Here is a 57671-nt window from a genome sequence, read left to right as displayed (position 1 = left end):
TGATCCACGATGATCTCCCGTCGACGAGCGACGACGCGAATTCCGTACTCGAGGACAACGGCACGGCGGCGACGGGAAACGTGCTTGGCAACGATCAGGTCGGCGCCGATCAAACGGCCAAGCTCGTGGCGACGGTCGGCAGCGGAGCGAATCTGCCGTCGGCGATCCATCTTGGCCAAGCCTTGTCCGGAACGTACGGTACGATCGCGATGCAAGCCGACGGCAGCTACAGCTACCTGTTGGACGATCTCGATCCCGCGGTCTCCGCGTTGTCGACTGGCGAATCGTTGACCGATCAATTCACTTACGAAGTGGTCGATGCCGACGGCAGCCGATCGACAGCGACGTTGACGATCCAGATCAACGGAACCAATGATTCGCCGAACCTTAGTAGCGACAGTTTCGCAACGTTCGAGTCGACGGCAACTCGATTCGATCTGTTGGCAAACGACAGCGATGACGAAGGGCATGCGTTGTCGATCACTCAGATCGACGGGCAACCAATTCTGGTTGGCGGGCAGGTTGCGGTCGCTGGCGGTTCGGTCACGCTGCACGCCGATGGAACGGTCACGTTTGTCCCGACCGCGGGATTCAGCGGTTCTTTCGCGTTCGAATACGCCGTGGAGGATGCGTTGGGGGGCAGCGAAACTGCCGCCGTGCAAGTGGCGGTCGTCCCCTCCGATTCGCGTCCCGAAGTGACGCTGGATCAAACGCCGCTAACCATCAACGATCCGTTCGATGGGCCGACTCCGCTGGTCGATCTGCCACTGGCGCAGTGGACGCACGACAGCGGAACGGTCGCCCCCGATCTACAGGATCCAACGTTGGTCGCCGCCGCCGCGAATGAGACCAGCCATGGCGGGCTGAACATCGCGATCGGTGGCGGTTCGGCATCGATCCAAGGTGTCGACGCGGCGACGCTGGCCAACGCGATCGCCGACGAGGACTATCTCGCCTATTCGGTTACCGTTGCCGATCCGCTGCCGCAGGACCATCATCTGCTGCTGACCGGCATCGAGATGTTCAAACCGACCGGCGGCCCCGACTATTTGCGAACCGTCGTCGTCTCGCGCGATCCCGATTTTGCGACGGCGACAACGATCGTTGCCAACGATCTCGTCTCGGGAGACGGCGTCGCGATCGATCGCGATCTTGCGACAGCGATTTCCGTTGTCGCTGGTGAAACGCTCTACTTCCGCGTCTATCTCTATGACAGCAGCGGCGGCGATGTCGTTCAATACGACAACTTCCAAGCGAAGTTCACCGTGCTGGATGCCAACGATTCGGTCGCGTTTAGCGAAGGAGATCCCGCGGTCGCTGTCGATGCCGGTGGCAACGCCGACGCAAGCGATGGCGGCGATGCCGATCTGGTGCAACTGTCGATCAACCTGTCGGGGATTGTCGACGCAAATGCCGAATGGGTGACGATCGCAGGCCAGACGGTCGATCTCTCCAGCAGCGGCAATTGGACGGGGCTTGGCGTCGGCGGATCGGTCGTCGATCTCGGTTACAACCAATACACCCAATCGTTCACGATCACAAATTACAGCGGGGCGGGGGACGCGATCCCGCAATCCGATCTCGATCTCCTGATCCGTGGTCTCCAATATGAAAACACTTCGCAAAACCCGAGCTACGGCCAACGAACGTTCGAATTTGTCCTGACCGATGCATCCGGGTTGGCGTCGGCACCGGTGATGTCGAACATTTTGGTCGCCTCGGTCAACGACTTGCCCATCGCGGTGAACGACTCGTTTGCCATCGATCAAGACACTCCGTTGGACGGCCATCTTTTGGCCGATAATGGCGGCGGTGTCGATTCGGATCCCGATGGCGACACGTTGACAGTCACTCAGATCAACGGCCAAGCGTTCGCGTCGGGACATGTCTTCGCCTTGCCAAGTGGGGCAACGATTCAAATGTTCTCCGATGGAACGTTCCGCTTTGATCCCGGCACCGCGTTTGATCACCTCGGTTCGGGGGAACAGGTGACCGATTCGTTCAGCTACCAAATCTCCGATTTTCATGGCGGCTTCGCGACCGCCACCGTGACGATTCAGATCGATGGAATCGACGATCCGTTGAGCATCGATGGGATCGACGACGGGATCCATTCGGGCACCGATGCATCGGTCGATGAGAGTCATCTGGCGACCGGTTCCGCGGCGATGCCGGGAGGCGCGACGACCAGCGGATCGTTTGTGCTTCAGGTCGGGGATCAGATCGAATCGTTACAGGTTGCTGGAGTTTCAATCACTACGGCTCAGCTGTTGAATGCACAGACAGTACCTGTTGTGATTGCGACCACGCATGGCCAATTGACGATCGACAGCTACGACTCCACCAGCGGCCAGGTCGACTATCGTTACGAATTGACATCCGCTGCGGACCATTCCGGCGGTACGGCAACCGAATCGATCGGCTTGATTGCACGAGATCTCGATGGCGACCAAACCGCCGTGACGCTGGTGATCTACATTGTCGATGATCTCGCCATCGCCAACGACGACTGGGACGAAGTCATCAATGTCGCTGGAAACCCGTCGAGCGTTGCCGATGGGAATGTCGTCACCGGACAGGGAAGCGGCAGCGACCCGAACTTCAGCGACGGCGTCGTTGATCGCGTCGGTGCCGATCAAGTCTCCGCTCCTGTTACTGGCGTCGTCGCGGGAACCGGATCGCCGGACAACACGTCGGGCAATCTGGGGCTTCCCGTGGCGGGCGCCTTCGGTTCGCTGGTGCTGCAGGCCGATGGGGCTTACATGTACACGCCCGATTATGCCAACGCTCAAGTGGCCGCATTGGGGCCCGATGAATCATTGACCGATGTTTTCACGTATCAGATCACCGATGCCGACGGCAGCCAATCGACGGCCACGATCACCTTCACGATTCTCGGCACGCCGACGATCATCGGCACGCAGGACGAAGGCCTCGTGACGGGGACCGATGCTTCGGTCAAAGAAGCCGATTTGAGTACGGGCAGCACGGCAGATCCGGCCGGCGCAACGGCCAGCGGCAGCTTTCTGGTGATCGCCCCGCGGGGCCTGGTTCAATTGAAGGTTGCCGGGACGGCGATCTCCGCGAACCAATTGGATTGGGTTGGAGGGGCACCGATCATGGTCGCAACGCCTCATGGTTCGATTCAAATCCTTTCCTACGACCAAGCGACTGGATTGGTCGAATACAAATTCACGCTGACAAGTCCCATCGACCACGCCAACGGACAAGGCAGCGAATCGATCACCTTGGCGGTCAAAGACACGTTCGGCGACGAAGTGCAGAAGACGATGTTGATCGCCATCGTCGATGACGCTCCGGTCGCCCACGATGACCTCGAATACGACAACGGTTCGCCGGGCGTTCCGCTGACCGGCAACGTCACCGACAACGATATCTATGGGGCCAACGGACCGGCGGCCGACCCGATCCGCAGCGTCGTCGTGGGATCATCCGACCCCAACGGATTCGAACACCAAGTCGGATCCCCGATCAATGGTCTCTTCGGTTGGTTGACGCTGAGCGCCGATGGCGGCTTTGCGTACCAAGCCGATCCCGCGCGATCAGCATTCCAAGAGCTTGGCGATGGGCAGACGGCCAACGATCTCTTCACCTATCAGATCGCCGACGCCGATGGCAGCACCAGCAACGCGGAACTGATCGTCGTGGTGTCGGGGCTCAACGAAGCACCAACTGCCGAAGGGACAATCGAACCGCAGACGGCTTACGATGGTCAAACGATTGTGCCGTTGGACATCCGTGGATACTTCGGCGATCGCGATGCGACCGACGTGCTGACCTACGCCGACAATGGCAGCTTGCCCACGGGGCTGAGTCTCGATTCGGCGACGGGGATCATCAGCGGCACGCCGTCGGGCGACGCGTCGCAAACGGGGCCCTACGCCGTGCAGATCACGGCGACCGACGCCGAAGGGCTGACCGCCACGCAAAGCTTCACCTGGAACGTCCACAACGTGGCGCCGGTCGCCGTCGAACATACCGGTACGGTCCACGAGTCGAATGTGTATATCGGACAACTGTTGGTTGGCAACGGATCGGACTACGATCCCGATGGCGATACGCCGCTGCAAGTGGTTGCTGTCAACGGCGATCCGGCAGCGGTCGGCATCGCGGTGACGTTGCAATCGGGGGCAATCGTGCAGATCCATGCCGATGGTAGCTATCAATATGATCCCAATGGGCAGTTCGATAATTTGGGCGTTGGACAATCGGCGCTCGATCAATTTGCGTACACGATCAGCGACGGGCAGGGAGGGACCGATACGGGGCAAGTGGTCGTGACGATTCACGGTGAAAACGAACCGCCGCAAGTGGGCGATAGCCAGATCAAGGTCGGTGCAAACGTTTCGACGGTGATTCCCGTGCTTCAAAACGCCTACGATCCCAACGGCGATCCGTTGACCGTGATCGTGCTGACCCAGCCCGACAACGCGTCGGTCGCGGTGCATCCCAACGGAACGCTGACATTTACCCCCAACGCTAACTTCGTCGGTGAGACCTCGTTCCGATATTTGGTCGAGGATCCGTATGGCGGGACCGCTTCGGCGACTCTGGAGGTCGAAGTCCGTGCGCCGTTCGCGTTCGATTCGCTCAATGATTTTTCCAAGGGCTTCGGTCAGCGGGATCGTGTTTCGGTCGGGACGGGCAGCGAGGACCGTAGTCCGCTATCGATGCAGATCTTCGCGTTGGCGGCAGAGCCGATCGTTTCGGGGCATGCCAATTACGGAAGTCAGATCGTCGGCAGAATCTATGATTCCAGTGGACGTTTGATCGGAGAGCGTACCACCGTTGCCGACATCGGTGGGAATTGGACCATGCAATTCCAGGGAGTCAGCAATTTTGAACACTACCGCATTGAAATCGAACAGAACGATGCGTCGGGCACTGCCATCCCGGGCTTCGGTCTCAAGCACTCCAATTCGACCTACCAAACCTTGCAACCGCTGACACACGTGAGGGAAACATTGACGGTCGAACGTGTGATGCGGGAGATGCCGTCGAAGGCGATCCAACAAGGGCATGGAACGCTCAACAATCCATTAGGCTTGGGGATCTAAGAACGCAGCTTGCGTGAAATCGCTTAGGCGTTGGACCGCAGCCGATGGAATGTCGGTTCGCGGCGCTGCGTCTTTGCTAAGTTGTGGGCGTCGATCAATTGCAGCCGTCCGTCGGGCCATTCGACAATTGCGCTGCAGTGCTCGATCCAATCGCCCGTGTTGAGGTACATGATCTCTTCGATCTGCGAAATCTCCGGTTTGTGGATGTGTCCGCAGACCACCCCTTCGCAATCTTGATCGCGAGCAAAGTCGCACAGCTGCTGGTGGAAGCCGCTCTTCTTTTGAACGATGCTTTTGGCCCACAGCTTCAGGCTGCGGCTGATCGGAATCTGTCGACCGCCGAACAAGCCAAGCACCGCGTTGATGCTGCGATCGATCGCCAGCAGCCCTTCGTAGGCGAGCGATCCCAAGCTGGACAGCCACAGCATTTTGCTTTCGACCATGTCAAATTGGTCGCCATGTAAAACCGCCAACCGTTTCCCGTCGGCGCACTGATGGACAAACGAATCACGGATTTGGACAAGTCGATAGTCTTCGACAAAGCTTCGCAAGAAGGTGTCGTGATTACCTGGTGTGTAATGGATCTCGGTTCCCGAGACGCCCAGTTCAAACAATCGGGCGACCAATCGGTTGTAGGCGGGTGTCCATCGGATCCGTCGGCTCATGCGGCGGTTGTCGACGACATCACCAACCAGATAGATCTTCTGCGGAAGGCAGCGCTGGAGCAATTCAAGGAGCGCTTCGGCTTGGCAGAACCGGCTGCCCAAATGGATGTCCGAAAGAAACAGCGTTCTCGCATCGGAAAGTTCCCATGTCGCGGCCGCTGCGTGCCGGTGCGGTGTGTTCGTCGTATGTGTACTCGTCAACGCTGTGCGACCTCTGGTGTCCACGGATCGTTGCAAATCCCATCCATCGTGATGCGAACTGCACTTTAATTCCATCCCATCGATTGCCGTCATCCGTGACCATGCCGAAGTCAAAGTTTGGTCGCAGTCGACAGATAATGAAATAGGGGAACCCGGACAATGTGAGTAAAGTGTTCTTACTGGGGGGGCAGTTTGGAGAGTTGTGCGGCGCTTTTTATGTCGCAATTCGAGGGGCTTGCTGACGCTTGATCGTCGTTTGGGCTACAATTCCCCCTTTTCGCCCTCTTAACGTTTCTTCCAAATGAATTGGAACACCATGCAATCTCGGAATTCGCGGATCGGCTTGATCCTTTTCTTTTGCTATCTGCTGCTGTACAGCGGGTTTGTCTTCATCAATGCACTCTCTCCCGATTCGATGGACATGCAACCGATCGATGGTATCAATCTGGCGATCGTGTACGGATTTGTCCTGATTGTGGGGGCGTTTGCGATGGCGTTGTTGTACGGCCTGCTGTGTAAAAACGAAGCTCCCAGCGACAACGATGGGGAGGCGAAGTAATGATTTACGAACCATCTACGATCGCTGTGGTGATCTTTTTGGCGTTTGTTGGCCTGACCTTAGGCTTCAGTTTCTATTTGGGACGACAAGCAAAATCTTCCGCCGGATTTTTTACCGCCCACGGACAGATCCCTTGGTTTGTCAACGGCGTCGCGTTTGCTGGCGATTATTTGTCAGCCGCTTCGTTCCTGGGAATCTGCGGGATGATCGCGTTCAGCGGTTACGACGGTTTCCTCTATTCGATTGGTTATCTGGCCGGTTGGATCGTCGCCCTGTTTGTCGTCGCCGAACCGATGAAACGACTCGGCAAATTTACGTTTGCCGACGCCCTGAATTCCACTTTTAATTCACGCGGCATCAAGCTGGTGGTGGGGATCAGTACGCTGGTCGTCAGCATCTTCTACTTGATCCCGCAGATGGTCGGTGCCGGCGTTCTGATTCAACCGCTGCTGGGCTTCCCTCACTGGGTTGGCGTCGTCCTCGTCGGGGCGACGGTGATCTGCATCGTCACCTCCGCCGGTATGCTGTCGACCACGTGGGTCCAGTTCTTAAAAGGTTCGTTGTTGGTGATTTTCAGCGGCGTGCTGACCTACATGATCCTGCAACGTGGGTTTACGGCGCAAGAGGGGGGAATCGACGGCCACGTCTTTCAAACCATTGGGCCGTTGAGTTTAGAGAACATGGAGTCGGAACTGCTCGCCACGCCGCAGCTGGCTGGGGGTAAGATCGTTCCGGCGACAGGCGACTGGGAAGGGAAAGACTTCATCCGGACCCGTGACAGCGAAGGGGCGACGATCGTATGGCGCATCGATAAGCAGGACGACGGAACTGCCACCTTGTTGGAAGGCCAGATTCTCACGACGACCGCCGATGGCGAGACGTTAGTCAACGGCATGGTGAAGGGGACGGAAAAGGGGGGCGCGGAACTGCATCCGATCGGCTACATCAATAAGCTCAGCGGAGATCGCAAAGAAACCGGACCGCTCGGCTTTTTGTCCTTCTTCCGCGAACTGGGGGCCAGCGAAGTCACCCTCTGGAGCGAACAGAAGATCGCCGACAGCGACGGGGCCAAATCAATCGTCTATTATCCGACGACCGTCTCCGGTTCGGAAGTCCTTCGCCCGGGACGCAAGTTTACCGGCATCCGCAGCGACAATCCGATCGATCGATTGAACTTCTTGTCGTTGATGCTGGCGCTGTTCTGTGGCACCGCCTCGCTGCCTCACATCTTGATCCGGTATTACACGGTCAAAGACGAAGCGGCGGCGCGGAAGAGTACGATCGTCGGGATCGCAGCGATCGGATTCTTTTATGTGCTGACGCTCTACATGGGACTCGGCGCGATGGCCAGCGGTGCGTTGGACGTGACCACCAGTAACATGGCGGCACCGTTGTTGGCCAAGAGTATCAACGAATGGTTGTTTGCGATCATCTCGGCGATCGCCTTTACCACTGTTTTGGGAACGGTCAGCGGTCTGATCATCGCATCGGCGGGTGCGGTCACGCACGATCTGTTGGTCTCGTCGCTGGGGTTCAATTTGACCGGTGACGAAGAGGTCCGTGTCGCCAAGCTGGCTTCGGTGACTGTCGGGATCATCGCCATCGTGCTAGGAATCTTGTTCAAAGATCTGAACGTCAGTTTCCTTGTCGGCTGGGCGTTTAGCATCGCCGCATCGGCGAACCTGCCCGCGTTGATCATGTTGTTGTTCTGGCGTGGCACAACGCATCAAGGCATCATCGCTGCGGTCACCGTGGGAATGGTTTCGTCGCTGGGATGGATCCTGTTGAGCGGCGATACCTATGCGAAGGTCTACGGTCTCGATGCCGCCGACGCGATCGTGCCGTTCAGCCAACCGGGCATCGTGACGATCCCGCTGGGATTCATCACGCTGGTCGTCGTTTCGTTGATGACCCGCTCGAAGTCGACCGCCAGCTGAGAAGGGGCATTTAGATAGTGGCAACGCGACTCGGTCGCGTTGCCACTTGTTCTTTGAGAACGCCGCCGAACTACTTCGAATAGAACGTGTAGTTCGGGTTGTTTGGATCGAAATCGGCGTCGGTTAGGCCCACGTTTAACTTGACGTTTAGGTACGTGTACTCTTCGTTGATCTCAGGCTTTTGCCCAGGAGTCTTGGGCCAGCCGTAGGCAACGTAGCGGACCGGGATGTTCATCTGGTCGTCGATGAAGATCTGTCCCAGACTGAAATCGAACTCCGGCCGGTATTCCGGATGCGTGACCTGGATCACACTGCAATCGCGTCCGTTGATCTTCGCGTTTTTACGGAATTCGACTTTTACGTCTTTGTGTTGCCGGTCCTGCTCGCCACGCTCGATCAGTTTGAGAACCAAGTTCTCGATCCCGATTTCGGTCAACGGATACTTCTGGCCGCGCATTGCAAACGCCCCTTCGGGCTTCAGCCAGACGGTCGGAAGGAAGCGACCTTTGAAGCCCCCTTCGTGAGCGACCATCTTGTTTTCGTTCTGCTGTTCCACATAGATTACCTCGCGACCTTTGACCGTCGCCGGTTTCAGGAACGCCAGGTAGACGCTGAAGGGAACGACCAAACGTCCATCGACGACCCGGCGATTGCGGACCTTGATGAACATGTATTCGTATTCGCTAACCGTATTGCCGACCAGTTCGCGTTTGACCAGCGTGGCGGTGTAGTCTTGGATGTTGGTGCGAATCTCTTGCAAGCCTTCATGCGCGATCCGCAACGCTTCATCCAACGGATGGATCGCGGGGGTCAGGCTATTATTGGCCGCGATGCGAAACACCGGTTCTTGGAACTTGCTCTGCGGCGATTGGGCAAATGCGGAACCAGCACCGCCGACAGAAGCAGCGGCGAGCATCGATAAGATTTGTCGTCGTGAGTGATTCATGGAAGGCCATCCTCCGTGTTAGGCCGACGTACGTTGATAAGCTTACGTGCTATCAATATCGCCTTCTGATGCTCTCCGATCCAAATTCTTCTGTTGGCAAAGCATAGCCACTATAGACGTTAGATTAGGGCCTTGCAGCGAATGACTGAGGTCGTGGACCGAGTCTCGACTGAAGGCTTCTGATCGCGATACCGCAACGATCGTAACGTTCCAGCCATCGATCGGCTATCCCGATTCCTATAACCGTTAAAATTGGCCTGAATTAATCCAATTGCTTCGCCGATACAAAAGGAAACGGGACGCGGCGGCATCGTCGCGTCGAGACCCCGACGCAGTCGACTGGTTTGGCGGATTGGAGAGTGATTGGTTCGTGAAAGGATTCATCTTAATTCCGCTTGCTAGCATCGCTTTTTGCGTCTCAGTCAATGCCGCAAGCGGCCAAGGACCTGCGATGGGGCAACCATCCGCCTACGCGATCGATCCCGCGGGGTTAGGGCTTTGGGGCGTCACTCCCGCACCACATCTGGTGATCCGTTCGCCGCAAAAGCCATCCTTGTTGCACTCCAAGTCGGCCGTCATTCCTGGCGCCGCGGCCGTGCCGGTCTGGAAAGAACCGTACGCCTACGGATACTTTGGCGCCACGCCGCGTCAGCATCCCTATCGAAGCTTTGGCCACCAACAGGCATACACCGAATGGCGATGGCGCTAGCAAACGCCATTCTCTAGCCAGCCGCCAGATCGAAGCTCGTCCGAGTCGTCCGCTATCGGCGACCTTCGTCGAAGCCCAGCAGTTCAATCCAGTGCCCATCGGGATCGGGCAGGAATACCTGCAGCCCGCCATCGGGACGAACCCGGCGAGGGTTGTGGTCCGCACCAAGCCGCTGCAGATGGCTTTCCCACGCGTCGAGATCGTCGACTTTCAGGGCCAAATGATTGCCGCGGCTAGCCGAATGGACGGCGCTGTCGCGATCCCCAATCAGATGCAACTCTTGGTCTTCGCCAAGCCGGAACCAGGCCCCTGGGAAATCGAAGGCCGGGCGTGGAAGTGGTTCCAATTGCAGCACATCGCGATAAAAAGCGGCGCTGACCGCGACGTCGGCGACATGCAGCGCGATGTGATTCAGTTGCAGGACTTTCATGGTGCGGTCGTCGCGTGTTCTGTTGGGAATCTGGGATCGGAGACAAGCTGTCATTTTGCAAATCTCGCCAAGCGGGACAACCTCACGTCGCGCGGCGGTGGCAAGCCGTGGGCCTTGTCCGTTTAGAAATCAAACGGCTTGCCGAGCATCGTTTCCCATTGCTTGCGTTGCTGGGGCGTCAAGATTTCGGTGATCTGTTTGGCGACTTCGGCATCCTCTTCACTGATTTTGCCACGACCATAACCGCGGCTGATCCGTTGGACCAATTCGGCTGTCGCTTCGCGTTGTGACGTGTCCAGTTCCAACGCGTCGGCAAGATCGTCCATCGTGATCGCGCGCAGCCCGCGGCGTTGCAGCCACAGTTCTTGCAGGCGTTTGAATTGAGCGGGATCGAGGATCGCCGAGAGTAATCGTTCGGCGACCTGCCCCGATTGCGTGGAGACTTCGTCGGCCGAAGGCAGTGCTTCATCGGTCGATTGATCGCGACGCGCGTTGCGGTATTCGGAAAACAGATCGGCTTGCAATGCGAAGATCAGTTCCGCCGTCTCGCGCGACAGTTCCAGTTCGGCCTGCACTTCGGGAATCCGGAACAACGACATGATGCCGCTGTTAAAGTAACGTTGCATCCCGCCACGACGAGACTCGCCACGGGAACGGTTCTCGGGCTGCGCATGGGCCACCGGCGAGAGTAAGCACAGGAAAATCAGCAGTGTCGACCAACGCGCGGTGGTGTTCATAAGGTGGGTATCCCTGGAGGCGATGGAGCCCGATACGTTTGCCCAACGCGTTCGGCCATTTGGTGCGGTCGCAGGATTGCAATCCGTCGGCGTGTGACGTCGATCAATCCTTCCGATTTTAATTGCCCTAACACGATCGTAACCGATTCTCGGGTGCTGCCGATCAAATTGGCAAGCTCTTGATGGGACAGCTTGATCCGCAATCGGACGCCGCTGTCCGCCGGGACGCCAAACTGATCGGCCAGATCCAACAGCAAATGGATCAATCGATCGCGATTCGATTGAAACAACAGATTCCGTAGTCGCCGCTGGATCCGTTGCCGTCGCAGGCCGACCAATTTGGTGATCCCAACGGCAAACGCATTGGCCTGAGCCATCAAGTGTAGCAGTTCTTCGGCCGGAATCATCACCACCGACGCGGCGTTGACGACTTCCACAAATTCGTCGCGTTGCGAGGGATCAAACAGTGCCAGTTCGCCGAACAGTTCGCCGGGTTCAATAAAGGCTAGCGTCGATTGTTTGCCTTCGGGCGTTGCATGGCAAACTTTGACCAGCCCACGCGTCAATAAGAAGACGCTGTCGGCAGCTTGATAGGGCAGGTAGACGAGGCTCCGCACGGCAAACGAACGGACACGGCAATGCGATTCCAAGCGGCGGATTTGCTCCGCAGGCAGGTTGGCAAACAGCTCGCACGACTTCAGATGCCAAACTTTTTCTGCCACGCGGAAGATCCTTGGGTTTTCGTCGTTAAACTCAACCCGAGCGTAACATATTCTGGACCGACTCTAAAACCTGCTTCGCCGGGATGGTGCGATTCCCGACAGCAAACGCTTTGCCCGTTTCGACATCTCCGGCGATTCGACGAGTCGCGGCAATCACGGCGCTGTGGCTGCGTTGGCCGAAATATTTTCCGATGTCACCGTAGGTCGCTCCCGTATGTTCGCGAGCCAAATACATTGCCAGCATCCGCGCCTGGCTGACGTTGCGGCTTTGCCCCTTGGACTGCAGCGCGTCTTTGGGCAAACCCATTGTGTTGCAGACCGCGGTTTGGATGTCGGAAAAGCCGTACGACGAGCTGCCGATTGAAATCAGATCGCTCAAGATTTCAGTGATCTGATCGTAGGTCACCGGTTCGTCGTGCATGCTGACCAACGCCTTCAGACGGCACGCGATCCCCGACACAACGCGTCCATCGCCACACACGTTGGCGGCGATATCGGAGAGCATCTGGTGGTCGATTCCCAGGCCTTCGGCGTCACATAATTGCTGTAACATCTGGCTCCGCATCTCGTGATCCAACGGAGTCATCGAGCAGACCATGCCGCCAGCCATGCGGCCCGCCAAATCTTGCCCGAGGCCGGGAATCTCCATCGGCGGACGATCGGCCGCGAAGACCAGTTGCTTTCCAGCCCGCACGATCGAATCGATCGTGTACAGCATTTCCCGCGACGTGGCCCGTTTGCCCGGCAGGAATTGGATCTCATCGATCAGCAACGCGTCGACGTCGCGATAACGGCGGCGGAAACCTGGCAGACCGCTGCCGGTGACCGATCCGATAAAGTCGTTCGTGAATTCTTCGGCGGTCATCGAAATCACGCGTCGCAAGCGATGGCGGCGTCGCAATTCGGTCGCCACGACATCCAACAATTGTGTCTTTCCAGTGCCGTGCGTGCCCCACAAAAACAGCGGCGACGTGACGCCGGGCGAATCGCAAATCATCCGCGCCGCAGTGGCGGCCAGTTTGTTCGATTTGCCGACGACAATCTGATCCCACGATGCGGCGCGGCGACGTCGTGCGGGCAGCGGATCATCGCTGCCAGTCGATTGAAACGAGCTGACTTGAAGCAACGGTTGAACGTTGTCGCGCGGCGTTTCGGCTGCCGCTTGTCGCTTGGCAGTTTTGGCCGCTGGACGCGGTGGGGTCGCGTCGCCCGCATCGCTACGAAGCGTCGACGCCGGTTCCTCGGTCGGTTCGGCGGAGGCCTCCGCGGGTTTGTCGGCTGCCAGTTGCAGCGACACGCTCACGCCATCCCCACAGACATCCACGACCGCTTGCCGCAGATCGTTCATGTACCGCGAACCGATTCGATCCAATGCGAATTGTGCCGCCACATCCACGACCACATCGCGACCAGCGCGATGGCAGTGGGTGATCTGACCGAACCACATTCGGAAGCAGTCTCGTCCAAGACGATTTATCAGTGCATCCTGTAATTCACCGGTGAGATCCTTCGCACCTGCCGTTTCCGTTACCGACATTCCGAGGACTTACTCTCCATCATGGATAGCCAAATAAACAACCCTGTCCGATGCTTCACCTTGCGTAAGCCTAACAGGTAGATCAACCTGGGCAGATCGCCATCCGTGATGACATCCGTCCGCTGGATGCGAGCCTACGCGATTTCCATCGGTTTCGCTTTGATGGGCCGATTGTAGGTTAGCTAGCATTCTCTTCAAGTCTTCCGCACTGCTTTTCCGAACGTTCCCTTAGCGGTCACCAAAACCCAGTCAGAAACGGTCTTTTCACCGTTTGCAAAACACGTTTTTGACGCCGAACCCCTATCATCGCGATGTGGATAAAATGTCAACATTGAATCCGTCTCTGAGACCTTAGAAAGCGGCCGAAAGATCGCCGGGGGGCACCACATGAACGGCCTATCAATCCTGGGCAAGATGCACCAGATGCGCAGCGCGTCGAACCGAGAAAGGGTGCCGCCATTATAAGATTTGCGGGGCAACGCGTCTGTGCCGCCGCAAGCGATGCGGCTCCGTTCGCACGTTCAGCAAGGGAACGTTGTTGCCCGCAGCGGGGCGAGAGAACACGCACATCAACCTTCCGTCATGGTTGATGGGGAGCGTGTGTTTTCGGGTTTCACGGTGAGCCGATTTCCGCTGGCGAGTCATCCGTGCCAACTGTGGCGACTCGCCGTGCGAGCCTGATCAAGCCAGCGGCAATTTTCACCGTGAAACCAAATCGGAAATCCGATTTAAAGAACTTTTACGTTTTCAGCGCAAGGACCCTTCGGGCCGCGGCCTTCTTCAAACGAAACGCGTTGTCCTTCGCGCAGGTCGTCGAATCGTACCCCTTCCAATGCGGAGGAGTGGAAGAACAAATCCTTTGCGCCTCCAGTGTCGATAAATCCGAACCCTTTGTCGGTTACACGTTTGATTGTGCCTTCAGCCATCAGTCGATTCCTGTACCAAGTATTTAAGTCTTGCAGCACATCCCGGAACAAAAGCATTCCGGTAAATTGCCGCCAACCGGCCATCATATCGGACCGCGAAGCGAGATGCGATGGTATGTCCGTTGAAATCCACCGGATCGGACCAGCAAATCCTCGCGATCGCCGGTTTTTCGATCCGGAAACCGGTTCTGGCGGGCTGCGTTGCAGAACACGCTCAAGCCGGGCGAGACGCCCTCTGGCAAGGAACTAGGGACTGACAAGCACCGATTGGGCAGCCCGAGGGGCGTTGGTTTTGGGGGCCGCAGCACTGGCTTGGGCCGTTGGCGAAGGCGCCAGTTCTTCTGCTTTTTCCAGCGTCCACTTTTCGCCCGCCAATAATTTCAAGCCTTTCCAGGAAAGGCCTTCGTCGAAGAAGATCGATCCGAGGTTGTTGCCGTTGACTTCCGATTTGCCCCACGAGGTCTGCACCAGCAGATTTTGAATGTCCACCTTGCCGGTGATGATATCTCCGTTGTGCAGCACGATCGTCGTCAGTTCCGTTTCATCGCGGGCCATCCGAATCCCCAGTACTTCGGTCAACGGCATCTTGGCGATTCCGAAAGCGGTCTTCACCTCCAAGTCGTTTGTATCCAACAGCGATCCGTTCAGGTCGCGCACATCGTCCAACAATTCGACGACCACTGGCAGCGGTTGCACCTGTGGTTTCGCATCGGGAGCACGCAAGCGGGATTCGGGTTCCGCAATCGGCTGTAGGTCTTGAGCGATCGAGATCGAGGACGAAAACAGCGCGATCGCGCAACCGATTAAAAAGCGATGAAACATGGGCAAGCCTCTCTCGGGTCCGTCAAAATGCATTGGGAATAGATGGCGCAAGACTCGCAAGTTGCCCCGCGAGTGCGTCGAAGAGAGTGGCAGGATAGCAGTCTGGGTCGGCTGGTTCAATCAGGCAAAATGGAAAAACTGGATGGCGTGCGTCGGCCATCGCCCCCCAAAATTCCGCTTCCCGCCCAGGCGAGACCAATCGTTCCAGCAAGCCGCCCATGACCGTAATGCAAAAGAGCCACACACGATCCGAGGACCGCCTGTGGCTCTTTGCAAGATTCCGTTTACGCTGCCGGCGGTCAGCCGATCAAACGGGCGATATCGTTGTAGAACGCAAACGCCATCAACCCCAGCAGCATCAGCACGCCGACCATCGTCAAACGCGCTTGCCATTCTTCGTCGACCGGTCGGCCGAGCACCGCTTCGGCGATCAGGAAGACCATGTGTCCACCATCGAGGGCGGGAATCGGCAAGAAGTTCAGGATCGCCAAGTTAATACTTAAGAAGGTCAAGAACATTAACAAACGGGGGATGCCTTCGGCGGCGTGCGAGCCAGCGATCGTAAAGATCGCCACCGGGCCGCCCAGCAGATCGGCTTTCAAACGTCCGGTCACCAACATTTTCAAGAACCGGAGCACTCCTTTGCCGCGATGGACCGCTTCGTTGTAGCCCAGGCTGAAGGCGGCGGCCAACGAATCGGCACGATGGATCCGCTTAATCGTTTCAAACCGCAGGCCTCGTTCGGGCCAGTATTGGTCGGAGTCGGACTTCAGTTTCACGACGGTGTCGATGACTTTCCCATCGGCGGTGTCTCCCTTGGCCCCCAGAACGCGGATCTCGGTACCCGCGGGAAGCATCTGCAGGTTGGCAACCAGCATCGGGACGGTGTAAAAGTCGTCGATATCCCACGAATCGTTCAGGAGTTTCATCGGCACAAAGCCGCTGAGTTCCTTCTTCTCGGCGTCGTTGTTCCACGAGACGGTGATCCGCGTGATCTGGTCACCCGGCTCAAACGAGGCCGCCAACGGGCTTCCTTCGTCGACCGTTGCGAGTCGATTCGAAGCGGTATACGCGATGCCGAAGCGATCCAATGCCAAGTCGATGCCACTGGCTTCGGGCGGAGCGCTGACCGCGTCGGGGGCTACATTAAAGGTAATCTCTTCGGGTTCGCTTCCCTCGGTGGCGCGTTGCACCACGATTTCGACGGCGCTGTCGCGTTGATAGGCTAGGTCGCGGAGCGCGAATGCGGACAATTGATCCTGCCCATCAAATCGAATGATTTGATCGCCCGGTTTCAGGCCCGCCTTCTCCGCATTGCCTCCTTGAACCAAGCCGGTGATTGGCCCGACGCCAAAGGTGCCCCCCAGCGATTTCATGTTCTGAGGGGGGAGCGTGATCGTTTTCTTCGATTCATCGGTCAACAAAAACGTCAACTCGATCGGCGCGGAAGCTTTGACCCGCATCGCTTCGACGATCGGTGTCAGATAGATGTCCCCTTCGGTTTCCGGCAGCGCGACGCCGTCGAGTTCGATCGCTTGGGCACCGCCGAAGCTTTTGTCGAGCACGGTCGCCGCAGCACTGTTGGGGTAAAACGTGACGTCGGTCGCAAGGGTCGTCGACAATTGAGGGACCACGCCGATGGCGACGGCGATCTTCTTGGGATCGTAGCGGAGCGTCGGGATCAATTGGTACGAAGTCTCTTCGCCATCCTTGCGAACGGTAAAGGCGACCGGTTTGGTTTTATCATCCAAGCCTTGTTCAAGGATCTCCGAACGCATGTCCCGGAACTGCAATTGATCGTTATTTTCGATCGTGCCGACCGAAACGACTTGCGAACCGGGCTGGATGCCTGCCAACCAGGCGGGGTCGCCCGGTTGGGTCGATCCGATGATCGCGGGGGTGTAGGGCACGCCGTACCAGAATGCCGCGGCGGCGAACATGACGGCCGTGATCACGTTGACGATCACCCCAGCGCTGATGATAAACATCCGCTGCAGCACGCTTTTGGCTTGGAAGCTACGTGGATCGAGCTTGTACGGCGGCGCGGTCTCATCGCCGGGAGTCGCTTCTTCGTTGGCGATTTTAATCCGTTTGTTCTCTTCAGCCGCTTTGCGTGGGTCGTCGTCTTGGCCGAGCATTTTGACGTACCCGCCCAGCGGGATGATGCCGAGTCCGTATTCGGTCTCCCCCCAAGTGAATTTCCCCAGCGTCCGGGGGAGCTTGATCGGCCCGATGTTGATCGGGACATCAAAGCCCACGTAGAACTTCTCACACTTCACCCCACAGCTTTTGGCGGCAACGAAGTGCCCCAATTCGTGGACGAAGATGACCAAGCCGATTCCGATGGCGACCTTTAACCAAAGGCCAACCTTGGTCAGGATGGCCATCAGTAAAGATGGATCGGTATCCGCCAGAAGTTCGATTATGCCTGCATTCCACAGCTCCACCGCTGCACCTCCGCGCGAGCCCATCGATCCAGCTGCAACAGCCGCTGTAACGAAGGATCGCTTTCATGTTGATGATTTTCGAGTGCCATACGACATGCTGGCACAATATCAGTAAACCGGATCTGCCTGTCGAGAAACAGAGCAACCGCTTGTTCATTTGCTGCGTTGACCACGGCGCCAGCGGTTCCACCCACCCGAGCGACTTCAAACGCCAGGTTTAACGCGGGGAATCGATCGTGATCGACAGGTTCCAAGGAAAGATCCCACGGACACGATCGATCCAGCGGCGGCGCGATGCACGGCAGGCGTTCAGGATACGTCAATGCGTATTGAATTGGCAAACGCATATCGGGAGGGCTTAATTGCGCCAGGATCGATCCGTCCTCGAATTCAACCATCGAATGGATGATCGATTGCGGATGCACGACGACTTCGATCTTCTCCGCCGGGATATCGAACAGCCAACGGGCTTCGATGACTTCGAGCCCCTTATTCAGCATGGTGGCCGAATCGATGGAGATTTTTCGCCCCATGTTCCATGTGGGGTGCTTCAGCGCGTCTTCGACCGATGCGTCGCGCATCTGCGCCGTCGTCCAGGTGCGAAACGGTCCGCCACTGCTGGTCAGGATTAACTTGCGAACCGACTTCTTCCCTTCGGCAAGCGATCCGCCGCCGCTGGTCAGGCATTGAAAGATCGCCGAATGCTCGCTATCAACCGGCAGCAACTCGCTGCCATTATGCCGCATCGCATGTACCAAAGGGCCACCAACAACCAGTGCTTCCTTATTTGCTAGCGCCACTCGCTTTCCGGCTTGCAGCGCCGCCAACGTGCTTTCCAAACCGGCGCGGCCCACGATCGCAGCCATCACGACGTCGACCTCCGGCGCGGTGGCCAATTCGATCAGGGCATCCGGACCGGTTAACAAACGCGATTTGCCGGGCAGATCGATCGATTGGGGATTCGCGTCGCCGGTCAGCGCGACGATTTCCGGAATTGTCTGCCGTGCGATTTGGCTGAGTTCTTCAACGCGAGAATGTCCGGAGACGCCCCAAACTGCCCAGGGGGCTCCTAGCGAAGCAACCACGTCCAAGGTTGCTCGCCCGATGCTGCCGGTTGCGCCAAGGATAGCGACATTCCGAGTTGATACGGCCATCAATGCGTTCAATAGGGAAAAGAAACGTCGCTGGTTGGTAGGAACCTTCCCCACCTATGTAGTATGAACGATACAGGGGTTGTCGATTGCCTCTTGGGGCCAAACAATCAAGACGTTGATTGAAGACACGCCCGCGTCGAAGGGATTCTAGGATTGCGACGGTTCTGCCGCAACCCAAGCCCTTGAAACGAGATACGTCTACCACACGCAAAGGTGCATCAGAATTCGATGAGCGACAATCGTAAAGACAATAAAGACGAAGAAAATCGCGGTGGCGGAGCCGTCCTGTGGCTGTTGCTTGCCGTCACGGCAACGGTCGTGGCCTGCGCCTATCTGGTCAACAGCACGCATTACGCGATCCGCTACTCCGACTTCGTCGAATTGGTCCAGGCGACAAAGTACGCCGAGAAGAATTCGTTGGCGCTTGTCGACGATTCCGATAAGCAAAGTCGTCTCGTCGTCGCGTTGGTCCGCGACCCGAAGGAACGGGGCGAATACAGTAAGCCACACAACATCAGCATCGCCCAAAATGTGATCACGGGCGAAGTCTTCTATCGTCCGATGAAAGATGGCAAGCCGGTCGGCGAGCCGAAAGAAGTCAGTTTCAAGACGATCCGATCGGCGTTGAATGCCGATGAGGAACAGCGGCTGACGGCGATGTTCAACGACGCGAATATTTCTTGGGGGCACAGCGAACGGTCCGACTTGGTTTCGGATTGGGGCCCGCCGCTGCTGATGATTGCGGTGATCATTGCGTTGACCGTCTTTATGTTCCGCAAGATTGGCGGAGTCGGTTCACCGATGTCCTTCGGCCGCAGCAAAGGCAAGTTGTACGCGCAAGAAGATCTGGCGATCACATTCAAAGATGTCGCCGGAATCGACGAAGCGGTCGAAGAGGTCAGCGAAGTCGTCGACTTCTTGAAGCACAGCGACAAATATCAAAAGCTGGGAGGCCGAATTCCCAAGGGCGTTCTGTTAGTGGGCCCTCCCGGTACCGGCAAGACGATGCTTGCCAAAGCGATCGCCGGCGAAGCGGGTGTGCCGTTCTTTGGTCTCTCGGGCAGCGATTTTGTGGAAATGTTCGTCGGTGTCGGTGCAGCTCGCGTTCGCGATATGTTCCAACAAGCGGCCAGCCGAGCCCCATGCATCATCTTCATCGATGAAATGGACGCCTTGGGCAAGAGTCGCGGTAACAACATGATGGGGGGACACGATGAGCGTGAGCAAACCCTGAATGCTTTGTTGGTCGAGATGGATGGTTTCGACAGCAACACCAGCGTGATCGTGATCGCGGCAACCAACCGTCCCGAAACGCTCGACCCCGCGCTGATGCGACCGGGTCGATTTGATCGCCACGTGCTGGTCGATCGTCCTGACATCGGCGGCCGTGAAGAAATCCTGAAGGTGCACGTCAAGAACGTCAAATTGGATGAAGACGTCGATCTCAAGGGGATCGCGTCGATCACCAGTGGGTTTGTCGGTGCTGACCTTGCCAACCTCGTCAACGAAGCGGCGCTGTTGGCCGCTCGTGCCGAAAAGAAATCGGTCGGGATGTACGAATTTAACGAGGGAGTCGAACGGGTTACCGCCGGTTTGGAAAAGAAAAACCGCGTGATGGATCAAGACGAAAAGGTGCGCGTCGCCTACCACGAAGCGGGGCACGCGTTGGTGGCTTGCAGCCTGCCGAACACGCATCGTGTGCATAAGGTTTCGATCATTCCGCGTGGTCTAGCAGCGTTGGGTTATACGATGCAGCGTCCCGAAGGGGATCGCTATCTCATGACGCAGGGGGAACTGGAAAGTCAAATCAAGGTTCTGTTGGGCGGCACGTTGACCGAAGAGATGGTCTTCTCTGACATCAGTACCGGAGCCCAAAACGATCTTGAACGCGCCACTCAGACCGCTCGATCGATGGTGATGGATTATGGCATGAGCCGATTGGGACGGATCAATTTCCGGCAGAGCAATCAGTCGGCGTTTTTGGCGACTGGCGGCGAAGGCAGCTACGCGCGGATGCACAGCGAACAGACGGCCCGCGAAATCGATGAAGAGGTCAAGCGGATCATCAACGAAGCGTTGCGAGCAACGAACGAAATCTTGGCGATCCGTCGCGATGCGCTGGAAGCGATCACCCATCGGTTGTTGGAAATCGAATCGATGGACGGCGCCGAATTGCTGCAGATCATCGAAGCCCATTCGCCCAGCCCACGCGTGGTTCCGGGGACGGCGACGCCCCGTCGCGATCGTGCAGGAAACATTACCGAGGGGAACCCGAAAGGGGAATCGCAGAGCGGTTAGGGTCAGCGTTGTGCCGGGGAAGCACCGGTTCGTCCACAGGAAACTGGAGGGTTTGCTCCTTTGGAAACGCCATCGGATCGATTGCACGCTGCTTGCCTGTGGTTGGAATCAGAGCAAGCCGCGATCACGGACCAATTGATCCAGTGGGCCGAGATCGCGTCGGGGTCGCACGACACCCGCGGCTTGCAACGGATGGCGGATCGGCTGCGATCCGATTGGCAGCAACATGGGCTGACGTTGCAGCCTACGCCGGTGACCGAGATTCAAGAGATCGACGCATATGGCGAATTGGTTTCTTGGAAGACCGTCGATGCGTTGGTTGCGAGTCGTCGGCCCGACGCATCGCGACGAGTGCTGTTGGCGATTCACTTCGATACGGTCTACGAAGCTGATAGCGTCTTCAAGCAATGTCGGTGGCTCGATTCCCATCGCCTAGGCGGTCCCGGTGTCGTCGATGCCAAAGGGGGGCTGTTGGTGATGATGTGGGCGTTGGCTGCGATCGAACGTTTCCAGTTGGCGGAGGAAATCGGTTGGACGGCCGTCTTAAATCCCGATGAAGAGATCGGTTCCCCCGCCAGCGCAGGGCTGTTTCAACAGCTGGCGGTAGCGCACGATTTTGGGTTGCTGTTCGAACCCTGTCTTCCCGACGGCGCGATGGTCTCGGATCGAAAGGGTTCGGGAAATTTCACCGTCATCGTTCGCGGTCGTTCTGCGCACGCCGGGCGTGATCCTGAGAGCGGCCGCAACGCAATCGTGTTGTTGGCCAAGTTGATCGGCGAGATCGATCGGTTGAACGACTTTCAATTGGGCACGACGGTGAATGTCGGCCGAATCGAAGGAGGCGGTCCGTTGAACCGTGTTCCCGATCTCGCGATTGGCCGATTGAATGTTCGGGTGGACGATCGAGCCGCGCAATCGCAATTTGAAAGTCAGTTGCGACGGATCGTTGAACGGGCGAATTCCAACGAAGGCTTTTCTGTCGCATTGCATGGTGGATTTCATGCGCCACCCAAAATCGTCGACGCTTCGACGTGGGCGATCCAGCGGGCGGTGGAAGCATCCATCGCCACGACCGATCCGGCGATTCGATGGCAGCCAACCGGTGGTGCATGCGATGGCAGCAAGCTCGCCTTTTATGGGTTGCCGAACGTCGACACCCTGGGGCCTCGCGGCGGCAATCTCCACAGCCCCGAAGAATGGGTCGACACCGCGACCCTTGTCCCCAAAGCCACGTCGATAGTCCGTCTGTTGACAGCTTATGCGCGTGGCGGGGAATCGATCGGTTAGGTCCGTGCGGTCGACCTAGCGCTTGCGTTTGGAATTCAGATCAAATTCCATTTCTGGATTGGTTCCGGCTTGGATGTCCGCAAACATCGTGCACATTTCCGGACTGTTGTAGGCGGGAGGCAAGATGTTTTCAGCACCCACATCCGCCGCGGACGCTCCAGGAGGAATCGGGGAGCCGTCGGGTTGAGCCAGCTTTTGGAAGAGGACTTTGTATTTTCCTGGCTGGACTCCGTCTTGTCCTTCAACCGACGTGACGGTGAACGCGCCATTCGCATCGGTGAGGGCAAAGCCACCACGTCCGGAGACTCCCGCTTCTGGGAGCAACGAGACCGAGACACCTTCGACCGGCTTGCCATCCAAAAGCACGCGTCCCGATGCAGGATAGACATCGGCCAATGGTGGACCGCCGTCGCAACCAGCGGCCAGCAGAACCAACATAGAAGCGACACAGAACAATCGACGATCACTAACAAAAGTCATGAGAATGGAGCTCCGAAACGAGAGGGGGGAATGGATTTGCGAGAGAAGGGGTTCGTAGCGTTTCTAAAGCGGCGACGCTCCCAGGACCGGCGGATCAGCCCGTCCTGGAATCGTGCGCCGCGTGGCAAGGTTTGAAGTTTAGAACTCACCAACAACGTTTCCGTCGGAGATGTAGGTGATGTTGTTCAGCGTGACCTGGTCGGTGGTCTCGGTCATGAAGTGGACCGATCCGTCAGCGAACACCGCTTGGGCACCGCCGGGGTGTGTGCTGCCCGAGGTTCCCCATTCGCCCAATTGACTATTGCGAGGCGTTCGCGCATTGGGTGGTGAGTCCCAGCCGCAGCACTCGTTGTCGTTGATACCACGGCTCCACGCCAAATCGACACCTTCACCGGCCCATTTGGAATAGCCCCACGTCGGTACCGATCCATCGACGACAGCACGCAACGTTTCGGCAACCGCAACGCTGTTGCTGGTTCCATCGGTGATGTCGCGGAAACGCGACGATTCATCGTGTCCAAACAGATGCTTGGTGGTAAACGCGGTATCGCGGCTCCACTTCTCGGCAGTACTGGAAAGCCGACGCATGCTGAAGTCGTAGTTCGTGTAGGCTCCCAGCAGACTGGTTGTGCCGTTGGAGATCGAATAGGTCGAGCTGGTCGTTGGGTAATGTGTTGGATTGGGGTCCGAAGGGCAAAGAAACGCTTCGATCGTTGTGCTGACGGCCACGTCGTTGGCGTTTCCCGCTTCACCTGGCTTGGGGCCCGCAAAGCCAACCCCACCGCGATCGTAGCCGCCGGTGGGAAGGTTCATGTCGATTTGATCCTGCAGGTTTTGCAACTCGATAAATGGCAACAGCAGCATCCAACCGCGGTGGTTCAGCACCCGGTTGCTGCCCGGAATCGCGCTGCCGGATGTGACCGAACCGTCGCCCGAAAGCGAATACGGAAACACTTGGTGCGTGTCGTGATAGTTGTGCAGCGCCAAACCGATCTGCTTCATGTTGTTGGAGCAGGACATCCGTCGAGCTGCTTCGCGAGCAGCTTGTACGGCAGGCAACAGCAGTCCCACCAAAATTCCAATAATCGCGATGACGACCAGGAGTTCGACGAGAGTGAAACCGATCCGGTGACGGTTTGTGAAGGTGATGTGTGGTGGGTGTTGAGCGTGTGGTCCGAGCGGAGTTTTCATGGAGGTTGGTCCGAACAAAATGGGGGCAATTAGGAGGGCAATGCGTCGAATAGAATGCACGTTCGATGCCAAGATTGAGCGGAGCAGCACCTTTGGGAAGTGTTGGTGTGCTCCTGTTGGGCGGTAGCCACAAGGGTAGGGAGGATGTGCGTTGGGTTGCGAGTTCGCCGCAAGGTTGCAGCAAGGCGCTGGGCCGGTCCTTAGCGTCGTCAGGAACCGACGGACCTCGCGTGCCGAAATTTTTCGCTTATTCACGTCAAAACGATTGTGTGCCTTCGCGGTGAGCAAATCGATGCTCAAACCTCAGGCATTTGGAGTGGTCTGTGTGGTGGTGTGTGTAGGCACTGGAGGTGTGGTGTCTGTGCGGAGGGTTATCCAGTCGGGTGGCTTGGGTGCGTTGCCTCCCCCGTCTAATCGCAAAAAAGGCTACGGCATGGGCCCGAGGAACGTTTTCTCTTTGTGGTTGATCGCATCGGTTGGGATGGTCGGTGTCTCGCAGATTGCCAACGGTGACCGCGATTCGCAGCGCGTGTCCGTGTTTGTCGTTCGCCGGGAGACCGGGCACGCGGGTTTCCCGATGCGTTTGCCAGGACGGGTTGAATGGGGTGGGCAAACGTTTGGCCTCGGTCCGCGCGAACCGACCCTTCGCGGAAGGCGTCTGTCGGGTTAAACTCTTAGACGCTGCGGCGCAGGCCAGATTTAAAGCATTTTTCAAACGAGACCTCATCGGCCAAGTCATCATGATCACGATCGTCGACTATCAAATGGGCAACCTTCGCAGCGTCAGCAAGGCGATCGAGCGGGTTGGAGAGGAGACGTTGATCACCTCGGATCCGCGACAAATCGCAGCAGCGGAAAAATTGATTCTTCCTGGCGTGGGCGGATTTAAAGACGCGATCGCCGAACTGCATCGCCGCGACTTGGCCCATCCGATTCGCGAGTTCATCGAATCGGGACGCCCCTTTTTGGGGATCTGTCTCGGGTTGCAAATGCTTTTCGAAAGCAGCGAAGAAGGGGGCCAACACGAAGGGCTCGGGATCATTCCCGGCGAAGTCGTTCGGTTCCCCGCGGATACCGGTTTGAAGGTTCCGCACATGGGCTGGAATCAAATTCAGATCATGCAACCGACGCCGCTGATGAACGGCATCGAGCCAGGAACGCACTTCTATTTCGTGCACTCGTATTACGTCAAACCGACCGATCGCAGTGTCGTGGCGATCGAAGCCGACTATGGTGCTCCATTCTGTGCAGCGATTTGGCGAGACAATTTGCACGCGACGCAGTTCCATCCCGAAAAGAGTCAAGGCAATGGGATGCAACTGCTGAAGAACTTTGTTTCTCTGGATTCGCCGGGCGGGTGAGCTGGCGTTGCCTGACGGAACAGGCTCCCCCTTCGGCACGCGAACCGAACCGTCTGCCTAATTGCCAGCGCGAAAACGTTTTAATTGCTCGTGCAGATGGTAGTCGTCGGGGACATCCAACAAACAATTCGTTTCCACTTGAATCGCTTGCTCCACTTGCCCGTTGCGATACAGCACTTCGGCCAACGTGTCGCGATAGGAATACGATTCGGGAAACTGAGCCACCGCCGACATCGACAACTCCAACGCTCGGTCGAGATGACGATGATGGATCGCCGCGACCCAGGCGATATTATTTGCCATGTTCGCGTTCAGCGGAAACTGAATCAGATGCGCGTTGGCCGATTCGAAGATCGTGTCCAAGGTTTGGTCGGCGAATTGGACGTGTCCTTGGTCTCGCAGTTCCAACAATTCCTTCTCGGCAAAATCGATGTTCGTCGGTGTGGCGTTCAACGCCAGTGCCATCTGGCGCGTTGCTAACGGAGCGTTGCCATCGGCAACCGCCTGTCGCGCGGCGGCTTCATAGTGATCGAAGACGATCGCTTGATACGAACCCATGTCGCGCAACATCGTGGGACTGAGCGTGCGGTCGAGCAACCGCTGGTTTAATCGCGCGACTTCTCGAGGCGATTTGTCGTACTCCATTCCCAACAGCAATCGCAGGGCACGGTAGTGATAAGAACGGGCGGAGTTTTCGGGCGTATCGCGGATGACTTTGTTGGCATAGCGGACCGCGTTGGCCGAATCGTCGAACTGGCCGAACGCCACGGCAATGTCATAATATTGAGCGGCGTCGAGTGCTAACATGTCCAGGCGTTCGGTAATCGCCGACGCTTCGTCCTCCTGTCCGGCCAATCGCCGCGCCTTGGACAATCCGACAAGCGTTTCGGGGTGATTCGAAAAACGTTCCCAGATATCTTGGTAGAGCTCCGCTGCAGTTCGCACGTTCCCCAGTTGGAACTGCCGCTGGGCCAATGCCATGAACGCATCGTAATCGTTGTGTTGGGCCGCCAATCGGAAAAACGAGTCCGCCCAATCATCGCGGGCATAGGTTTTGAAAAATTGGGCGATTTCACGGCTCAACGACGCGTTGAACTGCCCATCATCGCTGATCAATTGATCGTGCAACCAAGTGGCCAAGCGATTGAGATCGATGCTACGGTTCCAGCCGACTGGTAACTTTCCGTGTGACAAATCGACCAAAACGCGCGCCCGTTCGGGGACGGTCCACTCGGGTTCCAGTTGACCCAACGCGTGCCACAATTCATTGCCGACCGACGATCCGAATAACGCTTCGGTCGTTCGCCCATCGCTGGACGGCATCATCAACAAGGGCTGGGCAAGTTCGATCGCAAACGTGGGATCGTTGCGTTGCAGCACGCTTTCGACAACTTCCAACCGACGCAAAATCCCTTCGCCTCGCGTCATTGGAGCGGCGCGGCGCAGCGCCTGTCGCGCCGCCGGTGCGTAGCCCAATTGGTAGGCCAGCGAACAAGCGGCCAAGCAGCGCTCAAAGGCTTGCGTCGAAAGTGAGGAGTCCTCCGAATCCGCTTCCTGCAAGACTTCGTCGGCCAGCGTCAACAGACTCGTTTCTAGCGTCGCAGGATCGACTCCCAAGACTTGCAGCGCCCGCTGGTATTGCGTTTGATGCACCAGTAATTCGGCAGCTTGCAGCGGCAATGTCTTCTCAAGGACTTCGATCGCCCGATGGGGGCGGTCGACGGCGATCAAGGTTTCGGCCGATTCAAACGCCGCCGTCGTCAGGTCGGTACGGTGTCGTCGCGATTCACTTTGCAACGTATCGATCGATCGAAGGTAAGCTGCGGATGTCACCCATTCGACGAGTTGATCGACCGCCGCGTCACAGGCTTCGGTTTGGCCGCTGCGATGCAAGCCGACGATCGAGAGGGAGAGCGGGGTCGCTTTCTCACGACATCGAATTAAATAGGTGGCTGCTTTTTGCAAGTCGTCCAGTTCGATCGGTTCGGGCACTTCAACGTCGGCGACTAGCTTTTCCGCCGTCTCGACGAGCCCGGTCCAATCCAAAGCCGCCAGTTGCAATCGGGCCGTCAGTTCCAAGTCCTCTTCGGCGGCCAAGGCGATCGCTTCGGCTTGCATCCCCATCGCCCAACGCATGAAGACAGCCACTTTGTGTCGGCCGGCAGGTTGCATCGTTTCGGCGGCTTTTGAAAACGTCAGGCATTCGTCGCGGCTGTCGCCTCGTTGGAACATCATCTGACCGCGGCGCAGTGCGACAATCGGCATGTGGGACATCTCGCCTAACAGCTCGATGAACGGTTCGGACTGGTTGCGTTCCAAAGCGAGGTACGAGAGGTAGGGGAAATTTTTTAACAGATCCATCTGCACGAGATTGCGAAACGTCTGGGATTCCGATTCGCGGAGGGCTACGTTCAATTGGCCTAATTGTTCCAAGCGGATCAGTTCGGCCAGGCTGGCTGGGTTTTCAGAGTCGTTGCCACGCAATAACCGAGCCACGTGGTCGGGCGTTTGGTGTCGAATGCCCAGCTTCCATTGCTCCTGAATCCAGCGAGCCCGCAGCCGCACCTCGGGATCGTCGCTTTCACCCGCCGCATGGACCTCCGCCTCGTCGCCCAATTCCCACATTCGATGCATGGCATTCTGGCGATCGGAAAATTCGTCGCTTGAGAGTTGCCGTTGCAGCGGATCGTCTTTGCCGTCGCGAAGCTTTGCCTGACCAAACGCCGACGTTTCGATCAGACAACACGCCAAGACAGCGGCTGCTGGAAGCCAGCTTCGATTTTGTTGCAGCCATCGCGGAATCATCGGAAACATCATCATGCGTTACGATTCAGGGAATTGACGCGTGGTAAAAGCTCACCTCTATCGTAACGCATCGGTGGCGAAACAAAAGACGAATCGGCCCGGAACGTCCTGCCAGCGAACGGCTTAAAAATCTTGTCGCGAAACGTACAGGCAGCCGCAGCCGAGCATCACGATTGTGAAGATCCCGCAATTTACCAACGGTTGCCAGATTTTTAAGATTCGTCGGTCATAGGCCAGATCGACTTCCGATGGAGGGCCCGATGCGACCTCACGCTCGCCGATCACGATCCCTTCGACCGTCTCCCCCAATTCGCCAGGCTTCGGAAACACGGTGTGCAGCGGCCGCACGAACCAATCCTGCACGATCCGCCAGAAACCGCGGGCGGGCTGCCAATCGGCGACGACCGCTCCGTTGCTAAGGTCCAACGACAGGACGTGATCGAGATCAAACGCGAGCAACAATGTGGACGAATCAAGCCAGAGGAGGCTGTTGAGCGTCCCTTGATGTGGCACTTGGACGTCCAACGGCTGGCCCGTGGAAGTATCGAACAACTTCGCCGTTTGATCGGCAAACAAAATCGCAACGCGATCGCCACCGTCGTCGGGAACTTGCAGTGCGGTCGGCTTTCCGACAACATCCAACGGTACGTCGAGAATCTTTTCCAATGTTTGCAGATCGTAGATTTCAACGCCCGATTCTTCGCGCGCGAGTACGACGTGATTGGCCGTTGCCGCGACGGCAGCGCGTTGGTTCGCCGCGCCCTGCAGATCGGTCTCTTGATCGATCGTCAACTTTTGGTCCGCACCGGCGATCAATCGAATCAAGCGGCCGCGTGTGTAGACGACGATCGATGTCGACTGGGGCACTCCACCAACACTCATCGGCGTGTCGAGATTTAGGTCCGACGGACTGATCACTGTGAATCCGGCGGTGTCGGATTTGAGCATCGCCAACAAGCCAGCGAACATTCCCCCGGTGGGACTTTCGGTAGGTTCGGGTTCAAGCGTCGTGTCGGCGCGGGAAATGCCTCGCGTGCCGTAAACGATCAATGAACCATCGGCACGCACAAACATCTCGCGGGTGCCGGGCGGAAGGTTGAACCCGTCGATCGGTTTCCAATCTTCTTGTTCCACCATCAACTGGAGCGCATCATTGCTTCCCGAGAACGGGTTGAAGCGACCTCCACGAATCTGTGCGACCAACACCTGCTTCGATGAAGGGATCGCAAGAGGCCCTAGGGCACGCGTGCCACTGCCAAATTCGGCTTCTAGAATGGTTTGCCATTGAGATTCGGCGGCGGCGTAGCGCAACACTTCCCCTTTGTGGGTCGTGGCGAAAAGTTCACCATCCAGCCGGGCGATCTGCGTGATCGTTGCCGGTTGCGCGACGAATTGGTCGAAGATCTCGTGGGTTACGCCTACCAAAAAACAGGCCATCCAAAAGATCACCGTGACGGCGATCGATACGATCGCGTTCCGCCAGATCAAACCGGCCACCGCCGAAACGCTGTAGTAGACGATGAACAGGAAGACAAACAACGGAATACACAGCAACAGATTGTGGTTCCAAATCTGCAAACGGAAGCCGACGATCAACCACAGCCCAACGATCATCAACGTGATGTTGACGAAGACGAACGAACAGCCCCCGAGGAATTTCGAAAGGAACAGCAGCGAACGCCCGATCGGTTTGCTGAGCAGTAATTGCAACGAACCGCTTTGGAACATTTCGGGAATGATCGATCCGGTGACCAAGATCGCGATGAACACACCCAACACACCCAACAGCAAATTGACGATCAATGGCAAAGCGATCTTGTTCAGGATTTCCACGAATTGGGTCTGCGTGAGCACAAAGGCGTCGGGGAAATCGAAGATCGCATACCGCAGCCGAACCGAATCGCCCGATCGTGGATGGAACACTCCGGGCAGGGCGGCTTCCAAACGCAAGCGGTTGCGGCGTCGCAGCTGTTCGGCACCGAGGCTGTCTGCGTCGGCACTGTCGAGCTCGCGTAGTTCGCTCAAACGCGTGGTCGCTTCCCACAGCTGGGCGTCATACCAGTCTTGCGAGTCGAGCAGAAGATTCAGTTCGTCGAGGATCTCATGGGTCCGCAGTCGTTTGACATTCGCTTTTCCACTGTCGCGCAGCCGCGATTGCAAGTCGGGGTTCATCGCGGCGACGACGTGCGAGGTGGCGGTTTCGCGAGGCGACCGGGCCGACGATTCCAGCAGCGACTTGAGCCGCTGGCTGCTGGTCACGTCAAAGCGCTTGAATTGCGTGGTGACTTCGTCGCGAAGGCCCAGCGGCGCAAGCACGGCCAAAAACAGGAGCACACCTAACAAGACGAGCCACAAGACACGCGATGCGAGCGCTTCGCGAAACGCGTCGGCGATAACAGCAAGGTAGGGCTTCACAGGGACTCGGGCGGTTGGGGCTGAACCAAGGAAAGAAAGATTTGTTCCAACGTCGACGATCCGCGTTGGATCTGGTGAATGCTCGCACCTTCGCTGCGCAACAGGTCGACAACACGGTCGAGATCGGCTTGGGGGCACTTGTCGATCCGCAGACGTGACAGGTCGGGCTGGATCGCTTCGGTCGTCACGGCAACGTCGGTCTGCGTCAGCTTCTCCGCGGCCATCGTGGAAAACGAACTGACCACCATCGTGGCGGATGCTTCGCCATTGGAGCCGCGCAGGTCGTCGATCGATCCGATCGCTTTGAGTTCCCCTTGGGCCAAGATTGCAAACCGGTCGCAGATCATCTCGACCTCTTGCAGGATATGGCTGTTTAGGAAAATGGTTTTGCCCTGGCCCTTGAGTTCATTGATGATGTCGCGGACTTGCGATCGCCCCAGCGGGTCGAGGCCATCGGTCGGTTCATCCAAGATCAACAGGTCGGGATCGTGCAGAAGCGCTTGGGCTAACCCCAGTCGCTGCCCCATCCCTTTGCTGAATCCGCGGACCGATTCGCGGTCGCGTTGGCGAAGCCCCACCAGTTCCAGAAGTTCATCGCTTCGGCGGGCGATCTGCTGCGTCGACATGCGACTCAAACGGCCGTAGAAATTTAATGCCGTCCGCGCGGTGTGGTGCCTGGCGACACGGAGGTTTTCGGGCAGATAACCGACTCGGCTGCGACTGATTTGACTCCCCGCGGGGTGCCCTAACAGCGACGCCGTTCCGCCCGACTTATGCACGATCCCCAGCAGGATTTTGATCAGCGTCGTTTTGCCGGCGCCATTGGGGCCCAACAAACCGAAGACCTCGCCTGGCTGCACGGCCAACGAAACCCCTCGAAGGGCTTGTTGACGGCGGCGACGAAAGATCCCTTCGCGATAGGTCTTGCGAAGTTCTTGGATGTCGATGGCGCGATGCGGTTCCACGGGCGTCCGATGTCTGCGTGTTGCGAAGCTCTTGAAATGCACCGAGCCGATCGCTCACGTCTGCATCCTGGGGCGAAGCGAAATAAACTAACCGATCAATCGCGACGCGACATAGGCCAGGTATGCGGTCCCCACCCCGATGCTTCCGGCGATCAACATCCGAATCGAAGGATGTCGCCACGAAAAGCGAGAGGGGACGTGATGGTAGATCTCGCGAAATCGATCGCGTTGATCGGGGGCATCGAAGACGCCATCTTCGATTAATTCCTGCAGGCCGAATTGAACGGAGTATTCGATCACGCCATAGACCCGGACCCGGCGATCGTCGCTCGACAGGGCTCGGCCTTCAAAGTACCACAATTGACGGCCGAACTGTTCTTCGGTTTCCAGTTGATCGTCAACACAACGCAATCGCTCGACACGCGATTGCTCCACATCAAATTGGCCACGCTGCAGCGAACGGCGACAATCGGCCGCTACCTGTCGGAGCGTTTGTTCAGAATACTGTTGTTTACTGGCGTGTGATGGCATCGGCTGTCCCTCCAAGGATCCGCCAACGAAATTGATGAGAGTTGATCCGAGCTTATCCCCAACCCATTATTATAGGGAAGGCGATTCTTTCACGTCACGCTTGGTTTTCAAAAATCGTCCCGTTTTCCGCCTCTTTCCCCACACGAATTCCTTCCATGTTCGAGCGTCGAAGCATCAAATGGCCCGTGATTCTGGGCGTCGTCATGATCCTGTTGGTGGTCACGTTGACCGTTGGGTGGGTGGTTTTGACGGTTATCGGCGGACTCAAAGACCCAGAGCGGGCACCGATCTATTGGGCCAGCCTGAGCATCGGGGCGGTGCTGCTGATCTGCATGCTCGCCGGCGTGATCGTCTATCTGACGGTGACCGTCAAAGCGATCAAGCTGAATCAACGGCAATCGAACTTTATTGATAGCGTAACGCATGAACTGAAGAGTCCGATCGCCAGCCTGAAGCTGTACCTGCAAACGCTCAGCCGTCGCCAGGTGACCGAGCAACAGCGTCAGGATTTCCACCGCTTTATGATGGAAGACGTCGAACGTTTGGACAATTTGATCAACCATCTGTTGGATGCGGCGCGGTTGGATCGCGAGGCGGAACCCAATCCGGTCGAGGATTGTCGGATCGATCGGATCCTGAACGAATGTGCGCAAGCGGTTTGCCTGCGGTACCGCCAACCGATGGAGACGGTGACCGTGTATGCCGAGCCGGCGATGATCACCGCCCCCCCTGTCGATCTGGGAATTTTGTTTCGCAATCTGATCGACAACGCGGTGAAATACAGCGGTTCGCCGCCGGAGGTGATTGTGCGGTTGCGACCGATGTCCGGCGGCAAGCTGTGCATTCGGATCACCGACAACGGGCCGGGGATTCCCAAAGAGCTGCGTCGTAAAATCTTCGGCCGCTTCATCCGCGTCGGCAATGAATTGGAGCGGGCGAAACCGGGGACGGGGCTGGGGTTGTACCTGGTCCGGACGCTCGTTAAATCGTTGCGAGGCACGATCCGCGTGGAAGATCGTCGTGGGACCGAGGGGACCGAATTTGAAGTGCTTTTACCGGGAGTGCGAATCGATCCGTCCGAAACCGACGCGACGGGCGAACAATCCCATGTCGCTCCCACGGGATTGCTGTAGTTCCGCATGGGACCCTATCGACCCCGCCGACGAAACAGGACAATGCCGGCTAAGTCACCGCAAACGCAAAGAAGGCTATGAAAGGTTCCACGCATATTTTGATCGTTGAAGACGAAGAGCACCTGGGGGTTGGCATCAAATACAACCTGGAACAGGAAGGCTATCGCGTGACGTTGTCGGGAGATGGTCCGACGGCGCTGAAGTTGGTCGAACAGATGCCCGAATCGATCGATCTGATGATCTTGGATCTGATGTTGCCGGGGATGAGTGGTTACACGGTTTGTGAAACGGTTCGCGACTGGGGGCTGTCGTTGCCGATCTTGATGCTGTCGGCTCGCACTTTGTCGGAAGATCGCACGCGGGGATTTGATGTTGGTGCGAACCAGTACTTGGCCAAACCGTTTGATCTCGATGAATTGCTCAGCCGCGTGAAGAACCTGTTACAGCTGTCGCGTCCCAACCGAGCGCCGCGAAAACCGAAGCCTGCCCCGGTTAAAGAGGTTCGGTTTGCGACGACGTTCGTCAACTTCGAAACCTTCGAGGTCGAAGTCGACGACAAGCCGGCGCGGATGACACCCAAAGAGCTGCGGTTGTTGAAGTACTTTGTCGAGAACGAAGGTCGGGTGATCAGTCGCCAAGAATTGTTGACCGAAGTTTGGGAGCTGCCCGGACAATTGCAGACGCGTGCTGTCGATCAGTTCATCGTTCGGTTGCGGAAAGTCTTCGAAACCGATCCCTCCAATCCTCGCCATCTTTTAACGATTCGCGACGCGGGCTACCGGTTTGTCAAAGAGCCGGCTGAGACGGACGAAGAAGAATAGCGTTTCGGCGACGACGGCCAATCAGCGGCCCGTCGGCCAGGGGCTGTCATGCCAGGTTCGGATTTGGATTCCATCGCGATCCAGACTCACGCGCATCGCGCCATCGCGATGCGTCACAAACGGCTGGGCTCCTGTTTCGGCAAGCATTCTCAGCACGCGCGGTCCGGCCGCCCGCTTGCCTCCGCTAGCGATCACCACGGCCGGATCGGCCCATCGCAAAATCGGATAGATATCTTGGGATAGACTGCCGTGATGCGGTGCCATCAGGACGCCGCCAGGTTGCGGCGAAGGTTGTGCCAGCAGCATCGCGGTCCCTGGATCTTCCAAATCGCCTGGCAAAAGGAGCGTGTGTCCAAAACAATCCAGTCGCAGCACGATGCTGTTGGCATTGTCTTTAGCCCGCAGATGGGTTCGTGGGGGATGCAGCACCATGACGCGGCAATCGGGTTGCTGCAACAGCACGTCGCCCGCGGCCAACTTTTCGATCGGAATCCGATGGGTATTCAGCGTCTGTTGAAGTTCCATCACGCCACGTTGGTCGCTGGAGAACAGTTCGTGCGACCCGAGCACCCGCGCGATCGAAAATCGCTCGATCAGTCCCGGGATTGCGTTGTAGTGGTCGGCGTCGGCATGCGAGACGATCAGCCCATCCAGGTGTCGGATCTGCTGGCTCCACAGGACCGCTTCGATCGGCCATCGCGCGAACGCGGGATCGCCCAATCGGCCAGCATCGTACAGCCAATTCTCGCCGTCGGGAAATTCCAGCAGCACGCTGGTTCCATGCCCCACATCGATGAACGTCGCCACAAAGCGATCGGGCTGCGGCCGATGCGTCGCTTGGCTCAGCGCGGCAATCAACCACAACGCTATCCAGCCCAAGACGACTGATTTTTGAAAGCGTCTGGCGGTCAGTAGCGCCGCGACAACGATCCCGATATAAAACAGCGGCAGCATCCAGTACGGCGGCGCGGGCATCCAGTAGTACGCTCCGTCGACATGGGACATCCCGTCGACAAGCTGGGTGATGGTCTGCAGTGCGCGTTGGCAGATCTGTCCGGGAATAGAACCCAAGGGTGTCCAGATTCCGCCCAATACCGCCGTGGCCAGGCCCGCGACCAGAGCCACCGTCAATGGAATCCACAGCAACACATTGGCGACGATCGAGATCGGCGTGATCACATGAAAGTGGTACCAGACGATCGGAAGCCCGATGGTCCAGATCCAAAAGCTGATTGCGATCAGCTGGCGGACCGTTTGCCAGGCAACTCGAATACCCCCGCGCAGCCGCGTCCAGTGGCTATGCAGCAGTTCATCCAGCGGATCGGGGGCTGGGCGAACCGGCGGCCGTTCACCGCATAAGACGATCGTGGCGACGGCCAGGAACGAGAGGTGGGTTCCGATTTGACCAATCGAAAGCGGATCGATCACCATCAACAGGACCGCGGCGGTGGCCAGCGAATTCAGCGGATCGACGCGACGGCCGACCAATCGCCCCATCAAAAAGATGCTGATCAACGTCGCTGCGCGAACCACCGGCGGCCGCGCGCCAGTGACCAACATGTAGGCCAGGCATACACCGATCACAAACATCAGGTTGCCGGTTCGCGAGCCGCCCCAGCAGAGTGCCAGCCAGGACGCAGCCACAGCGACGATTCCGACGTGCAAACCGCTGACTGCCAATAAATGGATCGTGCCGGTTTCCAGCAACCGATCACGCGTCGGTCGGTCGACCGCTTGGCGACGCCCCAAAACCAAAGCTTCCGCCAGCGGTGCCATCGATGAATCCATGTTCACGACAAGGGCTTGCTGGCCGCGGTTTCCAAGCCAATCGATGGCCCGCTGGGCTGTCCATCGGCCCGTTTTCACGATCCGGATCTGATCGGGTGAATCGACGTGCATGCGAACCAATTGGTGACGGGCACGATAGATCTGCTGAAGATCGATCTCTCCCGGATTAGAAGCTGGCGGAATGCGTTGGGCATTACCGCTTAACCGTATGTGATCGCCATGCAACAGCCCTTGGACAACGCCGTCGACAACAACGCGTGCACGACCGCTGGTCGGTCGAAAGTCGCTGCCGCCGCGGAGGGAAACGGCTTCGATCTCCAAGACCGACTGCCAGGCCTGAACCTCCGCGTCGGAATGTTGATCGCCCATGGCGTCGGGGCGCCGTTCGATCGGCGACTGGACGATCGCGTCGATCCAAATCGGTTGCCATGCGTCACTGAGAAAACTCGCAAGCGTCTGGTTTTCATATCGATGTTGGCTTTGGTGATGATAGAAGCCCAACGCTCCGACCGAAATCAACAGCAGCGCCCATAGCCGAAGACGTGGGAAACTCCAGAACGCAACGACGCCAGCGATCGCGACGCCGACCAATAGGGGCCAGTGTTCCGAAGACACCGAAAGTGTCTGATCGCACAAAATCCCCACCAGGCCAGCGATGGCGATCATGAGCATCGGTTGCCGTTGCCACCGCAACAAACGCGTTTCGCATCCCAGCCGCGCAGGCGGATCGGAACGACCAGCGACACTCATGATTGAGGATCCCAGCACGACTTAAGGAACAGCGCGATCGCAAACGCGACCGCCTGACGTAGAATGTCCACCGACGAATTATAACATCTTCGAATGCCCGGACGCGAATCGATCGAACGATCGGCAGCGTGATCTGGCGAGCGACGGGACGGGAGAAAAAATTGCCTGCCGCAAAGTGCGAGACCGTTTCAATTCGGTTCTCAATTCGTTATCGTTTCATCGATCGTTTAACCCACCCCTACCAACCTTCAGAGAAATTACGGAATCGCAATGAGAAGTGACTTCCCGCGTCTTCGACGAGCAATTTTTGGACTGCTCGTTTCCACGTCAATCGCCAGCGGTGCGCTGGCGGATGTCCGCGTGCCTTCGATCTTTGGCAATAACATGGTGCTGCAACGCGAACAAGCCAATCCCGTTTGGGGATGGGCTGAACCGGGCGAAGAGGTCGTCGTGACGATTGCCGACCAAACGAAAAAAGCGACCGCCGACGATCAAGGGAACTGGCGCGTGACGCTCGACCCCTTGGCTTTGGGCGATGCCAAAACCATGGTCATCGAAGGTAAGAACCGCTTGGAATTTGGCGACGTCTTGATCGGAGAAGTTTGGTTGTGCAGCGGCCAATCGAACATGCAGTGGTCGGTCGATCAGGCCAATGACGCCGATCTGGAAAAGATGACTGCCAATTACCCTCATATCCGTCTGATCTCGGTGCCTCGCATTGGTGTGCAGGAGCCGCAGGATGATTTCCAGGGCGAATGGCAACAATGCACCTCGGATACTGTCGGTTCGTTCTCGGCCGTCGGATACTTTTTTGGACGCCAATTGCACCAATCGCTCGGGATGCCGATCGGTTTGATCGACAATTCGTGGGGCGGTTCATCGTGTGAAGCGTGGGTCCAACGCGAGCTGCTGGAAGCGGATGAAGCTTATGGCCCGCTGTTGGAACGATGGAGTAAGGAAGAGGCAAAGTTCGAAGAATTGAGCGCCGCGGAGTCGAAAGATGACAACCAGGCCAAGCAATTGGCAAATTTGAAATCGCGAATGACCGGCCAACATCGCCCCGGTAACCTTTATTGTGGTGTGTTGCGTCCAATCTTAGGCTATGGCATCCGCGGAACGATCTGGTATCAAGGCGAATCGAACGCCAGTCGTGCTTACCAATACCGCGACTTGTTTCCGTTGATGATCCAATCGTGGCGCGACGAATGGAAGCAGGGCGATTTTCCGTTCTACTGGGTTCAGTTGGCTGATTTCCGCGACGAAGTCTCCGAACCGGGCGACAGCGATTGGGCGGAACTGCGCGAAGCGCAAACGATGACGATGGAGCGTTTGCCCAACACCGGCGAAGCGGTGATCATCGACATCGGCGAAGGACGCGACATCCATCCGCGGAACAAGCAAGATGTCGCCAAGCGTTTGGCCCGTTGGGCATTGGCGAAGGATTACGGTTTGCCAATCGAATACCAAAGCCCAACCTATAAATCGGTGGAAACCGAAGGCAACAAGATGACGCTGACGTTCGATCATGTCGGAGCGCAGGGGTTATATACCTTCGATGTGAAACGGCCGATTGGCTTTACGATCGCGGGCGAGGATCAAAAGTTTGTCGATGCCAAGGCGGAGCTGGTTGGCAAGGATAAGGTCGTTGTATGGAGCGACGAGATCGAAGCTCCTGTGGCTGTCCGTTACGCCTGGGCCACGAACCCCGTCGCCAACGTGACCTCTCGCAACGGGTTGCCGCTGACTCCGTTCCGTACCGACGATTGGAAGGGTGTGACCGCGGACGCCAAGTAGGCGTGCAGGGTGTCTGAAAACCGCTGGCTGCATAGTGCCTTCAGCGGTTGTATGGGAAACCGCGTAATCGCCATCGTGCCGGCGGATTGCATAATGAAACAACCCGCGGCTTTTCGGGAGCCGCGGGTTGTTTGCGTTTGGGTGGTCACTGAATGGACGGTGGAACATTGTGCCACCGGGTTCGGCTATTGAAGGTCGTCTTCTTCGATCGGACCGACACCCGCGGGCTTTCCTGTCCACCAAGCGTCATCGCGATCCCAAGCGTTGCGTGGACCGGAGAACTCACCGTCGGATTCATCCTCGCGTTGCGGGGTCGGATCGGTATCGAACCAAACCCAGTTGAGATCGACTGGTTCGAGGTCGTCTTCGATGATCGGCGTGGGGCGTCGACGATGACGTTCCACTTTGGTCACGACAACCGGTTCGGGTTCTTCGTAAAACTCTTCGACTTCCTCGATCTCTTCGACGATTTCGGGTTCGGGTTCGGGTTCGGGGGCATCGGCAACGATCACTTCTTCGACGACTTCCTCTTCGAAGGGCTCTTCCTCGGCGACTTCTTCGATCTCCGGTTCTTCCCAAACCTCTTCTTCGATGATCTCTTCGATCACTTCTTCGGCGGGTTCTTCTTCCGGAACTTCGTCGACGATCTCTTCGACCGTTTCTTCAATGATCTCTGCAGGTGGTTCGGGCAATAGCACGGTGGCGACACCCGGCGTGCCTTGTTTCGGCAACAAGCGAACTTCGGCACTCACCTCGTGGAAGATGTCGACGATGTGTTCGTGACAGGTGAACATCATCACTTGATGGCCGAGTTCGGCAAAGTGTTGCAGCGTACGAACGGCATGGACGGCGCGGCGACGGTCGAAGTTCACCAACACGTCGTCCAGCACCAGCGGCAGCATCACGCCACGTCGGGCGTAGGCGGCGGCCAGGGCTAAACGCAGCGCGATGAAGACCGCTTCGCGTGTGCCACGGCTAAGGACTTCGATCGGCAACGCCTTGCCATCGCGGTTGTCGACGTTCAAGCGATTGGTGCCCAGCGGCGTCCAAATTCGCACGTACTTGCCATCGGTCAAGCTTTTCAAAAAGGTCGAGGCTTCGCGAAGCGTCTCGGGTTGGCGTTCCTTTTCGAACGTCGCACAGACTTCATCCAACAGCTTGCTGGTCATCCCCAAGGTCTGCCAACGTTCGATGCACTTGCGGATCTGAAGATCGATGCAGCCGAGTTCCAATTGGGCTTCGGTCAAGCGACGGTCTTCGGTCAATTGCTTCATCTCGGCGGTCAATTCGCCCTGGCGCGTCTGCAATCCACCGATCCGTTCCTTGGTCTGTTCGATCTTCTGGTTCAGCGATTCCCAGCGTCGATCGAGATCTTCCGCCTTCGCATCTTCCAAGGCGCGGAGCACTTCGTTGGGATCGATCTTGTTGCCGATCAACGAATCGAGCTTGGTCTGCGTTGCTTCCAGGTTCTGACGCATTTCCAGTAGCGAAGTCTTCCGGTCGACAAGCGCGTAGAACTGTTCTTGCGTCGCGACGCCACATTGAGCCCATAGCGAACGGCGGTTTTGTTCGTAGCGTTCGATCGCCCGAGCGTGGCTTGCGCTCGCCTTGCGGAACTGGGCGTCGTGCTCTTTCAATTCACGACGCTTCTTGATCCAGTGCTGTTGGCGTTCCAATTCCTGAATCATCTGGTTCAGTTGTTCCAACGGATCGCTTGGGATCCGTCGCGCGACGCGCGGATCGGACATGCGGGCCGGTTCGGCAGCCCGGCGCGAGTCGTTGCCGCGTCGCGATTGGCGGTAGTCGTCGGCATCTTCATCATCGTTGATGAAGTCTTTGACGGCTTGGATCGGATCTTTCATACCCTGTTGCGTGGCGGTGGCCAGTGCACTTTCGGGCTCTTCGTCGCCCAAAGCTTCGCGGTACAGCGATTCCACTCGCTTGCCGAGAGCAGCCAGTTCACGTTTTCGTTCGATCTTCTCGTCTCGCAATTCGTCGACGCGACGACGCGACGCTTGCAGCGTTTCGTAACCGTCGCTCATCTCGCGAATGCTCTTGGGCGAAAGCGATTCCGAAAGGCCCAGCTTCAGCAGCGTTCGCTTCCAGTCGGAGCGAGCCCGCTTCAGGCCTTCGACAGCTTCTTCGGCCCGTTTTCGAGCGGCTTTGTAACGTTGTACCAACGCTTGGTTGGCGTGGTACAGCGGCAGCGCGTCTTCTTGAGCTTGCAGTTCGGTGAGCGATTCACGCAACCGACTTTCCAACGTCCCGGCCCCCGAGGGGAGATCCTTCAAGATCTCTTCGTGCTCGCGTTCGGTTTCGCGGATTTGTTTACGGACCACATCGATCTGTCGTTCGGTATCGTGCAGGTCGCTGCTGGTGCCACGGTCGAACAGTTGACGTCCCATGTACCACATCGCCAGACAGGCCATGCCGATCAGCATCGAAAACATGCCGAAGGTTGGGTCGCGTTCGGCGACGTTCCAGATTCCGGTCGTCTTCACCAGGCCATAGATCAGGCCAACGCCACCGAACAGGAACGGGGCTGCCATGAAGATCGATCGATCGACGGGCAAGGCTTCGGCGGTGGTTAGGTTGATCGCTTCGTTTTCAAGTTCCTTGTGATGCCGGCGCAGCTTGTCCAGGTGCTCTTCGGTTTGAATCGCTTTGCGGAACCGCGCGATCACGGCGCCTTGCAGCTTGATCGATTCGTGCAGGTCTTCGTTTTGTAGATGACCGATTTTTTCGCGAAGCTGTTTTTCCTGGGCCTGGATCTCTTGGCGATCCTTCAGACTTTCGTCGCGGGCCTGTTTCGCTTGGAACAAAAATTCTTTGACCGTTCGCGCCGGTCCACCCAGCGTCGCCAGGGTGGCACGCGACAGATCGGGCATCTCCGACTTGGCACCTTCGATCAACGATTTGCGTTCTTCGTCGGTCAATCCCAAGCGATGCGCGTCGGCGTCGAGTTGCTGTTCGGCTTTCTCTACCTGCTTGTCGAGCTTGGCGATCTGATCGCGTAGGGCTTCGATCCAGGTTGCTTGTTGCGAAGCCGCTTCGATCCGCGATTGCAGATTCAAAAGGCGTTGACTCAGCGGAAGCGCAGCGGCCTTGTCGCGCAGTTCTCGCCGTTGGCGTTTAACCTCTTCCAGCTTCCCCTTGCGTTCTTCCACCTGGGCTTCGATGTGCACCAATTGCATCGGTGCGTCTTCGGGCAGGTCGAGGCCACGTTCGGTGCGTTCGATCTGCGCTTTGAGTTCTTGGCGTTTGAGCCACGTTTCCCGGGCGGTGGAGGCAACTTCGGTGACCCGCGCGTCGTGTTCCCATTGGCCCAGTTTGACCCGCAGGTGTTCAATCTCTTGGATCTGAGTACGGCGTTGCGTTGCCAGTTCGGCCCAGCGGCGGCCTCGTCGCGTGAGTTGATCGACCTCTTCGCGAAGACGATCGCGGCGGGCGATCAGATCGGCCAATTGCTGGCCGCTGCGGTTGGATGATTCCGTCCCCAGGACGTTGGCGCGGGCACCGCGCAGCTGACGCGTGACATCGACCAACGAAACGCGATCGAGGCCACTGGACAGTTTATACAGTTCATCGGCGGCGGAGGTGTCGTCGAGCGTGCCCAGTTCCTGCAGTTCGCGAAGTCCGATCGCAAACACGTTTTTGAAAATCGGTTCGTCGATTTGGCCCAACAGCATCTTCAGACGATGCTCCCCTTGGACCAAACCATCGGTGCCGGTCACGGTCAGGCTGCCGTTGCCATCGGCGTCGGTCAATTGGGCGCGTCGCCGCAATTCGTAGCCACCGCCGGGACCGGTGACGCGCAGCGCACCACCAGGTGATCCACCATGGACCGGTGGCAGGTAGCGCTCGCGGCGTTCGGTCGTAAATCCGTAGAGCATCGCGCGCAAGAACTGCATCAGCGTTGTCTTGCCAGCCTCATTGGGGCCGTAGAACAACGTCATGCCATCGGGCAGACTGTCCACGCTTAAGCCTGTCCAGACGCCGAAACCGTCAATTTGTAAATCTTTTACTTTCACCGGTAAACCTCCCTGTGACCGGTGGCGCGATCATTTCGCCATGATGAAACTATCGATACTCTTTGCCGTCACCTGCCATCGCTAACTTTGGTTTGCCGCCTCGCAGCAATTCCACCCCCAACAGTGTCGCGTGGTCCAAGGTCGCCGCCCGGCTGGCGGGATCCGCTTCGGTCAAGACCGCTGCCATCGCTGGCGGCAGTCCCTCATGTTCTTCGGTCAACGAATTCAATTGCAAATCGCGTCCGCCTGTCTTGCGATGGGTTCCGGCGGCACGCAGGAAATCGCCCAGGATGGTGTCTTCGTCGAGCCACGATTGCGGAAATTGGGGCGGCGCGATGACGTCCAGTTTGACCGACCAAGCCGCCGGACTGCCGTGTCCAAATTCGCGACGCAACCAAGACAACAGTTCCGTCGGATCGCCAGCGCCCATCGGCGAATCGGCCCCTAAATGAATTTCCCAGCCGACCAACAGGTGTCGGTCGCCGTTCTCGTGTTGAAGCCGCGCGATCCGTTGGGACAACAGGCTGCGCAAGTCGCTGCTGGTCCCCAGGTCGGCGCCGCCCAGTTCCACGTTGATGTAGCGGAAGCTGTCCGATTCGACAAAGTGAACGCGGCTGCTGCCATCGGCGTCGATGTCGACCAAATGGAAGCCATGTGCTCCGGTTTCGGCCAAACTGCGGCCCTGAGGCGATCCGCAATAGTTGGCGCCAACGCCTGCGGCACCCTCCAGCGAACGACGTTGATGTTCGCCGCCGAGTGCCCAATAATCGAAGCGGCCTTCGGCTAGTGCGGTTGCATCGCTGCTGCCATAGCCGAGCGCGATGGTGAACTCTTCGACCGGGTCGTGCCGGAAACTGGGCACATGTAACCCGCTGCGTCCGTCGTTGCTGCGACCGACCACGACGGCGATCGTGTCGCCGGCGCGACGCACGTAGGCTTGTTCGGAGCGGTCCTTGGGAAAGACGGTTACGTTCGGGGGCAAGGCGAGCCCGTCGCCCAATTTGGCAAGGTCGTCGACCTGCCCGGTCGTCCAGAAGACTTGGATGTTTTGTTGATGTAGCTGTTCAAACTGTTCGACCAGCATCGCCATGCCACGCGGGCCCGCGGTGATCGGATGGAACAGGTCACCCGAGAGTAGGACGAAATCGACGTTTTCGAGAACCGCGGTTTCAAAGACGGTGGCGGCTGCCTTCCAGCTAGCGCCCGCCATCGCTTCACGCAGATGCTGGGGTACTTCGTCCAAGTCGCCCAATGGGCGTTCTAGATGAAAGTCGCTGGCATGTATAAATCGAAAGGATTCACCAGTCATCGTTCCCTCCTGGCCCGATCGGTTTTCAAACTTACCACGTCTGCCACAGCCATGCGGCGCGCTCTGTCGGTATTATCAGTTGCAGAGTTTAACGAAAGTTTGGATTCTTTTCCAAGATCTGTTTTGGGACATAACCGAAATCGAGGGCAGAAAATTTACATTCTGAATGCTAGCAACAGGGCGACCTGGTGGCGACGCCGAGCGTTTTAGCCCGGCATCACCGCTCCGACATCAATGATGTGTCGGTGAGTATTGTGTTAAGAATCGTCGCGCTGAATCCCTCTGCGGACGGGGGTGAAAAGTCGCAGTGAGATCGGATAACCGTGCAAATTGCTGGGTTTGAGTAATTCGCAGGTTCAGCGTGGGTGGTTTGGTGTCTCAGTTCAGGTTGTTGAAGCGACCCTGAAAAGAACTACACTCGACCAACCAACCCGACATCCGAGGGGCGACGGACTACGTCGCGGTTGTCATCAATCTCTTTTCAAATCAATGGGAGTTCGGATGGACATTGTGGCACCGGAAGAAAGCGCCGAGCATTCTCAATCGGCGTCGGACCACGGTACATGGCGGCAGTGGCTGCTGGTTGCCGGACTTGTCTATGTTCTCATCTGCGCTGTCGGTCTGATCGGATCGGGCTTTAAGACCGCGACCGGTAGCCAAGCGAAAGAGATGTTCGAATTTGCCACGAATCCGTTTGCCGGTTTGGTGGTCGGAACGGTGGCGACGGCGTTGATTCAGTCCTCTTCGACGGTCACGTCGATCATTGTCGGTTTGGTTGCCGGCGGTTTGCCCGTCTCGGTCGCCGTGCCGATGGTGATGGGGGCGAACATTGGCACGTCGATCACGAACACGATCGTTTCGTTGGGACACGTCCGTGAGAAGAAAGAGTTTGCGCGGGCGTTTTCCGCGGCGACGGTTCACGACTTTTTCAACCTTCTGTCGGTTGTGATTTTTTTGCCGCTGGAGATAGCGTTTGGGTTCCTTGAGAAAATTGGCAGCGCGCTAGCGGGAGTCTTTGTCGTCGGCGATTCGTCGATGAACAGTATGAATTTTGTCAAAGCAGCGACCGCGCCGGTCGTCGATTCGTTCAAGAACGCCGCGGCCAATCTGGGGACCACCGGAGGCGGGATCGCGTTGATTCTTGTCGGGATCGTGCTGATCTTTCTGTCGATTCACTTCGTCGGCAAGCTGCTGAAGACCTTGATGGTTGGGAAGGCGAAAGAGTTGATGCACGCCGCGATTGGCAAGGGCCCGATCTCGGGCATCTGCTCGGGAACATTCGTCACGATTCTTGTGCAATCGTCGTCGACAACCACTTCGTTGATGGTGCCGCTGGCCGGTTCGGGGGCGTTTGGTTTGAAGGAGATCTATCCGTTCACTCTGGGTGCCAATATCGGTACCTGCATCACCGCACTATTGGCGGCCACGGCGGTCGATGGCAACACGTCGGCGGCACTGCAGATCGCCTTCATCCACTTGACCTACAACGTGCTTGGGGTAGCGGTCATCTATGGAATTCCACTGCTTCGCTATCTGCCCGTCAAGGCGGCGGAGTGGTTGGGGGATACCGCTTCGGAAAACAAAATGGTCGCGTTGGTCTACGTCTTGGGCGTGTTCTTTGTCATCCCGGGCATGTGCCTTGGTGTCAGTAGCATGCTGTAACGGAACGATGCACCGTCCCGGAACCCTCTCTTTTTTGCCCCGTTTAAGGCTTCGCGGCGCACGCATTTGTGCACGCATTTTTATTCAAAGGACGTGTCATGTCGGAATTGCCCCGGATGTCTGTCAAGAGTCTGCGCGATCTGATCGCAGATACCGAAACGACCCTGAAAGATCTCAATACCGAATTGCAACGTCGTGAAATAGCGGCTCAGGAAATGGAGATCGAGCATCTCGAAGACCACATGAAACATGCCCAGTTATCGCTGCAATCGATTCGCGATTTTCTGGCCATTCTTGTGAATGAGTATCGGTCGCGGCATTAGTTCTCGCGGCGCGGTCGGCAGTTTGTCGATTGGGGCGACCGAGGCTAAAAAACGCCGGCGCCAAAGCTGTCGTCATTGCCACCGCCACCACGCTGCGAACTGGTTTGTCCGTCGGGGCGTTGGTGGAAATGAGGTGCCGGCGGCGGCAGCTTTTCCGGTAAATTCTTCGCCTGCGGTTCGGCATAGGCGGCCACATCGACGTTGTCGCTGTCGAAGTCGTCGTCGTAACGCGAACGGTACCCGGGCTGTTGGGCCCGCTGAAGTTCCAGCTCGAATTCTTCGATCACGTGCCGTTGGATCTGTTCACGGCACTCCGAATTGATCGGATGGGCGACATCGGCGTACAGTTTTTGCGGGCCGTCGTTTTCGCCGCCGCTACGTTGTTTGGTTCCGCACTGGTTGCAGTATGGAGCTCGCAGGTAGTTCTTGTGGCCGCATCGGTTGCAGTGGCCTGTCAGTTTGCGGCTGGGCATCGCAACAAAAGGGCCGTTCATGCCGTCGATGATTTTCAGATCGCGAATCACAAAACAGGAATCAAACGTGATCGAGCAGAATGCCCGCAAGCGATCCTCTGAGTTTTCCATCAACTTGACACGTACTTCGGTGATTTCCACTGTCCGACCCTCCCTAACCGAGTGCTATAAAAATGATCCCAGATCCCGCGAAGGGTTGGCAATCTGAACCGATTCCGCTGCGAATGCGATGCCGACACCAGTGGCTTGCAATTGGTGCGCGATGCGAGAAGCGGTGGCCGCGTTCGGACAAATCCCAAAACACGCTGAACCACTGCCGGTGACCTGGTATCCCAAAACCGATGTCCGACGAATTGCGGTAAGCACCCGATCGATCCAGTCGCTGGTCGCACGGGATGGATCGGCCAGCCGGTTGAGTAGTTGACCGGCGATCCGCGCGGCGCGTCCGGAGACCATCGCGGCAAGCATCGCCGTCGCAGAGACCGGCTCAGGCGGAACCTGGCAACGGCGATAGACCTCTACCGTTGAAACGCTTGCCGGTGGATGGACGACGACAAAGTGCAGTTTTCCGCCAACGGGGATCGACGCGATTTGTTCGCCTCGGCCGGTGGCTATTGCCGCTGTCATCGGGCCATCGGAGGCCCCAAAGAAGAACGGGATATCGCTTCCCATTTCGCCAGCCAGTTGAAGCAAGCGAGGCTCATGTGGGGCGATGTCACACAGCTGCGCGGCAGCTCGCAATGCGGCGGCGGCGTCGCTGCTGGCGCCTCCCATTCCCGCCCCGGCGGGGATCGTTTTGGCGACGGTTGCGCGAAAACCTTTGGCGATAGAGAACCTTTGGCGGAATTGTTCCAACGTTCGGGTCACGAGGTTGTGTTGTGAGCTTGGCAACGCGGCGACGGTTTGTGCACCCCGATAGCGATGGACGACCACGGCCTGATTTGGAAGCCAATGGCAATCGACGTGCACGTCGTCGGTTTCGGTAAACGCCATACGGACACGATCGAAGCGATTGATCGCCACCATGACCGTTTCGAGTTCATGGAATCCATCGGCACGACGCTCTCGCAGTTCCAGAAACAGGTTCAGCTTGGCGGGGGTCAAGATCTCAACCGCAGGGGGTTGGTTTGCGAGCATGTCAAGTTGCTACCTAGCTTCAATGATGTTCATGCCACCAACAAAACGATTGGGCGAGCGGATAAGGAGGTGAATCAAGTGCCCAACGGCCCGCCGGCAACGCGTGTCCCATTCCCTTCAATTTGCAGATCAAGTCAATCGCGCGGTGCCAGCAAACCTAAGCTCGGATTGTACGCGGTTCCATCGGAGGGTCAAGAAAACAAACCGGCCGTTAAGGTGAGGATCTTCGACTTTACGGTAAACCGACGCGGCCTATCTTCTCCAGGTTGCCTAGTCTGGTGTGGTGGCTCGGTGATTGTGTTTTTCGAGTGGTTCTGGCAGCCGATGCGATCGGTAGGGCGCGTGTCACTCTGTGCGGTTGGCGTCGCCTTGGGGCCACAGCGCCAGGGCATTCGCCGCCAAGACCAGTGCGCCGCCGATGACCAGTGGCAGGCTGAACGTCTCGTTGGCGTAGGCGATCGTGCAGCATCGGCTGAGCGTTGTCGGCAAGGTCATCGCCCAAAGCGAAGCGAAGACTGGTTCGAGCGTGTAGATCACGGCGGCTTGCCCCGCGGAGATCATCGGTTGGTACTTGTTCATCCATGCAAAGGCGAGAAACGACGGGATCGCGCAGAGAAGGCTGATCATAAAATAGAAGGACGGTTGCGCGGCGAGCCCCGTCCAGCCGCCAGCGGCCGATTCGGGAACGTAGGGCTGCAAGCCCGCGTATACGATCAACGCAAGCAGTGCGGTGGTGGCAAACATGCTGGGCGTGAACGCGATCGATTCGTAGCATTTGCCGAATCGATCCAACAGTAAAATTTGTGCGCTGAAAAAGAAGACCGAAAGGAGGGTCAACCAGTCCCCGATCGTCCAGGTTTGTCGCATGTCGGGAGCGAGGCCGATCCGCCCTTGGCGAAGTTCGATCACTCCCGCGAGGATGGCGACACCGAATAATGCCAGCAGCGCACCGGCGATTACGGTTGGCCGCGGTATCTGCCGTTTGAGGATCGCGGAGATGATTGGTGTGACCACGACGACCAGGCTGGTCAGGAAGCCACTTCGCGAGGCGGGGATCGTTCCCAGGCCAACGACTTGCAAAATCAACCCCAGCACAAAGACGGCACCGATTGCCGCCCCGGCCAAGAGATGGGCCATCTGCACTTGGCGCAGCGTGTTGCGAAAAAAGACAAGGTACAGCAGGAGTGCGATTCCAAACCGGATCCCGATCATCCAGGCGGCCGCGGAGGTGCGCAACATCGACGATGCGGTGAGATGTGTCACCGAAAAGTGCTCGTCGACCTGCATGTTCAGGCACTTCATCATTGGAAACGAAAGCCCCCACAGGCTGTTGACCAGCACCAATGCGACGATGGCACGTCGTCGATCACTCGATTGGGCGGGGGCGAGCATCGTGTTGACCCAAGAGGATGGTCGGCAGGGGATGGCAAAAGTTCCGATCTTAACGATTGCCGATTTCTTTCCCAGCCGACTTGCCTGCAGAACCGACAGGTTCCGCACCTTCGCGGCCTCTGTGATTTGTGCTCGCAAATCAATCCGATAGTAGAGCGTACGGTGGCTGCACGAATTTTGAGGCGCAGCAAAAGGGGCGGTTCCCCGGATCATCGCCGTCCAGACGCATCGGTTCACCGTCCTTTAGCAACGGTTTGTTTCGGAAGGGAAGACGTTGGAAAAATCAAAGTTCGAAACCAGTTTGCGAAGATGTGCGGTCTTGTTGATGAGCCTGTCGACCAAGGCGGCCACGATCGTGATGTCGCGACTGACGACGGCTCAGGTCGAAGCGATCAGCCTGGAGATCGCGCGGATGGAATCGGTCGGCGGGGCCGAGCAAGAAGATGTGATGCATGAGTTCATGGGAACCAAAACGAGTGCCCTGAACGTCAGCTGTGGCGGCTTGAACCTCGCCAAAGAATTGATTCGCCAAGCGATGGGAAACGATGCCGATCCGGTGATTCAACGGATCGAACAATCGATCGAACAGAAACCGTTCGCCTTTGTCCGCCGGATCGAACCTCGGAATCTGATCCAATTTGTCCAGGACGAACATCCGCAGACGATCGCGCTGATCTTGAGCCATCTGCCTGAAGGCTATTGCGCCGAGGTCTTGTCGGGGCTGGATCCCGAGAAGCAATTGGAAGTGATCCAACGGATCGCGGTGGTGGGAAGCGCCGACACGCTGGCGATGGCCGATCTCGAACGCGGGCTGGAAATGCGGTTGGCCAGTTTGGTTAACGGAACCAACCTGCATGTCGGTGGCGTCGAGCACGTGGCGGGGATCTTGAATGTCTCCGAACGCTCCGTCGAACGGACGATTATGGAAGCCCTGGCCGAGGAGGAGCCCGAACTGGTCGACGAGATCCGGCACTTGATGTTCGTCTTCGAAGATATCGCCAAGATGGGAGACAAGGATATCCAATCGCTGTTGAAGAACGTCGAAGCGAGCAAGTGGGCCTGTGCGTTGAAGGGTTGCAGCGAGCCGTTGGTCAACAAGGTGATGAAGAACATGAGTTCCCGCGCCGCCGACAATCTCCGCGAAGAGATGGGCTTCCTCGGTGCTGTCCGCGTCTCCGATGTCGAAGCGGCTCAGCAGGGGATCGTCGACATGGTCCGCACGCTCGAAGACGCCGGCGAGATCTCGCGTCCGACCGGCGAAGAGGAGGAGGAGTTTGTCAGTTAGGGGCCAGTCCGGGGTAGACGATCTTGCTCTCCAGGGCGATCACTTTTTCCTTAGGGCCTGTCGCGATCATGTCCAACAATCGCTGCAGCTTTCTGTGGGTGACAAGGGTGGTGGTGACCACAAATCCACTCGACGAACCACTTTCGGTTTTAATTGCGCGAATCACGCTGGGGCCGCCCAATTGCTCCCACGTGTCGGGGTCGACGATCGCAATCAGCATCTCGACCGAATTGTAATCCGCCTGCAGTCCCGTCTCTTGCGACCAATAAATCCGCGTTAAAAGCTTCGTGTTGGCGTCGTCGTGCGTCGTGATGACAAGGTGTTCACTTTCAATTGTGTAGGTCAGGTCGACGCTGTCGAGAACGATCGAGAGTGCCGATTCTAGACGGACATTCTGGATGTTGGAGTCCAATGGAATATCGGAGGACAAGCCGATATCATCCAAGGCGCGACGGTTGATGAGGATGGGAATCCCCACCTTGTCCGATAGGACGGTCGCAACGTTTTCGAGCGGTTCGTCGATGAATTGTGCATCGACACGTGCTTGCAACGCCGCCTCAATTCTCTTGCCAGTCACCGGTTCATTGTCAGTTCCCGCTGCTGTCGGTGGAGTCGATTGGTTAGCATCGAACCCGTCTTTCGAATCGTCCGACGTTGGAGACTCGGGGCGGGCGGGTTTCGAAAACGGGTCGGGCGGCGTCGCTAACGGAGGTTCGTAGAAAGGGTTGGCATCCACAGCGGGGGCGAGCGAGGATTGCGCGATTCCCTCGTTCGATGCTCCCTGGATGAAGAAGGATGTAATCACAAGCGTCGCGATCGTTTTGGCTTTCATGACCCAAAGCTCCTTTGTGTTAAGCAAGGGTGCCTGCACTGCTGCGAAGTTTGGCATCGCCAGTCATCGCCAGCGGAGAGTAGACACGGGGCGGACAAGTGAGTTGATCTTCCCGTTGGGGGGAAGACGCCACCATGCAGAGCGTGCATTAGTGCAGTCGTGCGGGCAGAATGCACGGAAAAAACGCGAATTTCTTCGGAATTTGAGACCAAACGTTTTCACCCAAGCGTTGACCATGAGCGTGCTAAGGGGGGACATGTTTGTCACAGCCGGTGCAACCGTGCCCGTTAGAATAACCTACTGTCGACACCCCCGCTTATGGCGAGGTTGGTTCGGTATCCAATTCAACGGCGTCGTTGTTGGCTTATTTTAAGCTTAGAGATTGTTTAAAACGGTAGCCCCCCTGCATATTCCATTTTTTGTATTTTCATTGTTTGCAAATGTGTGTCGCCATTGCCATCGCGTTGTCGCGAACCACGCACCTGCCTGAACACGAGGAATTCCGATGTCTCATGCTCACCTGCCCGCTGCACGTTTCTCCATCCCTTCCTGGCCCGCCTGGGTTCAGATGATTGTCGCCTGCTTCGCGGGTTCGCTGGCGGGGGGGTACATGGCTGCAAAGGTCGCCGTATCGCGCAGTGACGAATCGATTCGTCAACAGATGGAGATGCGGTCGATCGATCGTTTCGTTTCGTTGGGAGGAGAAGTGCTTCGCGATGGCGAGCAATTGAGTCCGATTGGAATGCCCGTTTTGCGAGGGCTTGGGTTCTACACGATCAAATCCGCAAACGATGTCCGTCAGGCGATCTTGTTCGGCGGCATGCTGCCGGGGATTTCGCAGCTGCACTTTGCCCCCTTTGGGGTCAATCGTGTGGGGGCTGGGGTCACCGATGGGGATGTCTTACGTTTCGCCAACCGCAACTTCAAGAACATCGAATACCTGGACCTTTCCAATTGCCGCATCGAGGACGCTTCGGTAATCCAGCCGATGGTCAATCTGAAACGCTTGCGGCTGGCCAACAATCCGCTGACGAAAAATGGCGTCGAATCGCTGAGTCTGCTTGATTCGGTGGTCGAACTGTGGATCGGCTGGCCCGACCGAACGCTGAGTCCTGACAGTATGTACCGCGGGGCGGAGTTGCGAAAAACACTGGTCCAAGCGTTGACCGAAATGGACAAGCTGCAAAAAGTTCACCTCTACGACGACCTGCAATTGACGCAAAGCGAGAAGAACCAGTTGGGGAAGTTTGAAGTGGTCAAAGCATATATGAATTAGCCGGCAACCGGCGGGCTGATCGTAGACGTCGCCGACAAGTTTGTGGATAATAAGTCGCTCGCAAACGTGTGGATTCTGCCGGAATCCTCGCCGCTGTGAGTTTGAACCCACCTGTCTGTACTGTCGATCGAGAGGATCCTCCGCATGAGATTGTCGTTGTTAATAATTGCTTTGGTGTCCGCGCTCTCCGCCTCTGCGGCGGAGGTCAAGTTGGAGAAGGGGGATCACATCTGCCTGATCGGCAACGAGTTGGGCGAGCGGATGCAGCACCATAATTATTGGGAATCGCTGCTGCACCAAAGCTTCCCCCAGCACGAACTGACCGTTCGCAACCTCTGCTTCCCCGGCGACGAGCCGATGGATCGGATCCGTTCGAAGAACTTTGGCGATCCCGATTCGCATCTGACCCACAGCAAAGCGTCGGTCGTGATGATGTTCTTCGGTTTCAACGAATCGTTTGCCGGTGAAGAGGGACTGGCGGAGTTCACCGACCAGATGACTCAATTGGTCAACGAGACCAAGGCGAAGGATTATAGCGGCAACGGCTCGCCAAAGATCATCCTCGTTTCGCCGATCGCGTTCGAGAAGACCGGCGACAAGAACCTTCCCGACGGCAGCCAGCACAATCCGCGGTTGGAGATGTACACCGCGGCGTTGGCTGATGTTGCGAAGCAGACCGAGGTGGGCTTTGTCGATCTGTTCCATCCGTCGCAAAAGCTGTTCGAATCGCGTGACGAAAGACTCACGCTCAACGGTTCGCATCTAAACGAAAAGGGCTACCAAGCGTTGGCTCCCGCGTTTGTCAGCGCGATGGGAGGCAGCGACGCCGCCGAGATCAATCCCGAACTGAAGGCGGAAGTCGACGACAAGAACTTTCATTGGTGGCACCGCTATCGCGCCGTCAACGGTTTTTCGATCTACGGCGACCGCGGTTTGGCGGGCAAAGACGGGACGCGAACCTACAACAATCGCGACGTCATGGAACGCGAACGGGCGATCCTGGATCAGATGACCGCCAACCGCGATGCCCGGATCTGGGCGATCGCTCAGGGCCGCAGCGTGCCTGAGGAAGTCGACGACAGCAACACGCTGCCCTTTATCAACGTCACCACCAATGTCGGCGGCGCCGATGATCCGAACAAAAAGCGTGGCAAGTTGGGATCGTTGGATTACCACTCCGCCGCCGAACAACAGAAGATGTTCGAATTGGCTGATGGACTGCAGATCGAACTGTTTGCCTCTGAAGAACAGTTCCCCGAACTTGCGAATCCCGTCTCGTTGCAGTTCGACAACAAGGGGCGACTGTGGGTTTCGACGATGGCTTCGTATCCGCACTGGCAACCCAAGAGCAAACTGGACGACAAGCTGCTGATCCTGGAAGACATCGATAACGATGGCAAGGCGGACGAGTGCAAGGTCTTTGCCGGCGGCTTGCATCAACCGACCGGGTTCGAGTTGGGCAAGGGAGGCGCTTTCATCGCCCAACAGCCCGACATTTTGTTCGCTCAAGATCTCGATGGCGATGACGCTGCCGACACCGTGATCCGCAAGCTGGCGGGCTTCTGCTCGGCCGACTCGCACCATGGCATCTCCGCATTTGAATGGGGCCCTGGCGGGAACCTCTACTTTGAAGAGGGAACCTTTAAGTACTCGCAGGTCGAAAGTCCGTACGGCCTGAATCGCTTGCACGAAGCGGGCATCTGGCAATATCACCCCGTGACCGAACGGTTTGGCGTGCACGTCAGCGTTGCCTTCTCGAACCCTTGGGGACATGTCTTTGATCGCTGGGGCCAGAACTTCATCGGCGATGCGTCACCCGGCTTCAGCTACTGGGCTGCACCGATTTCCGGCAAGATCCAATATCCGATGAAACACCCCGGCGGATCGCAGCATCGTCGTGTCGCGAATCTGGAAACCAGTGGCGGAACCGCCGGTGGCGATCCCAAGTTCGCGCTGCCGACGCTCTATCCAAAGCGAACGCGTCCGCTGGGCGGATGTGCGATGATCTCCAGCCGTCACTTCCCCGATGAATGGCAAGGCAACTTCCTGGTCACCAACTGCATCGGCGACCGCGCGGTTTTGAACCACAAGATCACCGAAGACGGTTCGGGATTCGTTGGCGTGGAAGTCGAAAAAATCGTCGAAGGGAAAGACGGCAACTTCCGCCCCGTCGACTTGCAGATCGCCCCCGATGGCTCGCTTTACGTCGTCGATTGGCACAACGCGTTGATTGGACACCTGCAGCACAATCTGCGCGATCCGAGCCGCGATCACAGCCATGGCCGCATCTGGCGGATCACGCACAAGACGCGTCCGTTGGTCGAGCCTGCGAAGATCGCCGGCGAGCCGATTCCGGCGCTGTTGGATCTGCTGAAGCTGCCCGAAGATCGAACTCGCTACCGCGTGCGACGTGAGTTGGCCGAGCGCGATCCCGCGGAAGTTGTTGCGGCGGTGAACCAATGGACCGAAAACTTGGATCCATCGGATGCCGATTATGAGCACCAGCTGACCGAAGCGTTGTGGGTTTGCCAAACGCATCACGCGATCCAGACCGAACTGTTGGACCAAGTTCTGAACGCCAAGGATCACCGGGCACGAGCCGCGGCGACACGCGTCGTGTCATTCTGGGCCGACGATCTGGACAGCCCGATCGAATTGTTGACCCCACGGATCAACGACGAACATCCACGCGTCCGCTTGGAAGCGGTCCGAGCGCTCAGCTTCCTCAGCGGCGATGAAGCTGCCGAACTGGCGTTGGAAGTGCTGAACCACGACGTCGACGATGCGTTGCAGTACACGTTGGAAGAAACGCTGCGTCAGTTGGAACAATAACCGACGCAGCCGCTGCATGCAGAAAACGCGTGACCCGAAGGGTCACGCGTTTTTTATGCCCACAGCCACCGACAAATAGCGGCCGTGCTCCCTGCATTTTGTCGCAACTGCATTTGCCTTGAACGCTCTAGTTCGTGATAGAATGGGTGCATGTCTCAATCAATCGAAACCTATGACGACGCCATTCTCTCGAATCTCAGCGGAACCCTGTCGCCTCAGGCGGCCGAAGGTATTTTGTCCCTCGGCTTCTCCGAGGATCAGCGTCGGGTGATGAGGCTGCTGGCGGAGAAAGCTCGTGCGGGTGAGCTCACGGAAGATGAACGCGAGCAGGCGACAAGTTTTGAGCGGATCAGCAGTCTGCTTGGAATTCTTCAATCGCGTGCACGTGTCGCTTTGCGGAACGCCGGGACATGAGCCTCTCGGTCGCCTTGCGCCAGACGTCTGGGAGCGTGCGGGCAACTGTTGCGAGTACTGCCAAATGCCGCAGGATTACGATCCGGCGACATTTGAAGTCGACCATATTGTTCCGGGGAAGATGGGGGGCGAATCGGTCGAAGAGAACCTTGCCCTGGCTTGTTTTAAGTGCAACAACCACAAGGGTCCCAACATCGCGGGTATTGATCCGGTGGATGGCTCAAAAGCGTTCTTGTTCGACCCGCGAAATGACAACTGGAGTCAACACTTTATTTGGGATGGACCGCTCCTCCTTGGCCTGACCTCAAAGGGGAGGACAACGGTTGCCCTGCTGCAAATAAATGTTGGTCACCGCGTTTCGCATCGTCGCCAACTGATCACCGAAGGCGTTTTTCCATTGAGCAAGAAATCGTAACTTCGATTCCCATCGAAGCGAGCGATTCAATTGGCATCAAACGTCAGCATGACGTTGCCGCACTTTTCGCCGGTCAGGACGTAACCGAAGGCGTCGCGGATTTCTTCCAGCGGATATTGGCGGTCGATCAGTGGGGCAAACTTTCCCTCGGTCAGCAATGCGCCCATCTGCTGCATGCTGGCAGCGATGTTGGTTGGCAATGGGAAGCGAACGACTTTGCCCCGCAGGCACGGAGTCATCAGAGCGAGCAGCGGGTTCTGGCAGCCCCAGCCGAGTTCCGAAGAGATGTAGACGCCGCGGGGTAGCAGTAGGTGTCGGCAACGACCAAAGCTACTCTTGCCAACCGCATCGAGGACCGCGTGAAATCGGGTGCTGGTTTGACGGAAGTCTTCGCGCTCGTAATCGATGATCTCGTCGGGATTGAGCGTCTCGACTCGCGGAATATTGGCGGTGCCGCAGACCGCGGTGACGATCACGCCTTTGTTTTTTAACAGTTGGACGACCGCCGATCCGATCGCTCCCGAGGCGCCGTTGACCAGCACGCGGTCCCCTTGGTGTACCTGCAAGCGTTTGACGAAGTTGGCTGCGTAGTGAGCCGCTTCGAGACTCGCCGCCGCATCGACGAACGAAACTCCAGCTGGCATCTTCGCGACGTTCTCGCGTCGGCCGGCGACCAGATACTCCGCGTGCGAACTGAGTCCTTCGTCGTGAAAACCCCAGACGCGGTCGCCGATCTCAAATTCATCGACCTCCGCTCCAACAGCGACGACTTCGCCGGCAAAGTCGGTCCCGGTTGTCGCTCGCTTTGGATGGATCCATCCGGTCATCGGTCGCATGATAAACGGCTTCGCCATCAAGACGGCGCAGTCGGTGCGATTAACCGTTGTCGCGTGGACGCGAACCAGCACTTGATCGGGCCCGCAATCGGGACGATCGATCGCACGAATCTCCAAGACCTCCGGCGGTCCATAACGGTGGCGTACTGCCGCTCTCATCGGTTCTGGCATGGTTCTCGATCGACGTTATGGTCTCAAAATTGCGACTCAATTGACGGCCGTATTATGGCTATGGAGCCTCCATACTTCCACCGGCCTGTGTCGGCCTCCGGCCTTTCGGTGATGGCGCTGCATTCGGTCCGGAGGCTTACGCCTCCGGCAGTTCGTTTGCCGGCCTCCGGCCTGAAAACAAACGTAGGTAGGCGTGAGAGGAATCTTGATCCCAATGCCGTCCTGAGCCCAGCCGATTCAGTCACGCAGTGCGGTCGATGTCAGACGCTCGTGGGCTGCCAAGACGCAAATCGCCCCAGGCCGAAGGCTTATACACGGCCAGCCAGCGGTGTAAGCCGCCGGATTCAGGAAGGCAATCTGGATCTAAGGCCGAAGGCCGTCACATGACTTGCCGGCGGTGTAAACCGCCGACTCCAGTAGGGCACATTGGAACCCAGGCCGAAGGCCGACACACGACCTGCCGGAGGTGTAAGCCTCCGGACCCAAAGCTGCAACAAAAATGGAAGGCCGGAGGCCGACACATGGATGTACTGCTCTGTCAGCCCCTGTTCCATCCGCTACCGCGTGCAGCGATAAACAAACGCAGGAGGCAGGTTGCGCCAGACCGTGGGGCTGTATTCGACGGTCGAGAAGTAATCGCCCAGGCGTCGCTTGAAGCGTTGGCCGGCGGGCAACAGCAAGCCTTGCCAGTAGGCGAACGTAGCGAATTGGCCACCCGGTCGCAGCACCTGCATCATCGCGTCGATGCACTCCCGCTGCAGCGTATCGGGGAACGAAGCCCAAGGCAGTCCGCA

The 57671-nt window shown here is 57.6% G+C and carries 42 protein-coding genes (2 of these 42 cut by a window edge); 17 read left to right on the top strand and 25 right to left on the bottom strand.

All coding sequences use genetic code 11. The features are described from left to right. Positions 1-5078 carry the 3' end of a BspA family leucine-rich repeat surface protein gene (locus Poly24_RS18670; RefSeq protein ID WP_145098939.1) on the top strand. The gene continues 18652 nt to the left of window position 1, outside the view, so the window shows 5078 of its 23730 coding nt (coding positions 18653-23730); the start codon falls outside the window, past its left edge; the stop codon is at positions 5076-5078. A gap of 23 nt (positions 5079-5101) precedes the next feature. On the opposite strand, the gene Poly24_RS18665 is transcribed toward Poly24_RS18670, so the two are convergent. Then, a complete protein-coding gene (locus Poly24_RS18665) occupies positions 5102-5944 on the bottom strand; it encodes a UDP-2,3-diacylglucosamine diphosphatase (RefSeq protein ID WP_197452011.1) in 843 nt (280 codons plus the stop codon). A 316-nt stretch (positions 5945-6260) separates the two neighbouring features. Between Poly24_RS18665 and Poly24_RS18660 the strand changes: the two genes are divergently transcribed. Then, positions 6261-6503 (top strand): DUF485 domain-containing protein, encoded by a 243-nt coding sequence (locus Poly24_RS18660; RefSeq protein ID WP_231753222.1) that lies wholly within the window; start codon positions 6261-6263, stop codon positions 6501-6503. Then, on the top strand, positions 6503-8440 hold the full coding sequence (locus Poly24_RS18655; RefSeq protein ID WP_145098930.1) for a sodium/solute symporter: 1938 nt from the start codon (positions 6503-6505) through the stop codon (positions 8438-8440). Before Poly24_RS18660 ends, Poly24_RS18655 begins: the two co-directional genes overlap by 1 nt. A 70-nt stretch (positions 8441-8510) precedes the next feature. On the opposite strand, the gene Poly24_RS18650 is transcribed toward Poly24_RS18655, so the two are convergent. Next, a complete protein-coding gene (locus Poly24_RS18650) occupies positions 8511-9386 on the bottom strand; it encodes a DUF1571 domain-containing protein (protein WP_145098927.1) in 876 nt (291 codons plus the stop codon). Positions 9387-9837: 451 nt separating this feature from the next. Between Poly24_RS18650 and Poly24_RS18645 the strand changes: the two genes are divergently transcribed. Then, the gene (locus Poly24_RS18645; RefSeq protein ID WP_145098924.1) at positions 9838-10095 is read left to right on the top strand and encodes a hypothetical protein; all 258 of its coding nucleotides are present in this window, start codon (positions 9838-9840) and stop codon (positions 10093-10095) included. 52 nt (positions 10096-10147) lie between these two features. On the opposite strand, the gene Poly24_RS18640 is transcribed toward Poly24_RS18645, so the two are convergent. The 8 genes from Poly24_RS18640 to dxr all read right to left on the bottom strand — a co-directional run bounded on the left by Poly24_RS18640 (position 10148) and on the right by dxr (position 18870). Continuing rightward, positions 10148-10525: a VOC family protein gene (locus tag Poly24_RS18640; RefSeq protein WP_145098921.1), complete on the bottom strand. Its 378-nt coding sequence runs from the start codon at positions 10523-10525 to the stop codon at positions 10148-10150. A gap of 122 nt (positions 10526-10647) precedes the next feature. After that, the gene (locus Poly24_RS18635) at positions 10648-11262 is read right to left on the bottom strand and encodes a hypothetical protein (RefSeq protein WP_145098918.1); all 615 of its coding nucleotides are present in this window, start codon (positions 11260-11262) and stop codon (positions 10648-10650) included. Then, complete coding sequence (locus tag Poly24_RS18630) at positions 11259-11984, bottom strand: Crp/Fnr family transcriptional regulator (protein WP_145098915.1); 726 nt, start codon at positions 11982-11984, stop codon at positions 11259-11261. The genes Poly24_RS18635 and Poly24_RS18630 overlap by 4 nt, the downstream gene beginning before the upstream one ends. A 31-nt stretch (positions 11985-12015) precedes the next feature. Then, entirely contained in the window at positions 12016-13521 is a 1506-nt protein-coding gene (locus Poly24_RS18625) for a DnaA/Hda family protein (protein WP_145098912.1), read from the bottom strand. A 728-nt stretch (positions 13522-14249) separates the two neighbouring features. Continuing rightward, positions 14250-14534 carry a cold-shock protein gene (locus Poly24_RS18620; protein ID WP_449314245.1) on the bottom strand — a complete coding sequence of 95 codons (285 nt, stop codon included), beginning with the start codon at positions 14532-14534 and terminating at the stop codon, positions 14250-14252. A gap of 159 nt (positions 14535-14693) precedes the next feature. Next, positions 14694-15269 carry a hypothetical protein gene (locus Poly24_RS18615; RefSeq protein ID WP_145098909.1) on the bottom strand — a complete coding sequence of 192 codons (576 nt, stop codon included), beginning with the start codon at positions 15267-15269 and terminating at the stop codon, positions 14694-14696. A 299-nt stretch (positions 15270-15568) separates the two neighbouring features. Next, positions 15569-17656: a site-2 protease family protein gene (locus tag Poly24_RS18610; protein WP_197452010.1), complete on the bottom strand. Its 2088-nt coding sequence runs from the start codon at positions 17654-17656 to the stop codon at positions 15569-15571. 35 nt (positions 17657-17691) lie between these two features. Further along, on the bottom strand, positions 17692-18870 hold the full coding sequence (gene dxr / locus Poly24_RS18605; protein ID WP_145098903.1) for a 1-deoxy-D-xylulose-5-phosphate reductoisomerase: 1179 nt from the start codon (positions 18868-18870) through the stop codon (positions 17692-17694). Positions 18871-19098: 228 nt separating this feature from the next. Between dxr and ftsH the strand changes: the two genes are divergently transcribed. Both ftsH and Poly24_RS18595 read left to right on the top strand, forming a co-directional pair. Next, the gene (gene ftsH, locus Poly24_RS18600; protein WP_145098900.1) at positions 19099-21168 is read left to right on the top strand and encodes an ATP-dependent zinc metalloprotease FtsH; all 2070 of its coding nucleotides are present in this window, start codon (positions 19099-19101) and stop codon (positions 21166-21168) included. Between the two features lie 60 nt (positions 21169-21228). Then, positions 21229-22455: a hydrolase gene (locus Poly24_RS18595; RefSeq protein ID WP_145098897.1), complete on the top strand. Its 1227-nt coding sequence runs from the start codon at positions 21229-21231 to the stop codon at positions 22453-22455. A 15-nt stretch (positions 22456-22470) separates the two neighbouring features. On the opposite strand, the gene Poly24_RS18590 is transcribed toward Poly24_RS18595, so the two are convergent. Beyond that, the gene (locus tag Poly24_RS18590; protein ID WP_145098893.1) at positions 22471-22935 is read right to left on the bottom strand and encodes a carboxypeptidase-like regulatory domain-containing protein; all 465 of its coding nucleotides are present in this window, start codon (positions 22933-22935) and stop codon (positions 22471-22473) included. Between the two features lie 138 nt (positions 22936-23073). Continuing rightward, complete coding sequence (locus tag Poly24_RS18585; RefSeq protein ID WP_145098890.1) at positions 23074-24126, bottom strand: DUF1559 domain-containing protein; 1053 nt, start codon at positions 24124-24126, stop codon at positions 23074-23076. 740 nt (positions 24127-24866) lie between these two features. On the opposite strand from Poly24_RS18585, the gene hisH reads away from it, so the two are divergent. Further along, positions 24867-25487: an imidazole glycerol phosphate synthase subunit HisH gene (gene hisH / locus Poly24_RS18580; protein WP_145098887.1), complete on the top strand. Its 621-nt coding sequence runs from the start codon at positions 24867-24869 to the stop codon at positions 25485-25487. Between the two features lie 57 nt (positions 25488-25544). Here hisH and Poly24_RS18575 read toward each other — a convergent pair whose 3' ends face one another. From Poly24_RS18575 to Poly24_RS18560, 4 genes are all read right to left on the bottom strand, one after another. Next, positions 25545-28307, bottom strand: coding sequence for a tetratricopeptide repeat protein (locus tag Poly24_RS18575; protein WP_145098884.1), 2763 nt, complete (start codon positions 28305-28307; stop codon positions 25545-25547). A 108-nt stretch (positions 28308-28415) separates the two neighbouring features. Next, positions 28416-30707, bottom strand: a complete 2292-nt coding sequence (locus Poly24_RS18570; RefSeq protein ID WP_197452009.1) for an ABC transporter permease — start codon at positions 30705-30707, stop codon at positions 28416-28418. After that, a complete protein-coding gene (locus tag Poly24_RS18565; protein ID WP_197452008.1) occupies positions 30704-31672 on the bottom strand; it encodes an ABC transporter ATP-binding protein in 969 nt (322 codons plus the stop codon). Before Poly24_RS18565 ends, Poly24_RS18570 begins: the two co-directional genes overlap by 4 nt. 87 nt (positions 31673-31759) lie before the next feature. Further along, positions 31760-32203, bottom strand: a complete 444-nt coding sequence (locus Poly24_RS18560; protein ID WP_231753221.1) for a hypothetical protein — start codon at positions 32201-32203, stop codon at positions 31760-31762. Between the two features lie 155 nt (positions 32204-32358). On the opposite strand from Poly24_RS18560, the gene Poly24_RS18555 reads away from it, so the two are divergent. Further along, positions 32359-33336 carry a sensor histidine kinase gene (locus tag Poly24_RS18555; protein ID WP_231753220.1) on the top strand — a complete coding sequence of 326 codons (978 nt, stop codon included), beginning with the start codon at positions 32359-32361 and terminating at the stop codon, positions 33334-33336. Positions 33337-33413: 77 nt separating this feature from the next. Then, a complete protein-coding gene (locus tag Poly24_RS18550) occupies positions 33414-34157 on the top strand; it encodes a response regulator transcription factor (protein WP_145098873.1) in 744 nt (247 codons plus the stop codon). A gap of 21 nt (positions 34158-34178) precedes the next feature. Here the strand turns inward: Poly24_RS18550 and Poly24_RS18545 are convergent, their stop codons facing one another. Continuing rightward, the gene (locus tag Poly24_RS18545; RefSeq protein WP_145098870.1) at positions 34179-36695 is read right to left on the bottom strand and encodes a ComEC/Rec2 family competence protein; all 2517 of its coding nucleotides are present in this window, start codon (positions 36693-36695) and stop codon (positions 34179-34181) included. Positions 36696-36965: 270 nt separating this feature from the next. On the opposite strand from Poly24_RS18545, the gene Poly24_RS18540 reads away from it, so the two are divergent. Beyond that, a complete protein-coding gene (locus Poly24_RS18540) occupies positions 36966-38489 on the top strand; it encodes a sialate O-acetylesterase (protein ID WP_145098867.1) in 1524 nt (507 codons plus the stop codon). A 185-nt stretch (positions 38490-38674) separates the two neighbouring features. Here the strand turns inward: Poly24_RS18540 and Poly24_RS18535 are convergent, their stop codons facing one another. After that, on the bottom strand, positions 38675-42520 hold the full coding sequence (locus Poly24_RS18535; protein ID WP_145098865.1) for an AAA family ATPase: 3846 nt from the start codon (positions 42518-42520) through the stop codon (positions 38675-38677). A gap of 49 nt (positions 42521-42569) precedes the next feature. Beyond that, positions 42570-43829 carry a metallophosphoesterase family protein gene (locus tag Poly24_RS18530; protein WP_145098862.1) on the bottom strand — a complete coding sequence of 420 codons (1260 nt, stop codon included), beginning with the start codon at positions 43827-43829 and terminating at the stop codon, positions 42570-42572. 501 nt (positions 43830-44330) lie between these two features. Here Poly24_RS18530 and Poly24_RS18525 point away from each other — a divergent pair. After that, positions 44331-45491, top strand: coding sequence for a Na/Pi symporter (locus Poly24_RS18525; RefSeq protein ID WP_145098859.1), 1161 nt, complete (start codon positions 44331-44333; stop codon positions 45489-45491). Between the two features lie 98 nt (positions 45492-45589). After that, positions 45590-45814, top strand: coding sequence for a hypothetical protein (locus Poly24_RS18520; RefSeq protein ID WP_145098856.1), 225 nt, complete (start codon positions 45590-45592; stop codon positions 45812-45814). Positions 45815-45858: 44 nt separating this feature from the next. Here Poly24_RS18520 and Poly24_RS18515 read toward each other — a convergent pair whose 3' ends face one another. The 3 genes from Poly24_RS18515 to Poly24_RS18505 all read right to left on the bottom strand — a co-directional run bounded on the left by Poly24_RS18515 (position 45859) and on the right by Poly24_RS18505 (position 48816). Continuing rightward, positions 45859-46428, bottom strand: coding sequence for a SpoVG family protein (locus Poly24_RS18515; RefSeq protein ID WP_145098853.1), 570 nt, complete (start codon positions 46426-46428; stop codon positions 45859-45861). 24 nt (positions 46429-46452) lie between these two features. Then, positions 46453-47424: a 4-(cytidine 5'-diphospho)-2-C-methyl-D-erythritol kinase gene (gene ispE / locus Poly24_RS18510; RefSeq protein WP_145098850.1), complete on the bottom strand. Its 972-nt coding sequence runs from the start codon at positions 47422-47424 to the stop codon at positions 46453-46455. Between the two features lie 345 nt (positions 47425-47769). Further along, positions 47770-48816, bottom strand: coding sequence for a DMT family transporter (locus Poly24_RS18505; RefSeq protein ID WP_145098847.1), 1047 nt, complete (start codon positions 48814-48816; stop codon positions 47770-47772). Between the two features lie 274 nt (positions 48817-49090). Here Poly24_RS18505 and fliG point away from each other — a divergent pair, with 274 nt between their 5' ends. Further along, positions 49091-50101 carry a flagellar motor switch protein FliG gene (fliG, locus tag Poly24_RS18500; RefSeq protein WP_231753219.1) on the top strand — a complete coding sequence of 337 codons (1011 nt, stop codon included), beginning with the start codon at positions 49091-49093 and terminating at the stop codon, positions 50099-50101. Here the strand turns inward: fliG and Poly24_RS18495 are convergent. Then, a complete protein-coding gene (locus Poly24_RS18495; RefSeq protein WP_145098844.1) occupies positions 50094-50933 on the bottom strand; it encodes a DUF4974 domain-containing protein in 840 nt (279 codons plus the stop codon). The genes fliG and Poly24_RS18495 overlap by 8 nt on opposite strands. A 505-nt stretch (positions 50934-51438) precedes the next feature. Between Poly24_RS18495 and Poly24_RS18490 the strand changes: the two genes are divergently transcribed. The 4 genes from Poly24_RS18490 (at position 51439) to Poly24_RS18475 (ending at position 55870) form a co-directional block, all read left to right on the top strand. Then, a complete protein-coding gene (locus Poly24_RS18490; protein WP_145098841.1) occupies positions 51439-52209 on the top strand; it encodes a leucine-rich repeat domain-containing protein in 771 nt (256 codons plus the stop codon). Positions 52210-52353: 144 nt separating this feature from the next. Next, entirely contained in the window at positions 52354-55041 is a 2688-nt protein-coding gene (locus tag Poly24_RS18485; RefSeq protein WP_145098837.1) for a PVC-type heme-binding CxxCH protein, read from the top strand. A 150-nt stretch (positions 55042-55191) separates the two neighbouring features. Continuing rightward, entirely contained in the window at positions 55192-55455 is a 264-nt protein-coding gene (locus Poly24_RS18480; protein WP_145098834.1) for a hypothetical protein, read from the top strand. Next, positions 55358-55870, top strand: coding sequence for an HNH endonuclease (locus Poly24_RS18475; RefSeq protein WP_261343123.1), 513 nt, complete (start codon positions 55358-55360; stop codon positions 55868-55870). The genes Poly24_RS18480 and Poly24_RS18475 overlap by 98 nt, the downstream gene beginning before the upstream one ends. A gap of 26 nt (positions 55871-55896) precedes the next feature. Here the strand turns inward: Poly24_RS18475 and Poly24_RS18470 are convergent, their stop codons facing one another. Together Poly24_RS18470 and Poly24_RS18465 are read right to left on the bottom strand one after the other, a co-directional pair. After that, complete coding sequence (locus Poly24_RS18470) at positions 55897-56865, bottom strand: NAD(P)-dependent alcohol dehydrogenase (RefSeq protein ID WP_145098828.1); 969 nt, start codon at positions 56863-56865, stop codon at positions 55897-55899. 569 nt (positions 56866-57434) lie between these two features. Further along, positions 57435-57671 carry the final stretch of a class I SAM-dependent methyltransferase gene (locus Poly24_RS18465; RefSeq protein ID WP_231753218.1) on the bottom strand. 507 nt of this gene lie beyond the right edge of the window, so the window shows 237 of its 744 coding nt (coding positions 508-744); its start codon lies off the right edge, out of view; it ends in the stop codon at positions 57435-57437.

Origin of the sequence: Rosistilla carotiformis (assembly GCF_007753095.1) — a bacterium.
Classification (GTDB): Bacteria; Planctomycetota; Planctomycetia; order Pirellulales; family Pirellulaceae; genus Rosistilla; species Rosistilla carotiformis.
This window is presented reverse-complemented; position numbering and strand designations above follow the sequence as displayed.

Excerpts from the sequence above, each read along its gene's own strand:
- Poly24_RS18660 (WP_231753222.1), top strand. The coding sequence starts at position 6,261 with ATGCAATCTCGGAATTCGCGGATCGGCTTGATCCTTTTCTTTTGCTAT.
- Poly24_RS18655 (WP_145098930.1), top strand. The coding sequence starts at position 6,503 with ATGATTTACGAACCATCTACGATCGCTGTGGTGATCTTTTTGGCGTTT.
- Poly24_RS18650 (WP_145098927.1), bottom strand. The coding sequence starts at position 9,386 with ATGAATCACTCACGACGACAAATCTTATCGATGCTCGCCGCTGCTTCT.
- Poly24_RS18645 (WP_145098924.1), top strand. The coding sequence starts at position 9,838 with ATGGGGCAACCATCCGCCTACGCGATCGATCCCGCGGGGTTAGGGCTT.
- Poly24_RS18640 (WP_145098921.1), bottom strand. The coding sequence starts at position 10,525 with ATGAAAGTCCTGCAACTGAATCACATCGCGCTGCATGTCGCCGACGTC.
- Poly24_RS18635 (WP_145098918.1), bottom strand. The coding sequence starts at position 11,262 with ATGAACACCACCGCGCGTTGGTCGACACTGCTGATTTTCCTGTGCTTA.
- Poly24_RS18625 (WP_145098912.1), bottom strand. The coding sequence starts at position 13,521 with ATGTCGGTAACGGAAACGGCAGGTGCGAAGGATCTCACCGGTGAATTA.
- Poly24_RS18620 (WP_449314245.1), bottom strand. The coding sequence starts at position 14,534 with ATGATGGCCGGTTGGCGGCAATTTACCGGAATGCTTTTGTTCCGGGAT.
- Poly24_RS18615 (WP_145098909.1), bottom strand. The coding sequence starts at position 15,269 with ATGTTTCATCGCTTTTTAATCGGTTGCGCGATCGCGCTGTTTTCGTCC.
- Poly24_RS18610 (WP_197452010.1), bottom strand. The coding sequence starts at position 17,656 with ATGGCCATCCTGACCAAGGTTGGCCTTTGGTTAAAGGTCGCCATCGGA.
- dxr (WP_145098903.1), bottom strand. The coding sequence starts at position 18,870 with ATGGCCGTATCAACTCGGAATGTCGCTATCCTTGGCGCAACCGGCAGC.
- ftsH (WP_145098900.1), top strand. The coding sequence starts at position 19,099 with ATGAGCGACAATCGTAAAGACAATAAAGACGAAGAAAATCGCGGTGGC.
- Poly24_RS18590 (WP_145098893.1), bottom strand. The coding sequence starts at position 22,935 with ATGACTTTTGTTAGTGATCGTCGATTGTTCTGTGTCGCTTCTATGTTG.
- Poly24_RS18585 (WP_145098890.1), bottom strand. The coding sequence starts at position 24,126 with ATGAAAACTCCGCTCGGACCACACGCTCAACACCCACCACACATCACC.
- hisH (WP_145098887.1), top strand. The coding sequence starts at position 24,867 with ATGATCACGATCGTCGACTATCAAATGGGCAACCTTCGCAGCGTCAGC.
- Poly24_RS18575 (WP_145098884.1), bottom strand. The coding sequence starts at position 28,307 with ATGATGATGTTTCCGATGATTCCGCGATGGCTGCAACAAAATCGAAGC.
- Poly24_RS18560 (WP_231753221.1), bottom strand. The coding sequence starts at position 32,203 with ATGCCATCACACGCCAGTAAACAACAGTATTCTGAACAAACGCTCCGA.
- Poly24_RS18555 (WP_231753220.1), top strand. The coding sequence starts at position 32,359 with ATGTTCGAGCGTCGAAGCATCAAATGGCCCGTGATTCTGGGCGTCGTC.
- Poly24_RS18550 (WP_145098873.1), top strand. The coding sequence starts at position 33,414 with ATGAAAGGTTCCACGCATATTTTGATCGTTGAAGACGAAGAGCACCTG.
- Poly24_RS18545 (WP_145098870.1), bottom strand. The coding sequence starts at position 36,695 with ATGAGTGTCGCTGGTCGTTCCGATCCGCCTGCGCGGCTGGGATGCGAA.
- Poly24_RS18540 (WP_145098867.1), top strand. The coding sequence starts at position 36,966 with ATGAGAAGTGACTTCCCGCGTCTTCGACGAGCAATTTTTGGACTGCTC.
- Poly24_RS18530 (WP_145098862.1), bottom strand. The coding sequence starts at position 43,829 with ATGACTGGTGAATCCTTTCGATTTATACATGCCAGCGACTTTCATCTA.
- Poly24_RS18525 (WP_145098859.1), top strand. The coding sequence starts at position 44,331 with ATGGACATTGTGGCACCGGAAGAAAGCGCCGAGCATTCTCAATCGGCG.
- Poly24_RS18520 (WP_145098856.1), top strand. The coding sequence starts at position 45,590 with ATGTCGGAATTGCCCCGGATGTCTGTCAAGAGTCTGCGCGATCTGATC.
- ispE (WP_145098850.1), bottom strand. The coding sequence starts at position 47,424 with ATGCTCGCAAACCAACCCCCTGCGGTTGAGATCTTGACCCCCGCCAAG.
- Poly24_RS18505 (WP_145098847.1), bottom strand. The coding sequence starts at position 48,816 with ATGCTCGCCCCCGCCCAATCGAGTGATCGACGACGTGCCATCGTCGCA.
- Poly24_RS18495 (WP_145098844.1), bottom strand. The coding sequence starts at position 50,933 with ATGAAAGCCAAAACGATCGCGACGCTTGTGATTACATCCTTCTTCATC.
- Poly24_RS18490 (WP_145098841.1), top strand. The coding sequence starts at position 51,439 with ATGTCTCATGCTCACCTGCCCGCTGCACGTTTCTCCATCCCTTCCTGG.
- Poly24_RS18485 (WP_145098837.1), top strand. The coding sequence starts at position 52,354 with ATGAGATTGTCGTTGTTAATAATTGCTTTGGTGTCCGCGCTCTCCGCC.
- Poly24_RS18480 (WP_145098834.1), top strand. The coding sequence starts at position 55,192 with ATGTCTCAATCAATCGAAACCTATGACGACGCCATTCTCTCGAATCTC.
- Poly24_RS18475 (WP_261343123.1), top strand. The coding sequence starts at position 55,358 with ATGAACGCGAGCAGGCGACAAGTTTTGAGCGGATCAGCAGTCTGCTTG.
- Poly24_RS18470 (WP_145098828.1), bottom strand. The coding sequence starts at position 56,865 with ATGAGAGCGGCAGTACGCCACCGTTATGGACCGCCGGAGGTCTTGGAG.